The organism is Winogradskyella sediminis, assembly GCF_003387355.1.
Lineage (GTDB): Bacteria > Bacteroidota > Bacteroidia > Flavobacteriales > Flavobacteriaceae > Winogradskyella > Winogradskyella sediminis.
Genome location: NZ_QUNH01000002.1, coordinates 1108999 through 1166669, shown reverse-complemented (window position 1 = coordinate 1166669; position 57671 = coordinate 1108999). Strand labels below are relative to the sequence as shown.

Here is a 57671-nt window from a genome sequence, read left to right as displayed (position 1 = left end):
TTTGAATAACATGAGTAACTATAATTTTGAAAACAATGCAAGTATACCATTTAATACAACTGCATTTGATATTGCTACTACAGATACCAATCCTCCGAGCGTTGCTAATGTTTCTGTTTTAGACCAAACCACATTGAAGATTGTCTTTACAGAAGAAGTTACTCCTGTTACAGCTGAAACTTTAGCTAACTATGTATTTAGTCCTGCGTTAACTATTAACACGGTAGTTTATGACAATTCCACGTTAACTGCAACTATTACACATGATGGTTTTACAGAAGGTTTAGCATACACAGTTACTGTTAATAATATTGCAGATATCTTTACTAACATTCAATCTACAGCTTATGTCAGTGAAGATTTATTTTACAATGCTTTAACTACAGGTTTAATTATTACTGAAATAATGTACAACGCACCGTCTGATGATTCAAATGCACTTGAGTTTTTAGAAATATACAACACTAGTAGTGCTTCAATAAATTTAGGAGGCATCACGGTTAATGATGAAGGTAATTTCAACTTTGTTTTTCCTGAAATAGCACTTAACGCAGGTGATATAGTATTACTAGCAACCGACAAAGCAAGTGCCGATGCGTTTTATGGTGTCTCATTCTTAGATATGCCCCAAGCGATTTCTAATGCTTTAGGTAATGGAGGAGAATTATTAGAAATTAAAAACTCTGAAGGTACAGTGATTTCACAAGTGGAATATAGCGATGACGCTCCATGGCCAACAATTGCAGATGGAGATGGTCCTTCTTTAGAATTATTAAACCCTAATGCTGATTTTAATGAAGGGACTAACTGGGTACCAGCGACAAATTTAGTTGGTTCATCTTTAGGTGATGAAGTATTTGCTTCACCTGGAATATACAGCCCAGTTACTAACATTATACCACAAGTCAGTTTTTCTGAAAGCACATTTGTAATCAATGAAGATGGTACAGCTATCAATGTTACAGTAGAATTATCTACAACACCTAGTAGTGCGGTATCTATAGATATAAATTTGGTTACTGAATTATTAACTGCAACAGAAACCGATGATTTTACGTTCACTACTCAAACCTTAAATTTCCCTGCAAATGCTTCAGAAGCTATGAGTATTTCTATTCCTATTATAGATGACAGTGATGCTGAAATGGATGAGCTTTTTATTTTAGAATTATCAAACCCTATCAATGCAACTATTGGTAGTCATAGTTCTACAGGAGTATACATTTTAGATAATGATATTAATGTTGCTATTCCATCAAACGACTTAGATATTACATATCTCTCAAGTTATTTAGTAGATGGATCTGGATCTGCCGAAATAGTAGCTCATGATCCTGTATCTGAACGTTTATTCGTTTTAAACTCAACAGGTCAAAAATTAGAAATCTTAGACTTTTCTGATATTAATGCCGTTTCAACAATAAGCTCTATTGATTTATCGACTTACGGTGACCCAACAAGTGTAGCATACATGAATAATATAGTTGCCTTAGGAATTTCTAAAGGACCTCTAGAAGATGGTGTAGTTGTATTTTGTGATGTAAATGGTGATATTCTTTCTACTGTAACAGCAGGAAACCTACCAGATATGGTTGGTTTTACACCTGATGGATCAAAACTTTTAGTAGCTAACGAAGGCCAACCAAATGATGACTATACTGTAGATCCTGAAGGTAGTATTTCTGTTATTGACGTCACTGGTGGTTTAGAAAATATTACACAAGCTGATGTTACTTCTATTAGCTTTAATAGTTTCGATAGTCAATTAACTACACTTCAAGCTGCCGGTGTTAGAATCTTTGGACCAAATGCTTCCGTATCTCAAGATATGGAGCCAGAATATATTACGTTTTCAAGTGATTCTCAAACAGCATACGTAACGCTTCAAGAAAACAATGCTATTGGTGTTATTGATTTAACTACTAACACTATTACAGATATTTTACCTTTAGGTTTAAAAGATCACCGTTTAGAAGGCAATACTTTGGATGCTTCTGACGATACCGATTTTATTTTCTTAGCCAATTGGCCAGTAAAAGGAATGTATATGCCAGATGCCATGGCGTCTTACGAAGTTAGTGGTGTTACTTATTTAGTAACTGCCAATGAAGGTGATGCTAGAGAATATGATACCTTTGAAGAAGAAGAACGTGTAAGTGACCTAAACCTAGACCCAACCGTTTTTCCAAATGCAGAATTCTTACAATTAGATTCAAATTTAGGACGCTTAACTGCAACGAATGCTAATGGTGATTTAGACGATGATGGTGATTTTGATGAAATTCACGTTTTAGGATCACGTTCTTTTAGTATTTGGAATGCAAGTACTGTAGCTTTGGTTTTTGATAGTGGTGACGATTTTGAACGCATTACTGCAAATGACCCAACTTATGGATCTTTATTTAATGCAAGTAATAGTAACAACAACTTTAAAAATAGAAGCGACAATAAAGGTCCTGAACCAGAAGGCGTCACAGTTGCTGAAATTGATGGTGAAATCTATGCATTTATTACTTTAGAGCGTGTTGGAGGGTTTATGACCTATAATGTTACAGACCCAAACAATCCTGTTTTTGAAAAATATATTAATAATAGAGATTTAGGTGAAGACGAAGGTGGTGATTTAGGACCTGAAGGCATAATCTATGTGACTCCAGAAAATAGTCCAAATGATACAGGATTAATTATTATGGCTAACGAAGTAAGTTCAACATTAAGCTTCTATGCACTTAATAATAACACTTTAAGTACTGATGAATTTACTTTACAGTCTGAAGCTTTAAAAATGTTTCCTAATCCTTCAAAATCTAACCAAACGGTATACTTTAATAAAACGGTATCTGTTTCACTATTTGATATTCAAGGTCGTGAAATAGTGTCTAAAGAAAATACAATGGATTTTCAATTGCCAACTTTAACTGCTGGCACCTATATTTTGAAAACAATAAATGGTGAAAGCTTTAAGCTTTTAATTAAATAAATCTGCTAATTTATTTCCATGAAAAGCACCTTCATTTGAGGGTGCTTTTTTTTATGGTAATAATTCATTTCATTTTCATTTAAAAGTAAAATCTTAATAATATATAAAAAGGGCATGCTGTTTGATAATAAATAGCAATACATTAGTAATTAATTAAATTTTATATCATCATGAGAAAAATAGCCATTTTATTATTTGCACTTACTTTTATATTAACGTCTTGTACAGGTGACCAAGGCCCACCTGGTTTTGATGGACAAGATGGATTAGACGGAGTAAACTTTGTGGGACAATCGTTCGAAAGAACAATTGATTTCTTGCCTGAAAACAACTATGAAGAATATATAGTTATTCCAAGCTCAATCGATCTCTATGATACCGATATGACTTTAGCTTATATACTTTGGGAACAAGATCCTGTTACTGGTAATGATGTTTGGAGATTAATACCTCAAACTATTTTTACAGATTCTGGTGAATTATTTCAATATAATTATGACTACAGCTTTGATGAAGTTCGATTATTTATAGATGCACCAGCAAACTTCGATTTTAATAACTTATCAACGGCTGCCACGTTGAATCAAACCTTTAGAATTGTGGTTTTACCTGTAGATTTTGTGAATAGTACTAATTTAGATATCACAAATTATGATGATGTTATGGAATTCGTTGAATAAATACTTGAAATTTTAACATTATATCTTAAAGCTTGGAATCAATTTCAAGCTTTTTTTTATTTTCGAAATTACCAGCTTTAAATGAACATCTACCTATATTTGCAGTAAACAAAAACGATTTCTTAGATGGAGTGTATTTCAGTTTTCGACATGCTAAAAATTGGTGTAGGACCATCGAGTTCTCACACTTTAGGACCATGGCGAGCTGCCGAACGTTGGATTAAAGAGTTAAAAGATAAAAAACGCTTTGATAAAGTTGAAAAAATAACGGTAGATCTTTATGGGTCTTTATCACTAACAGGTAAAGGTCATGCTACAGACTTTGCTGTAATTTTAGGTTTAACAGGTGCAGACCCAGAACGAATGCCTATTGAAGACATTAACACTATCATTGACGATGTTAAAACGACTAATGTTTTAATGTTTAATAATGAACGTGCTATTCCTTTTGATTTTAAATCCAATATTGTATTTAACCGAAAATCACTACCCTTCCATTCTAACGGCATGGTTTTCACTGCTCAAATCAATGGCAGAAATTACAGATACACCTACTACTCTATTGGTGGTGGGTTTGTTGTTCAAGAAGAACGAAAAGTCGCTAAAGCCAATAAAATAATTTTCTATTGTACATTTCCATATCCTATAGCATACGGAGAAGAACTACTTAAGTTTTGTGAGCAATTAGATTTACCTATATCTGGAGTTGTTTTAGAAAATGAAAAATCGATTAGAGACGAAGACTCTATAGATTTTGAATTAAAACGCATTTGGAATACCATGTTAGAATGCATGTATACAGGATGTCATACTGAAGGAAATTTACCTGGTGGACTCAACGTTAGACGACGTGCTTTTGATATGCATAAAAACATTATAGGTTCTTATTCTTATGAAACGCCACAAGAATGGCTAGAAACCATAAGAAAAACAGAAGTTAAATTTCGTCAAATTTTAAAATGGGTCAGCTGCTTTGCTTTAGCGGTTAACGAAGTTAATGCTTCTCTAGGGCGTGTGGTGACCGCACCTACTAACGGAAGTGCCGGAGTAATACCCGCTGTATTAATGTACTACTTGGTTATAGAAAATCATGATGCAGATTTCAAACACATTAAAAAATTCCTTTTAGTCGCTAGTGAGATTGGTAGCATCTTTAAGAAAAATGCAACAATTAGTGCTGCAATGGGTGGCTGTCAGGCAGAAATTGGCGTCTCATCTGCTATGGCTGCTGGTGCTTTATGTGAGTTATTAGGTGGCACACCAGAGCAAGTTTTAGTCGCTGCAGAAATCGCTATGGAGCATCATTTAGGCTTAACCTGTGACCCAATTGGTGGCTTGGTACAAATTCCGTGTATTGAACGCAATTCTATGGGAGCTATAAAAGCCATAAATGCGGCCGAACTAGCTTTAGATACCGATCCTAAAAATGTAAAAGTACCTTTAGATAAAGTGGTTAAAACCATGTGGGAAACCGCAAAAGACATGAGTTCTAAATACAAAGAAACTTCTGAAGGAGGATTAGCTGTAGGTGTTCATTTAACAGATTGCTAATTTATAGGTTATCTTAGCTGCAACTCTATTTAAAGAATTCGGTAAAAATACGAATGTCAAAATATTGATTTCATAATTTTATGGCTTGAATTAAACCAAAGCTTAACAAATCTCTTTATTTTTACATTCAATTAATAGAATAACGATGTCAGTAGCAAAAAAAGAATATAAAAGAATTACCGTTAAAAGTCTCGTTGATATGAAATCTAGAGGCGAAAAAATATCCATGCTTACAGCTTACGATTATACTATGGCAAAAATAGTAGATGGTGCTGGTATAGATGTTATTTTAGTGGGTGATTCTGCCAGTAATGTTATGGCTGGGCACGAAACTACATTACCTATAACTTTAGACCAAATGATTTATCATGCCTCTTCCGTCGTTAGAGCCATAGATCGCTCTTTAGTTGTGGTTGATTTGCCTTTTGGTAGCTACCAAAGTGATCCTAAAGAAGCCTTACGATCTGCGATTAGAATTATGAAAGAATCTGGTGGCCATGCTGTAAAAATGGAAGGTGGCAAAGAAGTTAAAGATTCTATAAAACGTATATTAAATGCAGGAATTCCGGTTATGGGTCATTTAGGTCTCACACCACAATCAATATATAAATTTGGAACTTACACTGTAAGAGCTAAAGAAGAAGAAGAAGCTAAACGCTTAAAAGAAGATGCCTTAATGCTTGAAAAAGCAGGTTGTTTTGCAATTGTTTTAGAAAAAATACCCGCTACCTTGGCTCAAGAAGTTGCAGAGAGTGTTTCTATTCCTGTTATTGGTATTGGTGCAGGATCTGGTGTAGATGGACAAGTTTTAGTGCTACATGATATGTTAGGGATGACGCATGAATTTAATCCTCGTTTTTTACGTCGATATATGAATTTGTACGAAGACATGACCAATGCTATTGGACAATATGTAGATGATGTTAAGTCTGAGGATTTCCCAAATGATGAGGAACAATATTAATTTAGTTTGTGAGATACTTAGACATTATTAGACTACTTAGATAGCTAAACTTAAAACATGGCTCATAAATTTAAAGAATTGCAGATTTGGAAACGAAGTAGATTATTCTGCTCTGAAATTTATGCTATTACTTCAAAATTTCCAGATTCAGAAAAGTTTGGTCTAACCAATCAATTGAGAAGAGCATCCGTTTCAATTCCTTCAAATATAGCTGAAGGATCCTCTAGAAATTCTAATAAAGGTTTTGCTCGATTTTTACAAATATCAATAGGTTCTGCTTACGAAATAGAAACTCAGCTACTTATTTCTGCTGATTTAAATTTTATTTTAGATAATGAACTCCAATCATGCCTTTCGGAATTAGGTGAAATTATCAAAATGATTTCAAAATTTAAATCTACTTTAATTTAATATTTTCTAAAAGTCTAAAGATCTAAACATCGAATACTCTATAATGTCTAAAAAAATCCTTTCCAATAAAAGTAACCTACAAGTCATCTACGAGGATAATCACATTATTGTAGTCAACAAACGTGCTGGCGATATTGTGCAAGGAGATAAAACAGGAGACAAACCCCTAAGCGAGGTGGTAAAGTCTTATTTAAAAGACAAGTATAAAAAAGAAGGGAATGTATATCTTGGTGTTGTCCATCGATTAGACCGACCAACGACGGGAATTGTAATGTTTTCAAAAACAAGTAAAGCGCTACCTAGGCTCAATAAATTATTTGCAGAAAAAACAGCTAAAAAGACCTATTGGGCTATTGTTAAAAATGAACCACCAAAAACTAATGGTACTTTAATTCATTGGTTAAAAAAGAATCCTAAAAACAATAAGTCAACAGCCTTTAAAAAAGAAATTGAAGGTAGTAAAAAAGCTATTCTACACTATAAGGTTATTAAAACACTAAATAATTTCTTTGTCTTAGAAATAGATTTAGAAACGGGTAGACATCATCAAATCCGTGTGCAACTTGCGTCTATAGGTTGTCCGATTAAAGGGGATTTAAAATATGGATTTAATCGCAGCAATAAAGATGCGAGTATCAGTTTGCACGCCAGAACCCTACGATTTATACATCCTGTAAAAAAAGAAGAAATATACATCACGGCACCTTTACCAAAGGATGCGCTTTGGGATGCGTGTATAGACTAGTCCATTTTATAAGGATATTTTAAGGTTAGTACAGTACCCTTATCTACTTTAGAGTTGAGCTGAAATGTTCCCTTTAATAATTCTACTCGTTTCTCTATATTAATCAGCCCAGATCCTTTTTCGGCCTTATCTAAATGAAATCCCACTCCATCATCTTCAACTTTTATATCCAAATGGTCTTCCCAATAATCTAGAGACACATGTATATGTTCCGCTTCAGCGTGTTTTAAAGTATTTGAAAAGAATTCCTGAAGAATTCTAAATAATATAATTTCATCTTTTTTATTCTCAAAACTCACCTTTTTTCCTGAGATCGATAAGATAGCTTTAATCAGACCAGACTTATTTAAACGTGCGATTTCATTTTTTAAGGTAGCTTCAAAACCTAAATTTAAAATAACATCACTATTTAAAGTTCTAGACAAAGCTCTCACCTCTTCTAATGTGCTTTTTAGAGTGTCCGCTGCACTATTAACCTTAATCTTAGCCTCACTGCTCACTGCAGTTAAAACGGCATTCATTTGCATGGTAGACATAACTAGCATTTGCCCAATATTGTCGTGTAATTCTCTACCAACATGTTTTAAGGTTTCTTCTTGTATTTCTTGCTGGGTTTTTATGAGTTCTTCATCAAATTTTTGTTGTTGCTTTACTTTATCTATTAAAAGTTGATTTTTTCGTTTTTGAAATATTATGAAGAAAATAATGATTAGTGCACAGATAACAACTAAAACACCCACCATATAAACCAATAAATATCGTTGTGCATCTGAAGTTACTATTTGGTCTCTGGCTTGCAACATATTAAAGCTATAGAAAGGGTTAAGTAAAAGATAATATTAACGGATAAATAAATTTGCCATTTTAGAATAACGAAATTCCAATCTGCAGTAGAAAAATAAATTTCGTAAAAAACTATAGGAACAATAAGTATACTCCACAATAAAAAACAAGTATTGATATAAAAATATATAGATTTATAAAATTGAAAAATTAAATTACTCTGTAATATTTCAACATAAAATACGGACGAACACACTAATATCATCCATAAACTCAAAACAGCTACAAATGAATTTAATGTAGTAAATAACAAATCAAAATTAAAAATCCCATAAAGAACAAACAATATTACATACGTTATAAAACAGTATTTTAAAGCTATTCTGAAACGAGGATTACTACTAATTTTATAATTGACATAAAATAAAAAACACACAACACCTCCAAACCATAATATATTAGATAACCAATAGTTTTTTTCAATCAATGTGCCTTCGATTAAATCAAATTTATTCAAGCTCTTTAAGTATTGTGGATAACTATGAAGTAAATCAATAAAAAATGCAAAAACTAAAAAATAAATTAAAAATTTAGCAGCAACATGACTATACTTCTTAAAAAGAATCAAGCCAATAACTGCTGCTAAAAATTCAACAGAATAAGTTAATAAAAAATAGTTTTGTTTTAAAAACTCTTCCATTAAAACAAATCTATTGTGGATAATTAGCACTTGGTGGATGACCTGTACCTCCAATGTTTAAACCATCTGATTTTTTTAAATCACCGCTTCCTCCTTGCATAGAAAAGAAACTACCTTCAGATGTATTTGCATAACCTGTTGGCACAAAAAATAAAGTGGTTAAACCGGGTTTTTCCGTACTGGTATCGGGATAAGCTCCAAGATACAAGCGCAATCCATCTAAAGTGTTACCATTATCTTTTGCTTGCTGTTTAGCATACGCTAAATAAGCTTCAATATCCTCTAATCTATACCAAGAAGACCGATTGTCTCCAGTTTTAGAATCCTTAAATAAAGAATCATTAATAATTTGATAACGCTCATTATAAGCCTGATCTAAGGTCATAATTTCTTCAGGTGTTATAATTCCTGACGGAGGTTTAATTATTGGTGGGTCTGTTATCATATCACCCTTATTGCAGCAATAAAAATACATAGCAAGTGCACCTAAAATAATTCCAATAATAAGCAATCCAAATTTTTTCATAATCAATGGTTAGTTTTGTTAATAGCGACCGTAAATTATTGATTTTATTTAACATATAAAATTTAAATCAATCGTTTTCATAGAGATTTAATCATTTAGTCTGATATTTAGATAATTACCTGTAGTCTTCTGACTTAGAATGTTTATCGACTTTTCGGTTAACTGAAGAACCCTAGGATAACCTCCTGTAGTTTGGCAATCGCGCATTAAAACGATGAGCTGCCCTGATGGCGTAAGCTGAACCGTACCCGGCAACACAGGTGATGTTAATATCGATTCTAAATCATTATGAACCAAAGGCTCTAGCTGATATGCCATACGATTATTATATTTTGAAACTTGAAACGTACTACTAACAAGCATATTTTGCTGGTAAGTAGTGAGTTTATCAAATTCCGGACCTTTCATTACCTCCAAAGTGTCCTCATCCAAATACAAGTTATCAAACTTTAGCTTTGCGTTTTTAGGAATTATAACATTTGAAGCATTACTCATTTCTAAATAGTCCCCTTTTTGAATTCTGAAGTTATCTGTTATCCCTTTTAGCATACTTCTACTACCTAGCACCATTTCGGATAAAACACCACCTTTTACAGCCAAATACGTTCTAAAACCATTAGTTAATTTTCCAAAAGTCAGCATATCGTTCACATTCACAATAATAGATTTAAACATTACGACGGGTTTACCATTCAATTTAGGACGCATATTAGCACCAGTAATAGCTATCGTTGTGGCTTTTAAAAATAGTAAATCGACACCTGTCATTGTCATTTCTATTATTCCAGCATTTTTAGCATTACCAACAAGCGCATTTGCGAATTGACTAGAATAAGCATCCATAGCACCAGATAAGGGCACTCCATAACTGAGATACCCAAAACGACCTTGGTCTTGAATAGTGGAATAGAATCCTGCTTTTAAAACCTTAATCATGTAATTCTAAAGTTTTGAAATCAAAGTTTAGATTGTTGACTTCGGATTTTATATTTTGATATTCTGATTTTGAAATCGGATCAAATTTTATATGATCACCTGCTTTTATAAAACACGGTGGATGTTGTTTTGGATTAAATAAATCGATCGGTGAATTTCCTATAATATGCCAACCTCCCGGACTGTCTTGTGGATAGATTCCGGTCTGTTGTCCACCGATGCCAACAGCCCCTTTTTTCACCTTCAGATTAGGTGTTATTTTTCGGTCTAAATGCAAGGTTGAATTAAGTCCACCTAAGTATAAAAATCCCGGTAAAAAACCAATAAAATATACCGTATAAATCGTTTCAGAATGTAACCTTACAACAGTATCTTTTGAAAGGTTTTTTACTTTAGAAAAATCATCCAAATCCATTGCAAATTCTTCATCATAACAAACAGGTATTCTAAATGTTTTAGAATTTGTTTTTTTGACATCTCTTTGAATTGAATATAGTTTCTTCAAGTCCAAAATTCTATCATTGACATTATCAATAGCAATTATGCAAATAACTAATATTGAGCTATATGAAGAAATTACTTCAACTGATTGTTTAGGGTAGTTATTTTCAATCACTTCTTTAAAAACTAAGACATCCTGAAGTATGTTTTCATTAATATCCGCTGGCCATTCTATTAAAATAGAACGCTCATTGTATTGCGAATATCGAAGCTGAAAGCTCATGATTTTTTATTGAATTTGAAAATTATTTTTCTTTAAATTATCAGATAAAAACTTTAAAATTTCAATGGCATTATCCGTATCTCCATGCACACAAAATGTTGATGCTTTTAGTGGCACTTCTACTCCACTTATGGACGTCACTTTTTGATATTTTATCATGCTCAAAACATGATTCAAAACAGCCTCCTTTTCATGTAAAACAGCATCATTATTTTTTCGAGAAACCAATGATAAATCTTCGTTATAATTTCGATCTGCGAATGCTTCAAACACAACTTCAACATGGTCTTTTTTTGCTCGTTTAGCGATCACAGAATTATAAGGCGCATATAATTTAACTGAAGAGGAAAGACTCTTAATGACTTCAATAATCACTCCTGCTATTTTTTCATCTTTAGCAGCTAAATTATAAAGTGCTCCGTGAGGTTTTATATGATGTAAAACTGCATTTTCATGATGCAAAACGGTTTGCAAAGCACTTATTTGATCTTTTAGGCTCGTATATAAATCTGAAGCTGAAAGCTCCATAAGCGCTCTTCCAAAATTCAATTTATCTGGAAACGAAGGATGTGCGCCAATTTTCACCTTATAACGCATAGAAAGCTTTACAATAGAGGTCATGCTCTCCAAATCACCTGCATGACCACCACATGCTATATTACAAGATGACAAAAATGGCATAAGGTCCGCCTCGTTACCTATACCCTCTCCTACATCTGCATTAAGATCTATTTGTAACTTATTTTTCATTTTTTAAATCGCATTAAATACACTTAAAACACCTTTCAGACCTAAAAATATAGTAATTACGACTATAATAAGTCCTAACACATTTTGAAGTTTCGAATTAACATTAACTCCTAAAACGGATGATTTATTCATTATCCACAACAAAAATCCTGCAATAATAGGCAATAATAAACCATTAGCGACTTGAGCAAACTTTATGATTTCAATAGATTTAAATCCACTACTAGAAAACACAACTCCCAATACCACGACAATCATCCAAACTGTTTTAAACTTTTTAGATTTTAAATCTGGCTCCCATCCTAAACATCCGCTAGCTACAAATGCAGCAGCCAAAGGCGCCGTAATCGCACTCGTAATTCCCGCGGCAAACAAACCGATGGCTAAAAAGTATTTTGCAAAACTCCCAAATAAAGGCTCTAATCCTAAAGCCAAATCCGATGTATTAGTAATAGGCTGTTTTTGAATGGCTGATGCCGCAATGATAATACACATAGACACCGTTCCGCCCAGAATCACAGCAACCATAGTGTCTTTCCTTGCTAATGGCAAATCATCTTTAGATTTCCATTTGGTCTTCGCTAAAGACGCATGCAAAAAGAGATTGTACAGCACAACTGTGGTCCCGATTAATGCAATAATCGTTAAGATACTACCTTCTGGAGCCACAGGAACCAGGATGCCTGTTAGGATTTCTAAAAAATTAGGCTTTGTAAGAATTGCCGTCGTTATAAACGCGAAACTCATAAGAATCACTAAAAACACAAAGGTTTTTTCCAAAACTTTATAATTTCCGATATAAAGTAACACAAAAGCAATGGCACCAATAATTAAACTCATGATATTGAAATCCAACTGACCGACTTCCCAAATCACATTTCCAACAATAGCCTCCATTCCTAAAGCACCTCCACTGATATTTCCGGCTTCATAAGCCGCATTCCCAATGACGATAGCACTAATAATTAAAAGTAAAGCTACACCTTTTACGATTGGATGTTTAATTTCTTCCCTAATAATTTCAGACAAGCCTTTTTGAGACACGATACCTAATCGCGCTGCCATTTCCTGTAATATTACCGTAGCGAAAATAGATAAGGCCATGGCCCACAATAATGCGAAACCAAAATTAACTCCGGCCAACGTACAAACTGTCACCGTCCCAGGACCAATAAAAGCCGCAGCCACTAAAGGTCCTGGACCTATATTTTTAAAGAATTTTAAAATCATTCTTTCCCTGAATTGAGCGCATAGATCGCAAAACTCCCTAACCAATGTCCGCCTTCATAACTATCACCCACAATACTTGGTAATGAATAGTTAATATGCTTATTCGCTAATTTTTGAAGATGTTTATATTCTGGTAAATCTTTAGCTATAAAGTTAAGACTCCAAGCTCTTGAAAAATTAACACCATCCAAATGCACCAACTTACCATCGGTTCTATCAGATACTTTTCCCACTCCAATTTCAAACCCTTCATTACTAAGCTCTGGCATAAAGTCATTAATCCACACTCTAAATTCTTTTACAGACAACACACGCTTCATTAAGGCGGCTTCCTCTAAACAAGGCGACAAAAAATCAAAACCACTTGGCTCCCATTCTATTGGACAATCCTGATCGTTTTTAAAGAAATCCTTAGCTCTTTTTTCTATTAAAGTCATTAATTTCTGATGCCCAACAGCCTCTCCGTAATCATAAGCAAAACTTAGTCCGAACGCTGTATTAGGATGTTCTCCTACTCTGATTGGATAATTTAATTTTGGTAGAAATTCTAAATACTTCCCAACAATCAGATCCGTCATCGGTTGCAAATTAGCTTCCAGTTTACGCGCTAAAGGATTATCCCACGTGTGCAATTCTTCAGCAAGCTTCAATAACCACGCCCAACCATAAGTACGCTCAAAAGACGAATTGTATTCTCCTTCAAAATAGACTAATTCTTGCGCTATGTTTTCCTTCGAAATATTCTGAAGTAATTTTTGACCAATTTCCGCTCTATTATCTAAATCAGGAAACTCCTTTAGCAAAGACACTAAACTCCAATGCCCATGAACGGCAGAATGCCAATCGAAGCAACCGTAAAATGCAGGATGCAATTCTTGAGGTGTTTTTAAATCGGAAGCACTCCCAATAGTTTGATTGAGCTTATTAGGATATTCTGTGTTGATGCAGTTAATAGGTAATTGCGCTAAGCGATTCGCTTGCTCTACATTTAAACCTAAAGCGTCCTCAACAACAACTGCATCCGATTTACCAGAAGTCTTATTTATTTTATCTTCATTATTTCCGCAATTAAACAAAAGCAGAACTGCCACATATACAACTTGTTTTCTCATGTATTATTAAAAAATATGTTATTAAACTTTTAATTTAAAACAAACAAATCAAATTGCTTTAAAGTAACCACTTAGAAACTAAATAAAACTATCCCAGCCAACCATCGCGATCGAGGCTTCGATATTGAATAGCTTCGCTAATGTGCGCACCTAATATATCTTCTGAGTCCTCTAAATCTGATATCGTTCTGGCGACTTTTAAAATTCTATCATAAGCTCTAGCCGATAAATTTAAACGCTCCATTGCTGATTTTAAAAGTGACATAGAAGCGTCATCTAACTTACAATAATTTCGGATTTGCTTTGTACTCATTTGCGCATTGTAATGGATATGCTCCAAGTCCTTAAATCGTTGCGTCTGTTTTTCCCGAGCTTTAGTCACGCGCTTGCGAATCTCTACAGAAGATTCTCCTTGACGCTCATCAGATAGTTTTTCAAACGGCACTGGAGTCACTTCAATATGAATATCAATACGATCTAGTAACGGTCCGGATATTTTACCCATATAGCGTTGCATTTCTGCAGGAGATGATGTAATTGGAGCATCCGGATCGTTAAAATAACCACTCGGACTTGGATTCATACTCGCCACTAACATAAAAGACGACGGGTACGTTACCGTAAATTTTGCTCTAGAAATTGTCACTTCTCTATCTTCTAGAGGCTGACGCATTACCTCTAAGACTTCACGTTTAAACTCTGGTAATTCATCTAAAAACAACACTCCGTTGTGCGATAAGGATATTTCACCAGGTTGCGGATAACTTCCTCCGCCGACTAACGCGACATTTGATATGGTGTGGTGTGGACTTCTAAAAGGACGCTGTGCCATGAGTCCAGTATGTGCCTTTACGCGACCCACAACAGAATGAATTTTAGTCGTTTCTAAGGCTTCATGTAAAGTCATAGGTGGCAAAATACTCGGTAATCGCTTTGCTAACATGGTTTTCCCTGAACCTGGGGGACCAATAAGAATAATATTATGACCACCAGCTGCAGCAATTTCCATACAACGTTTTATGGACTCCTGACCTTTGACATCAGCGAAATCAAACTCTGGAAAATCCAAACTTTTATAAAATTCCTCTCGTGTATTGATGATGGTTTGCTCTAATGATTCACCATTTTCAAAGTGATTAATGACTTGCATGATGTTCTCAACTCCAAAAACTTTGATATTATCTACAATAGCCGCTTCTTTACTATTTTGAATGGGTAGAATGATATTTTTAAACCCTTCTTCTCGCGCTTTTACAGCAATTGGCAAAGCACCTTTAAAAGGCTGTAAGCTGCCGTCTAAGGACAATTCCCCCATAATGAGGTAATCCTCTAAATTTTCCGCTTTAATTTGATTAGATGCTGCTAAAATCCCAATAGCTAAGGTTAAATCATAAGCCGAGCCTTCTTTTCGTAAATCGGCAGGTGCCATATTAATCGTAATCTTTTTTCCTGGAATTCGGTAACCGTTATTTTGAAGGGCAGCTGCTATTCTGTAGTTACTTTCTTTAATAGCATTATCAGGAAGTCCCACTAAATGATAACCCACTCCTTTATCAACATTTACTTCAACAGTTATGGTCGAAGCCTCTACACCGAAGACAGCACTTGCGAAAACTTTTTTAAGCATGAATGATTAGTTTTTCTAAATGTAAGAAAACCAAGGCAATAAAAAAACCTTTCAAATTTAATATTGAAAGGCTTTCATATTATTTATAGCATAATTTAATGCTCGAAACTTTAGAATCACACAACTGTAACTTACTACCATCCTTTAACAGATTTAAAAAATCCCATACTTTCATAGAAAAAAAAAGAGTCTTAACAACGCTCTTGTTCAAATTATATAGCAAGAAACACGAAATATGCATAAAATCAATAAACACAGTAACTACCCTGGTATTTAACGAGATAAAACCTACAATTTTAACATTAAAATAAACTTATAAAAAACTGAACGACAATCACTTAACCTAAATACAGTTTAAAAAACATTCAACAAATTTGTTAAGAACTTGTTGACAATGTATATATAATTACCTCTCGTATATAATAGGTTTAGATTAATTTTACAAAAAGGAAAAGCACTCATTTCGAGTGCTTCATAATGAAAGGAAAAGGATTTTAAAGATAGCCTATAAACATCAATGATGTCCAAAGTTATTGATAAGGTTATACTTGATTTCTGATTAGGCTTCCAAAACCTAATCTCCTTAATTAAACGTCAATGTTAGTAGCATTGGCGTTTTTATTTTACTATTATTTGTAATGAATCTCTACGATATTCGTATTATCAGTACAAATATATATCTTAAGGGAAGATAAAAAAAGTTTTATATTTTTTATCTCAGGCTTTCTGTTAACATTCAAATATTTATCTAAAACATTTTTCAATTTAATAATTCCTAGCGTTAATGCGTATATAACTTGATATATTATAAGATTTATTTTTAATGTAATTGTTAATAACCTCACTCTCTTATCAAAAACGCAAGAAGAGTTTCTTCTAGTTTCATTAAAGTCTTATTTATTACCAATCCACCTTGCCTATGTTTATTTGCTCGCTTTGGTAGCTTATAAAATGGTTCGATAAATTTCAATAAAAAAACGGGTTACCAATTAAAGTAACCCATCACTCTGGTTATTTAATCTTTTAAGACCTTTATAATTTTAGTATGCTCACCTATTTCGACCTCAACAAAATACATGGCTGATGGCAAATAAGCCATATCGAGTGTTGCATTATTAGCATTAATATTAATGGTTTGTAATTGTCTTCCTGTGACATCAAATATGGTTACACTATCAATCGTTGTGGCATTAGAGATAAATAAATTATGTTTTACAGGATTCGGTCGAAATACAAATTCTGAAAACAAATACTCCTGAACACTCAAGCTACTTTCTTCCCCAAATGATAAATTATCTAAATAAGCTCTATCATCTCTATTTTTACCAAGGTGCTGCAACGACACTCTTAAACTATTACCAGCATAACTAGAAAGATCAACCTCAACATTTTGGTAATCCGTGGCGTTGTCGGCCAGAAAAACCTCTAATACGTCTCCATTAACCACAATTCTAAATACGGATTCCGAATTAGAGGTTAAGAATGTTTGTCTTAAATCGAAATTCATGAATAATTCCGAAACAGCAGAGGCATCCACTTCAAAATTTACCTTAGAAATAAAGTTTTGATTTTCAATCCAATTTAAATCTGAATCTCCAGAATTATACCAGGCGGTTGTATCTTGACCTCCTGCCATCATTAATACGTCTTCTCCTCCATCACTAGTTAATCTACATTGCGTATTCTCTGTTTCTTCTAAAATTAAAGCGTCTATATCTTCAACACTGAAATCATAGGTTAAAACCTCCCCGTTTTCTAGCGCTACACGCTCTTCATATTCGCCTTCTAAACTAAACGAATCAACCGAAATTGTACGAATAATAGAAGAATAACCAAAATCTAATAAAAACGAATAATCACCATCTAGAATTGGTGTAAAAGTGGTTTCAATAGTGTGATAATTATAGAATCCGAAACTAAATTCTGAAAAATAATTGATATAATTATCTAAGGCTTCTGTTGCATTTCCCTGGCCTGTCCACACCTTAACACTCTGAAAGCTATAATCTCCTTGTTCTTTTCTTATTTTGAAGGACAAAGTATAGGTTCTTCCTGCTTCCATACTAAACAACGGAGTTATCATATAAGCCTCTATACCATATTCATCAAATACAGCATAAAGGTAACTAGAATCCCCATCTCCAACCTGATAGTCACTAAGATTAGTATTACTAGACACCCAAACATCATCATGTTGAAAGCAATTAGGTAAAATCCCTTGACCATATGTCTCCATGGTATCAAAATTTTCTACCCATGGAATGCTCTCTACACTACAGGCCGTAGTGGCATTTATAGGACCAACCCACTCGCTAACTCCCGATATACCACAATTGGTTCTTACATAGAATTCATAAGAAGTTTCTACTTCCAACCCATTAATACTAACGCCATTGGTGTCGGTATTTACTAATATTCCTGTACCAGGTGTAAACCCTAAGACTCCGTATTCAACATCAAAAGTAGCACCAGCATCAGTGTTCTCCCATACCAATGAAACACTTGTATCTGAAACAGACATAAAATCAACACTAATAGGCTCCAGACAAGATGGTCGTTCTTTATACTCTATATCATCAAACATCACTAGAGAATAATCATTTTCTTCATTATGCTTTATGGCGATATGGCGTGCATCTCCTGTATAAGTTGCAAAATCGATTAGAAATTCCTTTCCAAATAATGGAATCTCATCGGCCCAAATGGTTGTAAACGGCACAAACGTTTCACTATCCAATGGATTTGTCATGGTTCCGATAATAATTCCGGATTGATTATAAGTAGATCCCGTAGTTTCATTTCTTACCCAAATTTTCAGAATTTTATTCGCATCAAAATCCGATAAATAAGGAGATACCATAACACCAGGTAACGGTGAGGTTTCTGAGTCATAATAGTTTATAAAACCAACATTGGGTGATGAGCTTGGACTCACCACAAGACTCTCTGTATCGTAAATTCCTGACACTTGCTTATCATTTCTGGTCCAACAGAAATTAGGAATATTTTGATTGTACGCATATTGATATTCTGCATCATACTGATCAAAATTCTCATAAAAAGGAGCTTGTACAGCACAAGTCATCGTAAATGCATAAGGCACACTCCAGTCACTATACCCAAAGGCTTCACTACAGTAAGCCCTAACGCGATATTCGTAATCTGAAAAGGACGGCAAATTACTGATAATAAAAGGGTTTGAATCGGCTTCCACAAGGGTTCCACTTCCTGTTTCAAAACCTATAGAACCGTATTCAATTTCCCAAAGTTGAGGTGCCTGCTGTGTATTATTATCTTGCCATGCTAGCGTGATGTCTCCATTTCCTGTTTGCGTAGCCTCTAAATTAGTTGGCGTTACACAATCAGCTTCCTTATATTCAAAATCATCAAAAAGAATAACTTGACGCTCATTAATAGCGGCTTGCCTTATTCCTATATATTCATCCTCTAAATAGAGATTTGACAAATCGATTTCATATTGCGTCCAAGTATCTTCATTCTCAGCAGCATTTGTAATGGTATAATACGGTGTAAATGTGGTATAATCATCTGGATCTGTCATGGTACCAATAACAATCTCGGTTGGTGTTGCATAAGCACTAGAAATCGGATACATCCAAAACGAAACTCTTTTGTAATTATCTAAATCAATGAGCCTTGGTGATACTAAAATGCTTTGTTCTGAAACCTCATCGTGTAATGGATGGTTTGTTTCATTCATAAACCAAATTGCTTGCTCACCAGTATGCGCATCTGGCGTATTATATGCACTATTATTATACACTCTTATCTGCCCTATTTCATCCCAATAAGACGATCCTACCTGTGGCAATAATCCTGTCCAACAATGCTCTAAAAAGCCAGTTGGATGATTTTCGAAACCTTCTTGATAGCCGACCTCGAATCCTGCACATTTTGTTGTAAACACTTGCTTAACCGACCAGTCACTATAACCTGATCCACAATTTGCTCGTATATAAAAGTCATAAGCTGTATCTTCCATAAGATTTGCAATCGTAGCAAAAGAACTATCATTTGCCGTCATAACAGTTCCGGTTCCAATTTCAAAACCAGAAAACCCGTATTCAATCTCCCATGATGTAGGGTTTGAATTTTCATAAGACTCCCAACTTACGTCTACAGCATCATAACGTTCGTCTAAAACCTTAGGATAAAGTGGCTCTGTACAATCTGGAATAGCTTCATAAACAAAATCATCTACAAAAAACTCACTTCCAACAAATTCGTCTCCATGCTTAATAGCTATATAATGATCCGTGCCCGAATAGTTATTAAAATAGATGGTATGTTCTTTCCAAGCTACCACGTCTTCTTCATAGCTTTTGTATTCATTCATTTCGGCTGGTGTGATGGTTTGCACCAAAGTAAAAGTGCTACTATCATTTGGATCTGACATGGTACCGATATGCAAGTTCGATTGGTTGTAATTAGAACCTGAACTCCCTTGACGAGATACTAACTGAAGTCGAATTCTCTTGTCATTATCTATATCTAAAATTTCTCTTGAAACCAACATTAGATTATCGGCTCCTCCTCCTGCATTATCAAAACTATTAGAAAATTGAATAAACTGATTACCACTATGTGGATATAAAGTTCTGTTTACACCATTATAACTAACAGTAAAATCATCTACGGCATAAATATTAATAATGGTATTATCCGTTTCTACGATTTTTGTCCAACATGGACTAATTGCATTCTCAAATTCAAAAGACTCAAAGTAATAATCCTCTACTGGCATACAGGTAGTAAAAAATGTAATGACTTCTGACCAATCTGAATACAAGCTTTCTTCATCGCATTTAGCTCTAACTCTAATGCCGTATTCAGTGCCTTCAAGCAGATTTTCTAATGTAAAATTATTTGAGGTAACCGTAATCGTTTCTTCAGAATTATAAGTACCAAGTCGTTCAAACTCGAGATCCCATTCTATATCCGATTCGCCAGCAACCCAACTTAGCTCTACACTATTATCATACACTTGCTCTACGGTTAAACCTGTAGGAATCTCACACAACACCGATTGCAAATAAGAAAAATCATCAATAACCACCTGGCTGCCATAATTAGAAACAGATCTTTGGTATTTAAAGGCGATATATTCATCCGTTCCGTTATAGTCATTCAAATACACGGTACGCTTCTCCCATACATTCCCTTCTACACTGCCTTCTATAGTTTCTAAAGTTTCAAAGGTTGAATAATCTTCTGGATTGGTGATTGTCCCAACTTTTAATCCACCATCGTAATTACTGATGTAAAATTCTATTTTTTTATCGTTAGACAAATCGGTAAATAAAGGTGACACCATCATAACACCATAACTGGAATATGCGCTGGTATCTTCCATATATGCTGAATAACCATCGTCACCAAAATTATTATCGATAACCATTTCAAAACTAGTCGTGTAACTGTTAGACGAATATTCATAGGCCATCCAACACGCATCTAAGGTAGAACTATTAAAATCATAGGTATAACCTGTTGTATACGACTGTCCACAACCAATATCTACCGTAATTTTTTCTGACCAATCGCTACTATTGTTAGCATCACAAACAGCTCTGACGTAAAAATCGTACACGGTTTCTGTTGGCAAGTCTGAAACACTAAAAGGATTAGAATCTACCTGAATAACCGTACCATCATCATACCAGAAGCCCTCTTCACCATATAGAATTTCCCATTGTGAGGCATTATTGTTATCGTTCCAAGACAATTCAATTTCACCATTTGAAATCCCTGTATTAGTAAAGTCTATTGGAGTTTGACAAGTTGGAACATCTGAATACTCAAAACGATCTAAATAAATGATTGACGTCCCTCCTATTGGCTCTTCTTCAATTTGCATATTGAATGCGATATAGGTATCCGACCCTGAATAATCATCGAAGTTGATTGTAAACTGTTTCCAATCCCTATAAGTCATATCAGTATAGGCAATGGTTTCTTTAACTGTGAAGGTATTTGCATCGGTTGGGTCGGTCATTGTACCAACCACCATATTTGCATTATTATACCTAGGGTGTAGCCAAAACTTTATACGCTTATTACCATTACTTAAATCACTAAATTCTGGTGACACTAAAAAGAGCTCACCATTTTGCTGGTAATCATTGAATTTAATGGTTTTTCCACTACCTCCAAGTGGGTATGAATAAGATACATCTACAATATTTGTATTGTACACCTCTGGATCTACACCAGGTAATCTCGACCAACAATTGGCAAATTCACTATCGTCAAAATTCTGAGTATATGAATCATAAAATGGCCCACAATCTGTGTGAATATTTTGAAGTTTAAACCAATCACTATAACTACCTCCGCCACAATTTGATCGGATATAAATATCGTAAGATGAATCTGGGTAAAGGTTATTTATCGTAGTATTATCGCCTGTTCCGCTGATTATAGTACCAGAACCCAATTCAAAATTAAGTGCACCGTATTGTATTTCCCAATCGGTTACGCCATTTGTGTTTGTCCATAGTAAATCTGCTGTAGTATCTGTTAGTGCTGTAAGATGGAAGTTCTGTGGTTCTATACAATCTGGTGTGCTTTGGTATACAAATTCATCGATAAAGAAATTTGTATAAGTATCTATTTGTACTTGTTTAAACCCAACGAAACGATCATTTCCTGTATAATTTTCAAAATCTATAATGATTTGTTCCCAAATTCCTTCCTCCATATCGGAAGAGGAAATTGTTTGATATGGTGTAAATGTGGATAAATCATTTTGAACTGCAAGCGTCCCGATTACGAGGTCGGAATCTCCTTCTTCATTTTTTAACCAAAATTTTATACGCTTAGAACTATTTAGTTCATATAATTCAGGAGTAACTACAGCGCCTTCATTGTAATTTGAAATTTTAATAGCACCTGTTGATGCTGATGTATTTCCGTCTTGTGTTAAAAAACCGCTTCCTAAAGTTTCCCAACAACTATAGAATTCGCCACTATAACCATCTTCAAAATTATAAGTATAATCTGCAATAAGTGCAGGACATAAGGTTGTAAATTCATTGACAAATGACCAGTCACTTGCATCGCTACCAGAACAACGCGATCGTATAAAGAAATCATACACCGTATTAGAATCTAATCCTTCTATTATATAAGGTTTAGACGTGGTATTGATAAGTGTACCGGAACCAGGAGTAAAATCCTCTGGACCATATTCTATATCCCAACTTGTAGCACTACCCATACTTAACCAATCGATTGAGGCTTCATTAGCATACGTAATTACTTCAGTGTCTATAGGTGTTATACAACTTGGAGAATCTTGGTATACAAAATCGTCTATATAAGCAAAGGAATAATTGCCGCTTAATTTAAATGCTACATGATTGGCATTTCCTGTATAATTTTCGAAATCCACATCGATATGTCTCCATTGATTGCCACCACCATCATTTATGGTAATAGTTCTATAAGGTTCAAAGGTTGTAATATCATCAGGGTTTGGTATTGTACCAACGTTAAGACTACTATTTTCGGGAGAATACAACCAAAACGACACCCGCTTATTTGGGTCAAAACCTATAAGTTCTGGAGTAATAAGTAGCGCATCACCACTAGAAATTGAGCGCATACCAACGGAATTATTACCCGTATAAGCTGCGCTAACCGTTTTAACATAATTATAATTTGTGGAGTTAAGCGGATATTTTCGCCAGCACACTTCTATAAAAGGTTGTATTGTAGTTTCAAAACCTTGTGTATAATTTATGGCTGCACTATCGCAATCATCAGGACTACAAATTTCTGAAAAATAACTCGTAGATGGTTTTGTGAAATTAGCATTGGCATAGGTCACATCATCCACACAAATAGTACCTAATGAGGAGGCATTATCTATATTGAAATAGGTGAAAATTGTATTGTTCCCATTTTTAGCATTTACAGTTTCTAATAAAAACCCACTAAGATCTAACCATTCTAGGTTAGGATTATTAGAAACATCTACTGTTGACACATATAATCCATCAAGTGATAAATACGCTAAACTGCTATTAAAACTGACATCTAACTCTGAAATATTATTATCCGTGACATATAAACTATATAAGTTAGGGTTATTTGAAACATCTAAACTCGTTAAATTTAAACTACGCAGATACAAGCTACTTAAATTAGGCATATTAGATACATCAATCTCCTCCTGATTAGTATACCATAATAAAATATTTTCGAGTGTGTTATTATTTGAAAAATCAACGGTATTTAAATTATAACAATAGGTGGCACTAAATAACTCGAGGTTGACATTATTCGAAATGTCTATATTTTCAATAGGATTTAAATTTATTTCAATTGATTTTAGCGCTGTATTAGAAGCGATTTCTAAATCACTAATGGAATTCGCCGAAACATTTAAAACCTCTAAATTTACATTTGATGCGGTATAAAGTTCAACAAGATCATTACCATTACAAGCCAATTCCTTTAAATTACTATTCTGAGAAATATCTAAAACACTCAACGCATTGGCTGCAATTTCTATTTTTTCTAAAGCAATATTTTGAGTTAAATCAACTGCTGCAATTTCATTATTACTGCAATTTAACGCTGTAATAGATAGAAAACTCTCAATACCTGTAAGTTCTGCGATATCAGATGATGCCAGATTTAAACTTCCTGCATAAGCCTCAGCCTCGGCGACCTGAATTTCACCATCGCTATTAGTATCAATAACAGGATCATGATTTAAAAGTGCGGTTTTAAAATTGGCATCAGGAATGGTTACATTTTGAGAAAATGACAATGATGTTACTGCAATACATAAAAGTATTGTAAAAAGGGATTGGTAAAACTTCATTTGGTTGGTTTAATAGGTCAATTAGAGCACACATTGATACGACAGCACTACTGCCAAAGTCGTAAAACTGTTAAATAAATGCTAAAATATATAACAAAAAAACCTTTCAATACTAAAATTGAAAGGTTTTAATTATGGCTAGATTTACTAATTAACTCTTAATAAACCGTTTAACAGCTTTAGTGTTACCAGATTGAATTTCTAAAAAGTACACTCCTTTAGATAAATCGCTAACATCTATGGATTCTGTATTATTGATTTTTAACGTTTGTATTCGTCGACCATTGAGATCGTAAATAATCAATGTATCAATACTAAAAGTCGTTTCAATATGCAATAGATCAGTTGTTGGATTAGGATATAGTCTTATCGCTTTTTCTAAATTTTCATCATTTACAGATAAACTAGAAAGTGAATATTCAATTACCAATTGCGGTGCTGCAGAACCATCAAAAGATTCTGCTTCACGCTCTCCGCTTCCGTTGATTACAAAGGTCATCGCATTAAACATCGTCCAATCTTCTTGCGCTAAAACCTCTTCCACTAAAGAAGCGATATTTGGTGTTTGCTGATTGACACCAGCATCTCCTATATGTTCAGTTTCCCAAGCAGGTATATCGTTCCAACTCACTACATTGTTACCAAGTGTTCTTGATGAAATATCAAAATCTGCGGATGAAAACTCAACTGAATTCGCACTTGCTTCTGCTCTAATCGCCACACTTGTAGGATCTGTATTATCATCATCTACCGTAAATTGAATATAAGCATTACTAATAATAGCATCGGCTGGCAATTGAATATCAGTAAATCTTACACCCACAAGTTGATTGGTTGATCCACTTTCATCAACAAGTTCTAAATCAGAACTTCCTAAATCCATTTCTCCAGTTGCCACTTCCTCTTCTGCATCATTATTAGATCTATTTACAGCATAAGTTAAAGTTCCTGATTCTAAGATCCCTGCACAATTACAATTGCCATCTTCTACATCAAAAAACGTATCAGAATTACCATCATCGCAAGCGGTTCCATAAGGTTCACAAGGGGTCTGATAGTATAATTTTAAGATTGGTGCTGCAGATCCATCAAACGATTCCGCCACACGCTTCCCTGAACCTGAAATTATAAATGTTAACGCATTGCCACTTAACCAATCTTCTTGAGCAATAATTTCTTCAACAATATGAGTAACATAAGGCGAACGCTGATTAATACTAGCTTCTCCTGTAGTGTTCCACATAGCAACATTGTCCCAATTTACAGAACTCAAAGTCAATACTCTAGACGTAATATCATTTAAGCCGTCTGTAAACGTTGCACTTTCCGCTGCTAATTCTCCATTTATAACTAGGTTAGTAATATCTGTTTCAGCACTAGTTTCATCGGTTTGAAACTGAAGAAAAGCTCGATGTAAAGTAGCACCTTCAGGTATTTGAACATTTTCAAATCGCAATCCAATAACCTGATCGTCATCATCATGAACCAATTCTAAATCTGAACTTTGTGTAAAAACAAGTCCTGAACCAACTTCCTCTTCTGCATCATCACTAGAATTAAGAACCTCTTTAACATCTTCTACCACATCATTTGGCACACCTGTACAATTACAGAAGCCATCTTCTTCATCATTAATGGTATTAACATCTCCATCATCACATGGTGTGCCATACGCAGGACATTCGTTTTCCGATAAGGTATACGTTATAATTAATTGGGGTGCGGCATCAGAATCACCGTTATACGACTCAGCTGTTCTTTCACCAGAACCTGTAATAAAAAATGACATAGCGCTATATGATGGCCAATCTTGTTGGTCTACAATTTCTTGAACAATAGTTCTTAAACTTGGAGTTTTCTGGTTATCACCAGCTTCACCAACCGTTTCCCATGCCGGAACATCGCTCCATGTTACTACTGCATCTGTTTGCACTCTGGATGAAATATTGAATGGATCTGTTGTAAATGTTGAGCTATTAATCGCTTTTTCTCCTCTTATTACTAAGTTGGTCGATTGCGTATTCACCTCATCTGTTGTAAATTGAATTGCCGCATCTAAAATTACAGCACCTTGAGGAATAGTAACACCATTAAAGCGCATACCTACGGTTTGGTTGAATTGATCCGCATAAGCATCGTAAACCAATTCTAAATCGGAACTATCGGTGTACATAGCTCCTCCCGTTTCAGCTTGTTCAGCATCGTCATCTGGATGGTTAACTTGAAACGTTAAGGTCGCAGACTCTTCAACTCCGATACAGTTACAGTCTCCATCTTCAAAATCTAAAATGGTATTAGGATTACCATCATCACAAGCTGTACCAGCATCTTCACAAGGTAATTTGTAAAATAACTTTAATTCTGGTGCTGCAATGCCATCAAAAGATTCCGCGATTCTTAATCCTGAACCCGATAAAATAAAAGTCATGGCATTCCCTGCTTCCCAACCGTTTTGAGAAATGACTTCATAAATAACATTGTTTAAGTATGGTGTACGTTGGTTTAAACCCACTTCACCTACTGTTTCCCATTCTGCAATACCGTTCCAATTGATTGCATTTGCCGTTAAAGGTCGAAGTGAAATATCATTAGTATTCGACGTAAATGTAGCACTTGAAACCGCTAATTCACCATTTATAATAATTTGAGCTGCATCATTTTCCGTATTTACTTCAGCTGTTTGAAACTGAATATAAGATCGGTATAAGGTAGCACCTTGAGGTATTTGCACATTTTCAAAACGAATACCAACTAACTGATCTCCGTTATCATGTATTAATTCTAAATCGGCACTTGCAGTGTGCACTAGACCGGATGCTATTTCTTCTTCAGCATCATCACTACTGTTTTGTACTGCAATAGTTTCTTCAACCAATTCAAAATCTGGCACACCTTCACAATTACAAAAACCATTGGCTTCATCATATAATGTTGAAGCATCTCCATCATCACAAGTTGTACCGATAACAGGACAAGGATTATCGGTAAGATTAGCATTAGAAATAGTAACGACACTCCCAGTTTCTGGCGAAAAGATATTTAAGGCGTCTGGCAAAGTAAAAGGATCTGTATTACTCCCTTCAGCAACTTCATCGGCATTATTGACGTCTATGGTACGTAATTCAATTTTTTCGGTATCTACAAAGACCAATTTAAATTGATTGAAAGACCCTGAATTTCTTGTCCAGCTCTTATCGTCATCATTATTTCTTAATGGTGCTCCCCAACATCCCTCGCCTGTGTAAACCGTACCGCCTTGTTCTTCAATTACAAAACCTTCGTCATTTCCAGGATCTGACGATGGTTTTATTGGCCATGTAGTTTTAGACATGTGCGAATCACAATCGACAACCAATCTTACTTGTTGATCATAAAACAATTGTGCCCAAGCACCATATTGTGCATTTCCTTCAGATTTTCCAGAGGTATGTGGACGCATTGGCTTGTGATATTGCACCATTTTCCATGTTAAATCTGAAGCCGTATTTAAATCGTTTTCTAACCACGTTAACTGATCTCCAAGTACTGAAATTTCAGAATTAAGCGTATAGGTTCTTATCATGTTATTTCCCCAGGTCATGGCGTAATATGAATCGGCATTGGGTGTATCAAAAAGATCGTAGATAGAAGATGTGTTTTCATGATTACCTCTAGCTGGTACGATAGGAAACATTCGTCCATCTGCAGCTGTGGTGAGTTGCCAATCGTCAAACCAATCTTGCCATTCCGAATTACTATCGGCATTGGTCATATCACCACCAAATAATACAGCATGTGGTTTTAGTTTACTTACTAATTTATTAGCATTCTGTCGTGGTGTTCTGTTATTTCTAGAATCACCTCCGGCAATGAAAAACAATCGACTATCGTCATCTGGTGCTGTTTTAAACCAAAATTGCTGACTCACACCTTCACTATCATGGATTAAAAAGTAATAAATAGTATTTGGTAGCAAACCAGACAATCTTGCAAATTGATTAGTCATTCCTTTTGCCGACGTTTCTCTGTCTACCGTTTTATTAAAAGTATAAGCGTTAAAATCAGTACCATGATCTACAGTATCGTAATACACAGAAGCATTAGAACCTGAGATTTGATTCCAAGCTACTGTTATTGTTGTAGCAGGATCATCTAAAAGAATAAGCCTGTACTTGTCATTATTTGCATAACCTAAGCGAACTAGGCCAAGCAGCATAAGCAACATTAGAGGTAATTTTAATTTCATAATTAGGGTTGGTTTTTAATTGTTGTGTTTTGTTTTTAATGTTTTATCGTAAAGGCCGTAAAGCATTAAAGTTGCTAAAGGCAATAATCCGTGTGGTAATCGGTAAACCGTTAAATACATAAAATGATGGATAGAATTGAGGAAAAAATCGTAGTTAAACCCAGCTACAACTCTAGCTAGCGCTGTTAAAATACCCCAAATAATGATATACATAAAAGCAGGTTTTACCAACTTAGGTATAAATAGAAAAGCGGCCGCTATAACATCTAATAATCCAACTACAAACAACAGCTGCCTAGCATGAGTTTCGGTTACACCCAATATTTTAATAGTCATATCAATAAAATGACCTGGCACATATATGAATCCCATAGCAAAAAGTCCATGTGGAATAAATGTTAATGCTATAGATACCTTTAACCAGAAAATAAGCTTTTGTTTATTTAAGGTTTCAAAGTCTTTGGTAAAAAAGAGTACTAAAGGTGCTGCAAATTGTATGGTTAGCTCAAAAAATTGTAAAAAATCATAGTTTTTATCTTTAACCATGCATACACCAAGTATAAATAAGATAAACAAACTAAACCCTATAATACTTTTTTTAAGTCTTACATACGGAATCTGTTTCCAAAATAGACTGACAAACGCAGATACAAATAGGACGATGCTAAAAAACACTGTAAGATTGGTGATGCCTTTGTTGGTTTCTGGACTTGTGGCATAATCGAACCAAGAGGTATTGAAAACATTTTCAACAATAGGACTCATTAAGCTTTCATCCCAAAGGATAGCTCTAAAAGGTGCTCCGAAAAAATAAAATTGGTAAGCTCTTGCTAAAAAGATTAGAAAAGCGCATAGTTGGATGATAAAAAAAGGCTTCAGTTTCATATCACAAAAAAATGAAATTAAAGCCTTCGACCTATTACGTCAGTATTATACAACGATTACAAAAACCGCATAAAAATGTTACCTGTATTATTAAATTACTACCACCACCTTATCTTAACATTTAAGTAATAAAGAATATAAAAGTTTTTCGATTTTAAGAAACAAATATTGTTTAAAACCTAATTATCTCTCACAAACGCCAAAGCACGTTTTTCATTGTAGTATATATTTTTCTTATCCACAAACCCAACATGCCCACCATATTTTGGCATTTCTAAAAAGAGATTAGAATTTTGTTTGGCTTCTTTTACAGGATAACATTCTGGAGATAAAAATGAATCATTAAGTGCATTTATAATTAAAGAAGGAACTTTAATATTTGGAAGAAACTGTAAACAACTTGCTTTCTTATAATAATCTAAAGCGCTCTCAAAACCATGTGCTTTTGCCGTATAAATATCATCAAAATCGATTAAAGTTTTAATCGCATTAAAATCGGCCAATGATAGATCATTAGGGAATTGTTCTAATTTAGGCTTAAGCTTCTCTTTTAAATGTGCTAAAAATCGAATCGCGTAATGTTTGTTTTTCAAACTTAATAATTCACCACAAGAGCCTTTTAGGTCACAAGGTGTAGATACTGCAATAACAGACTTTAATTCTGCTGGAATTTCCCTTCCTTCACCCACATATTTCAAAACCATATTTGCCCCTAAACTAATACCTTTAATATAGATTTCGTCGTATTGTCCTTTTAATAACAAATGTTGCACCACAGCGTCTAAATCTTCTGTAGCACCAGAATGGTAACTTCGAAATAAGGTGTTAGGTTCACCGCTACAGCCTCTAAAATTCACCGCACAAGCATCGATGTTATGATGATTGAATAACTTTGCAGTTCCCGTAATATATGGACGCTGCGCACTGCCTTCTAAACCATGAAGTAAAATAATCACTTTATTAGATTTTTCTTGAGCATAGCTCCAGTCTAAATCTACAAAATCAGTATCAGGTAAGGTGATGCGTTCCCGTGTTTGCTCTACCCCTTTCACACTTCGGGCTAATCCTGAAAACACAGTAGACACAAAACTCTTTTTGGCCCAGAATGGTGGTTTGTAAGTGGATTCTATTACTGGCATTAATTTTTAGTTTTATAGCGACCTTTCGACTGCGCTCAAGGTGACATCTTCTAATTATTTCAGAATCGTAAATTCAATAGATGAGTCATTGAACACCTTATGGGTCTGTTTTTGATAATCACTTGCCTTTGCTTCAAAAATATTCTCTACGTACGTCTGTGGATTCGCATCAATATACGGGAAGAATGTACTCTGTACTTGCACCTGAATTTTATGTCCTTTTTTAAAGGTATGAAACACGTCTTGCAACTTTAAGTTAATCGCTGTTTTTTGATTTGGCACAAAAGGTTCTGGCTCTGTCATACTATTTCTAAATCGTCCTCGTAACACTTCGCTTCGCACCATCATATGGTAATTGCTTAGTTTTAGGTGATCTTGAACATCGTCTGTATTTTTAGTATCTGCAGGAAATACATCAATAACTTTTACAATCCAATCGGCTGCGGTTCCTGTAGTAGACACCTTTAGTTTTGCTAAAATATCACCTGCAAGTGTCACATCATTTTCTAAAATTTCAGTTTCAAAAGTTAAGACATCAGGACGTCTAGAGGCAAAACGTTGATCATCGGTCATGAATTTACGCGGTGTAAACCCGACTTTTATATCTTCCGTATAAGGCACTGGCTTTCTCGGGTCACTTATAAAGTCTGACGTTGCCAGCATACGATTCGCTTGTTTTGTTAAACGTTGATAAGGCTGCATAAAGTAATCTTGTTTTACTGTATTTTCTGGCGGCCAAGTTTCAAACGATTGCCATTCTTTTGTCCCTGTATTAAACATGTGCGCTTCTGCTAATTCTGTATGTCCATTAGCTTCACCTTTTAAGAAATGATTAAAGAACTTGGTTTCAATATTTTTCTGAAAATAATCAGATATACTATCCCCAAAATGAATATTTCCTACCACTTGTCGTTCGCTATTTCTAGCCCAATCACCATGACTCCATGGTCCAAATACAACCGTATTGTAATTATCGCTATTAGCTTCAATACTTTTATAAGTATTAAATGGACCGTATAAATCTTCAGCATCAAATAATCCTCCGACAACCATAGTGGCTGGCTTAATGTCTTTTAAATGTTGAATAATACCTCTCGATTGCCAAAATTCATCATAAGTTACATGTGTTTTCAGTTGCTGCATAAATACATTGGTACTATCGTAATACTGATCTAATTTACTTAAAGGCATATGATCTAAGAAAAACTGATGTTGGTCTTCTGTTTTTAAATCGGGTAATGTATACCAAGATTCTGTTGTAGGTTGATCCTTCATATAGCCAAACAAACCTGAGACTCTCCAATAACTTAATAAATAAGCACCATTATGAATAAAATCATCAAAAAAGAAATCGCCAATACAGGCTTGAGGAGACACGGCTTTTAATGCCGGATGTGAGTCTAATAAAGAATACGTGGCATAAAACCCAGGATATGAAATGCCATACGTCCCAACGTTACCATTATTATGTTCTACGTTGTTGATTAACCATTCAATCGTATCATAAGTATCACTAGCCTCGTCGGTTTGGTTTCCTGCTTTATTCGGAATATAAGCACGCATGTTATCGTAAACCCCTTCACTATTCCAACGACCTCGCACATCTTGATACACCATTATATTCCCCTCTTCCATTAGGTATTTATTAGGGCCTAATTTAGCTTTAAATTCATCATCACCATATGGACGACAGCTATATGGAGTTCGCATCATTAAAATCGGGTAGGTTTTAGTCGTGTCTTTTGGTGTATAAATGGTAGTGTGCAGTTTTATACCATCGCGCATACCAATCATCACTTCTTTTTTGGTGTAATTATCTTTTGCATATGCCTCTTCAGATTGATCAACCTCTGAGGTTGCAATCGCTTGATGTTTGGTTTCACTACAGCTCAATAATCCTACGACAAATAAGACTATAAAAAGACAATACTTAATCATATATTTAATAATTTAAGAGTTAAAAGATGACTTCTACACCAAATAAGTACGTCAACTTCAACTAGTTATTGTTTTATAAATTTTAATGTTTGCAATTGCTCTCCTGATTTAATTTCAACAAAATATAAACCCGAATTATATTCAGACACATCTAATGAAGCAGAAGTATTACGTGAGGTAAACGATTTAAGCGCTCTTCCATTTACATCCACAATAGTAAGTTCGCTTTGGTGTTGCAGTCCTTCAATAAGAACTTCTGATGTTGCAGGATTAGGATATAACTTTACTGAAAGATGTTCTGAATCGTCAATAGACAAGGCATTTCCTGTAAACACTATTCTATTAATAACTGTACCATCTCCTCCAATTGGCGTGAATGAAAAATAATCTTTAGTGCGTCCAACATGTTGCAACTCAAAGGTTATATCACCTCCCAAATACGGATCTAAATCTACACTTACCGTAGTTAAAGGATCTTGATATCTTGTGGTAGGGTTGTAACTAGGACCATATTGTTCTCCATTAATGAGGATTCTAAACCATGAATTTGAAGGGGTAGAGCTATAATGATGCAATTGATTAAATGTAATATCTACATTACCGTCGGAAAGATGAGCTCCATCGATTTTAAACTTTAAACCTGTTAAAAAATCCTTATTCTCATTCCAAGCTTGAGTTTCCGTTGTAGCATCTCCTCCAACCCACTCAGCATTTGAGTCGCGTTGATGAAGCACTAATCGATCATAAACAGAATAATTTACAAATTCTAATTTAGAAGATTCACTATGCATTACAGAAAACAAATTAGTTTCTAATACAGCTTCATCATTAAAATAATTATCGTAACCTGGTTCTAAATATTCAGGATCAGTGGACGCATATATTTTTGACCAAGGCGAATGAGACGTCTCACAACTATTACGAACAAAAAGCTTATACGATGTCGCTGCTGGTAATTCTGAAAACGTATAGCTTTCAGTATCCGCAGGTATATAATCTACACTAGGATTTTCTTCAAATTCTGCAGCAACCACTTCATAGGCACCATCAGCAGTGGCATCCCAATTTAACGCAATACTATTGTCGCTACTAACTGATGCTATATTAGTGATGACTTCGCAATCATTTTCTAATATTTTAATATTATCTAAATACGTTTTTCTAGTTGTAGATTTGCTTACATTTTCAAGCTTAATAGTAATCAGTTCGCCAACAAATTGGGACAAATCTATTGAAGCGGTTTTAAAATCATTATCATCATAAGCTGCATTATAAATAAAATCTTCCGCAACACCTGTGTAAACATTATCATCGGCATAGGGCTTTATTTTTACACGTAAATATGCTTCAGCAGTTTGATTAATATCAAATTTAAGTATAGGATGAATTGCATTTTGAGTAAGATCGACATCTATTGAAAATGTTCTTATAAAATCTTGATTTTCTTCAAACGGATCTCCGTAATCAACATAGTTCAGATATTGCGGATAGCCAGGACCATTAAGCATTAACCCAAAACCACTCTCATTGGCCGCTTCAGCATTAATCTCTACTCCGTAATTCGGTATTGCATAATCGCGTGCAAAATCAGATTCAAAATCAATAGTATATGGTAAACTCAAGGCATTTGGTCTGGTTTTAAAGTAATAGCTACGATAACCAGACGTCACACCAAAAGCATCACAGTCGGTTTTTACATTGACATAATAATCTTGTGAAGGCAACAAGTCAGACACTGAAAATGTAAGATCATTGGTTACAGTATACGATTCAGGAATATCCTCACCAGCTTCAGTAATAACATATCTGTAATGATTGGCTTCTGTATTTTCATTAAGCGTGAATTCTGCCGTGGTATTTGTAACGTTGTCTATACTTGCAACAGAACTGGTTTGACAGACTTGCAAGTTACCATCGAAACGCGTTTTTGCGAATGAATTCTGATACAACACTGAGGTTGATGTAGATCCATCATCAAAAGCTTCCGTAATACGAACTCTACTTCGGGTTGGTGGATTATTAAAATTTTCCGTGCCTTGCCACCCAAATAAGGCACTCGAAGATTGCCCTGGATTGACATCTTCAACATCAATCACTAAATTATCGATGCCATTGTAGTTAAAAGACTCATCAAAAATGAGAATAAACTCGTAAGCATTAGCATAGTACGTTGTAATTCCAATTTCGGTTAAATCTTCATCAGCAATAAATCCATCTCCAGATTCAAATTCTTCTTTGGTTGTATGACCAATTTTAAAAATTAAGTTGGTATTTGGCGTTGGTGACGTCGTTGTGTTAGAAAACGCGGTAAAAAATCGTAATCCAGTAATCTCACCATTAAATTTAATTTGCTCTGGATAATAAATGGTTTGCGTACGCGAAAATTTTGCTTGTGGTACATACGGTTGATTGGTGTAGTCACCAGTACCTCCGACAGTGACATAGCTTGTAGTCCTTAATTGTGCGTTACTAATTGTTGCACATAATAAGGCAACGATTAAAAGAATATGTTTCATGATTGATGATTTTGGCGCAATTTAATAATTAAAATAACCTAAAATTGTTAAAATTTAAGAGGCTTTAACGGATGTGAATTCAAATTTCCCACCATCAAACAAGCCTTTATCACTTAGTTTTAAAGCCGGAATCACCAACAGAGCCATAAAGGATAAACTCATATATGGAGCATGAAGCTGACTACCTAATTGTTTGGCCATTTTATCGAGTTCTGAATATTGTTTCCCAATAACCTCAGCATTTTTGTCACTCATAATTCCTGCCACAGGCAGCGCAACTACTTTCTCCTCTGTATCGCTTACTGCACAAATTCCCCCTTCATTTTCTACTAATAAATTAACGGCTTTACAAATCGCTTCGTCAGACACTCCGATAGCAATGATATTATGCGAATCGTGACCCACAGAACTTGCAATAGCGCCTTCTTTTAAGTCATAATTTTTAATGAATGCAATAGAAGGCTTGTCATTTTGATAACGATTAACAACCGTCATTTTTAACACATCGGTCTCTGTGTTAGACACCAGATTCCCATTTTCAATTTTAGAATCTACGATGATTTCATTGGTTACTAATTCTCCGTCTAAACACTCAATCACTCTAATTTTCTTGGCATCAGATTCAAATCTAAAATCTGAAACGTCCTTTTTATCGGTGTTGAAATTATTTAAATTCTCAAAATCTACATGCTTCACATGTGAAACTCCGTTAGCAAATACCAACTGACCATTGATATAGGTTTCAAGCGTTTTAAAATCTTTTAAATCTTCAACAACAATACAATCTGCAGCATCACCAACATTTAGCAATCCCACATCGAGATTATAGTGTTTTACCGGATTTACACAAGCCGCTTGCAACACTTTAAAAACATCGACTCCTTTTGCTACAGCTCTCGCACACAATTGATTAATATGCCCTAATAACAAATCATCAGGATGTTTGTCATCGCTACAAAACATCATATTTTCATAATGTTCATCTAACAAGCCAATTAAGGCTTCAAAGTTTTTAGCTGCACTACCCTCTCGGATAATGACCTTCATGCCTTTTTGTAGTTTTTCTAGACCTTCATCAAAAGAAAAACACTCATGATCTGTAGAAATTCCAGCTGAAATATATTTGGTTAAATTTTCACCTCTTAAACCTGGTGCATGTCCATCTACGGGTTTATTATAGTGTTTTGCCCATTCTATTTTCTTTAAAACTTCGGCATCATCGTAAATAACTCCAGGATAATTCATCATTTCGGCCAAATACTTAATATCCGGATTCTCCATTAAGGTTTTAATAGCGTCCGAATCAATAACAGCGCCTGCCGACTCAAAACTTGTAGCTGGCACACACGATGGTGCTCCAAAATTGAATTTAAAAGGGGTTTGTTTTCCATTTTCTATCATGAATTCCACACCTTTTACGCCAAGCACATTAGCGATTTCATGTGGATCGGAAACTGTGGAAACAGTACCGTGATTCACCGCTATTTTAGCAAACTCACTTGGTACCAACATAGAACTTTCAATATGAATATGAGCATCTACAAAACCTGGTAAAATGTAATGATTTTCGTCGCAGTTTTTCTTTTCGATTGATTTAATTTTACCGTTTTCAACAGTCACTTCCCCTTGGTAGATACTTCTATTTTGAATATCTACAATGTTTCCTTTTAATTTCAAATTTCAAATTTTAATATTTCTAAAAAACGACTCAATTAAACATGTATCACTTTGACTTACAAACTATTTAATACATATCATACAACACTTACTTTAAGTGTTTTTTTAGTATATTCTGTAACTTTAAAACGATCATCTGCACGTTTCCCTATTAACCAAACGATCTTATTTTCTGAACATAACACCCAAGTATGTTCCTTTTCTATAAGTGATACTTTTTCATCTTTAAGGTATTTACTCACTTTCTTTTTCCCGGTCATTCCTATCGGTTGAAAAACATCGCCCGCTTTCCATAAGCGCAGTTCTAAAGGGAATTTTAAAGTAGCTTTGTCTACAAAAATCGTGGTATTAGAAACGTCACCAAGTGCTTTAACCATATTAAAAGAAAGTTTCCCGATTGGTGTTTCTATTTCTCTTACGGCTTCATGGATTAATATGGATTTTTGGTTTTGCTCAGAATGACAAAAATCGGTTAAAATTAAAAACTCACGATGTTTAATTAAACGATGAGAATTCGATTTTACCAGCTTTCCAGATTGTGCCTCCAATAAATCTTCAACATCATTCCACTCCGTAAACCCATAATTTTTAAAAATTTCAAAGAGATAAGCTCTTTGGTTTTTAACGGCTTTAAATGCGGCAATTTTGTAAGTCGTTCCAAGATGATCTTCAGACACTATGGCTTGCTTCTTAAAAGCAGATAATTGCTCTTCAACAATTACAGCTGTATCATTAAGATGCTGTAATGTATTTTGAAAACTATCTAACAATTGCGGATTAATTTCCTTTAAAATAGGAACAACATCGTGTCTCAACTTATTTCTTAAATATTTTCGTGAGGCATTACTCGCATCCTCTCTCCAAGTGATTTTATGATCTTTAACAAAGGTTTCAATCTGGCGTCTAGAAAAAGGCAATAATGGTCTAACGATATTGTTGTTAACCATTGGAATACCTGTTAAGCCATTTAAACCAGTTCCTCTAGTGAAATTGATAAGAAAAGTTTCAAGATTATCATCGGCATGATGTGCTGTTAAGATGTAATCGAATTTTAATTGTTTGGCTAGTTCTTTAAACCAATCGTACCGCAATTCGCGCGCTGCCATTTGTATAGAACACTTATGCGTTTTGGCATAAACTTCGGTATCAAAATGCTGAATAAATACCTCTACTCCTAATTCTTCTGCTAAAGAAACTACAAAAGCTTCGTCTTTCTGACTTTCTTCGGCGCGAAGATTAAAATTACAATGCGCCAGAGAAAATTGAAGCTCCATTTGAGAACACAGATGTGCTAACACAACACTATCGATACCACCAGAAATGGCGATAAGTAACTTCCCTTCTTTTAGGATAGAAAGGTTATTATTAATATGTATTTTAAAGTCTGATTGCACTTTTCAAAGGTATAGAATTTATTTATGCCTTTAGAAATCCAAAAGCTCAAAATTTTATAAGTCTTAGTCCATGTGTTATGATGTTAAAATGATTTTTATCATAAAGACATGTATTCTTTTTGATTAACTTTAAGAGAATTTAAAAATGAATAGGTCATGAGTGCTACAGACAAATTAACAAAATCACCTGCACGAACTGCCTTTGATAAAAAGGTGCTTTCTGCATTACCACATTTACACCCTTATGTAAAACATAGAATTTATATTGCTGAAACAACGGGAATTCTGCCAAAAAATATGTTTTCATCTAACGGTATTATCGATGAGAGCATAATTAGCCTTTACGAAAATGGCTTTAACGTTGATGCGGAACCTATGGCAGTAAAATTAGAGCTGTTTAGAATTGTAGACAACTACATGAATGTTTTGTTTAAAAACGAAGCTTATCATAAAGAAACCATTAGCACAGACGCTATTTTAAAGCATGAATTATCTAAACTCAGTGAAGATTACACCATTGATGCTGATTTTGATTTTATCTTAAACACAGAGTTGAATGACATCTCATACCAACAAAATGAGAATAATACACTACAACTCTACTCAGATAAAGAAACGTCTATTTTAAATGCTTTTGAGGTTAAGGACTTATCAACAAAACAAGAATCAGAAGTATTTGGCAAACTTTATAATTGGCTCCCTTTTAATGTGTCTAACATTATGGATTTGTACATTTTTGGGAAGCTAGATTTTGAATCGATTGCTAAGATTAAAAAACTAGAAGAGAAACGTGTCGTGGATATTTTTGATAAAGTAAAACGAACATTTAGACGACATATTGAGTAATGGGTTTTGGTTGTTAGTTGTTAGTTGTTAGGGTAAATAAACTATTACTCAGAGTTACACAAAGAAGGCACGAAGAGGCACAGAGCAATTTTTCTAGATGATGAAATGATATTTTAGTGTTAAATCTTAAGAAAAAGGACAAATTGAAACTAAATGTCTCACCGAACGCAGTCGAAGTGCATATGAAAATTGAGACTAAATAACTATCCTTCTAAGGCTTCGCGCATGGCTTTTGCTTTAATTAAGCATTCTTCGTATTCTTTAAGAGGATCGCTTTGAGCCGTAATCGCACCACCAACGGAATAAGAAATGTATTTTTTGGTTTCGTTATAAAGGATACTTCTAATAATAACATTAAAATCGAAGTCACCATTAGGCGCAATATAACCAACCGAACCCGAATACAATCCACGTTTTGTAGCTTCAAGGTTCTCTATAATTTTCATGGCTGAAATCTTAGGAGCACCTGTCATGCTTCCCATAGGAAATGTTGACTTCAAAATATCAACTACCGTAGTTTCTGGCGCTACGGTAGATTGAATTGTAGAAATCATTTGATGCACTTGTAAAAAAGAATACACCTTACACAATTCCTTTACCTCTACACTGCCTTTAATTGCTGTATGTGATAAATCATTACGGACCAAATCTACAATCATGATATTTTCGCTACGCTCCTTAGGATCTTTTGCTAAGTTTTTGGCTAATTGAGTGTCCTCATCCTTGTCATTAGAACGTTTAGCTGTTCCTTTTATAGGTTGAGAAATTACTGTAGTTCCTTTCTTTGAAATATAGCGTTCTGGAGAAGCAGACATAAGGTATTTGTCTTCAAATTTGAAGAAACTCGCAAAAGGAGGCTTCGAAATTTGATTGAGCTTTTTAAATGTTTCTAGTGGCTGTATACAACTATCTTCGGCATAAAACTCTTGACAAAAATTAGCTTCATAAATATCACCTCTATGTATGTGTGCCAACATTTTATGAATATTCTCAAAATAGTCATCTTTATGAATTCTAAGTTTAATTTTAATAGCATTTTGAGACTTTCCTAGAGCGATAGACGATGTATGGTTAATAGATTCTATATCACTCTCTATCTCATCATTTACCATATTTAAATACTGAATTTCAACCACCTGATCTTTAATTAAAAAGAGTTTTTTAGGTTGAAAAAAATACAAATCTGGAAACGCCAGACCATCGTAATTTTTAGACTGTAGACGCTCTGTTGTGTTTTTTAAATCGTATGTTAAATAACCAAAAATCCAATCTTTTGTAGTGTTTTGATAGTCTCTAAGACGCTCAAAAGCATCGAAATAATCTGTTTTTAAAACCGTAAATGCATCAACTGCCAAAACCGCATCGTAATTGCTGTATTGATCGTGATGATTGTTAGAATCTAACCAAACCACATCATCAAACTGTTGACTCCATTGCAAAAGATTTTGCTTAAATTTCGCTAGGTTTTTCGGTGTATGAATTTGTGTTGTTCTCAATAGAAAAATAATTGCTGCAATTTACCAAACTTTATATAAGTTACCTACCCTGTTTATGAATCCTTGCATGATAAATAATTAGTGTTGTATATTTCAGAAAAATAAAAAGACATGCCTAGTTTAAAAAACGACCTACTTCACATTCAAATAAAGTCGAAAGGCGCAGAATTGAGCCATATCACTTCTGTAAAGCATCAAACAGAATTTTTATGGCAAGCAGACCCTACGGTTTGGGGCAGTCACGCACCAAATCTGTTTCCCATTATTGGAGCTCTAAAAGCGGATTCATACCGTTACAATAGTCAAACCTACCAGATGCCTAAGCATGGTTTTGTTAGGCATAATAATCACTTGAATATTACAAACCAAACCGATTCTAGTATAACGTTTCGGCTAACTTCTAATTCGGAGTTATTTAAGCTATATCCTTTTTTATTTCAATTTGAAATCACCTACACACTGCATGAGAATAAATTGACCATAACTCATACGGTGACCAATTTAGATGATAAAATAATGTATTTTTCTTTAGGAGGTCATCCCGCTTTTAATTGTCCGCTTGCTGAAGATGAAGCTTACACGGATTATTATTTAGAATTTGAAACGGATGAAACGAGTCCAACTTATTTATTAAATATGGACAATGGTTTATTAACTAATAAAACCAAACCTATATTCGCTGATGGTAATCGCATAAACCTACGACCAGATTTATTTAATGAAGATGCGCTTATCTTTAAAGAACTTAATTCTAGAATGGTACGCTTAAAACACCGCACAAAAGGTGAAGTATTACAGGTGAATTTTAAAGATTTTAATTCCTTAGGAATTTGGGCTAAACCAAATGCACCTTACGTTTGTATTGAACCATGGTTAGGTTATGCCGATAATGAAACTACAGACCAAAAACTAGAAACTAAAGAAGGAATTTTGAGCTTGGAAGCAGGTTCAAAATTTAATGCAACTTATACGATTGAAATTGCACAAAAGCATCTTATATAAATCATCTATTTTCTATCACCAATCCTAACTACCAAATCATGAATTCACCAATCTCAAAAAAAACAACAAGACTCTTTTCTTGGTTATTTCTATTGTTTTTAACTCCATTATCTTACGCTCAAAATCAAGATGCGTACAGTTTATTATGGAAAATTGAAGGAAACAATTTAGCATCTCCATCCTACCTCTTTGGAACCATGCACATTGATGATGCAAGAGTCTTCAATTTTAGCGATGCCGTAATGCCAGCCATAGAAAGTGTAGATTACTTTGCTCTTGAAATAAATGCAGATTCGTTAATGACTGCAATTACTGAACGCACCTATACAATTACTGCCAATGATTTTTTTAAAAACTTATTAGCACCTAGAGATTACAGACGCTTATTAAAACGCTTTAAAACCATTAACGACTTTAGTTTAGAGGACTCCGAAATTATGAGTCCAGATGATGTTTTAAGTATGCTTATACCAGATATAGACAAGGTTGATGACAAATCGACTTTTGTAGATTTTTATCTTCTTGGACAAGCTCAAACCATGAACAAGACGATTATTGGGCTAGAAGACATTGATGATCAAATATACTATTTCGATCGGCTTTCAGATGAAGAAAAAAGAGAGGAAATTTTAAGTTATTTGGATGTCGATATCGATAGCATTAATCGCACTAAAGAAATCATGACTACAGTTTATGCAACTGGCGATTTAACTAAGATTGCTGAATTTGTAGAACGTAATGACATGATAGATAATTCTATGCTTTCTAGAAATAAAGTAATGAAAACAAGCATTATAAACACCATGAAAAACGGTAGTCTTTTTGCAGGAATTGGAGCTGCCCATTTAGTGGGAGAAGGAAATGTTATAGAATTATTACAAAAAGAAGGCTATAATGTTAGTGTGGTTGAAGCTAAATTTACTGGAGTTGCAGACACTTATAATATAGATACCTCAAAAGGCTATTGGTACAATTACATAGATAATCAATTAGGCTTTCAACTCGAATTACCTAAAGCACCAAATCTTAAAGAAGATTTTGAAAAGTTTACTATTCATGGCTACGGAGATATGACATCAAACACTAGTTATCTCTTTATGGGGTTTAATACTGGTTATACTATGGCTGAAGAGCAAGGAGAGGCCTTCTTAGAAACTATGATATCTAACATTTTAGAAAAAAGAGGAGGCGAAATTATTGAGCGTAAACCACTAACAGACAAGAATCAACATGGCTATGATATAACTTGCAAATTACCTGATAACATTGCAATAAAAGCGAGATTTGTCGTTAAGTATAATCATTTTTATTATTTCTCTGCCGAAACACCTGAAGCACAAATTGATGAAAATAATATTAATCGGTATTTTGAATCTATTATAATAGATGGCATTGAACCACCAATTGAGGATAATAAAGGTTGGCGAGAGTTTAAAAGTGAACAAGGAGCTTTTACAGTGCAAATACCAGTACCTGCAAAAGATATGTCTCGAGAACAAGCAAATCCGCTTAATACAGAAGGTGAACCTTATTTTTTAAATCTGTATATGGCTACAGATATTGAAAATCAAAATAATTATTTAATTCGGTATAACGATCAACCTATGGGCTATTTTCTTCAGAATCCCGAAATAGCCTTTAAAGATACCGAGAATACACTATTAAAGAAATCTGTTGCTGTATCAGAACCTAAAATTATTTTTTTAAACGGTATTGAAGGCCGCGAATATGAATTAAAACTCAACAACAAATACCATTGTATCGTTCGTGCCTATATAAGAGGAAACAGAACCTATTTACTTTTAAAGCAAAGACTAAATGAAACGGACAAAGTAAGTACTGACGATGGTTTTTTTAATAGCTTTACCCTATTGCCTTACAACACACCTGAACTCGTGGATTATGAATCTCCAAATAAAGATTTTAAAATTCAGCTGTTTAAAAGAGTAAACGAAGACATTGACACCGTTGACCTTATGGATTCTAACGTTAAGGATTCTTATGACTATACATCCATAAACTCAAATACTGGTAGCATCTACCAATATGGCTATAATAACATTGGTAAATACTTTAGGTTAACATCAGCTAAAACCTTTTATGATGCTTATAAAAACGAATTACTTGAACCAAATGACAGTATTATAGATGACAAATACATGCTTCAAAATAAGGATTCAATAATTCAATTTTCTGTAAAAAATGAACTATATAAAAACACAGGTCAAATCACTATAAATAGAGTTTGGTATAATAATTACAGATTACATATTGCTAGAGCTATTGTAACCGAAGACGAAGTTGAGTCAGGCCTTGTAGAACACATTTTTAATTCCATAGATATAAAACCAGTTACTTCTAATATTGATATTTATGAATCTAAAGCAAAGTACATCATAGAAGATTTAAAATCTACAGATTCATTAACATATACTAGAGCTATAAAATCTTTTGAATATTACGAATTTGACAAAGATGATATAGTGCAATTAAAAGAAGCGCTCAATTATGCATTTTCGGAAGAAACAAACGACGAAATTAAAGCGAATATTATTCATGAATTTAGTTTAATTAATGAGGAAAGCGCTTTAGATATTTTAGAAGCGTTTTATAAAGCTCCCTCAACATCCGATTTTTTAAAGACAGCCATACTAGTTGCTATTCCAAGTATTACCTCTAACAAAGCGCTACCGCTGTACAATACATTATTATTTTCTAAAGCACCAACCGAAGAAAGCGCTTATGATTACTCCATGCTTCAACCGTTTAGAGATTCATTAAATTACACTCTAGAAAACTATGATAAATTAGCCTCATTAATGTCTAATATGTCATATAGAAGCGATCTAATATATTTGTCTAATGACCTGTATAATTCCGAATTAGACACTAATGATATTGTCACTAAACATTATAAAAAGCTGTTATCTCACTTAGCTACAGACGCTGAAACTTTCTTTAATTTACCACCACCACAAGAAGGAGAAGAGGACGCTTATGACTATACCTACTACAATTTAATGGTCGCTTATTTAAACAGCTTAAATACTATAAAATATAATGATAGCATCAGTGATGCTTTCACCTCTAAACTATTAAATCAAGTAGATGACAAATGGTTGAGGTTATTAGCCCTCACAGCACGCATATATAATGAGTATACCATTTCAGATAATCAATTAAACACGTATTTAGAAGACATGTATTTTAGGTTTGAAATAATGGAAGCCTATCATAAAATTAACAAATTACATGTTATTGATAAAAAATACCTAACAGAAGACGCTTTTGCTACACTTTCATTTTACAACTACGCTGGTGAAGATGGCGGTTTTCCGGACAACATTAGCATTCTTAAAAAAATAGAGAAGGCTAACTCTGAATTTTATGCTATTAAATTCGATTATAATGATGACGATCCTGATGAAAGTATATCCTATATTGGAATTGTTGGTCCGATAAAAACATTAACTCAACATGCTGACTTTAGAATGTATGATTCTAATACCTATTGGGATGAATATGATGATGACTGGAAAACAAAAATAGACGCTCTAATTACAGATTATTTAGAGTATTAGAAATAGTTATTTAATTACAACTATCTTTGCACCTTAAAACAACACCGTGACTTTTAACGACCTTAATTTAAATACACCATTATATAACGCTTTAGACGATCTAGGATTTACAGCGCCTACACCAATACAAGAAGAATCTTTTAGTGTGGTTGCTTCTGGTAAAGATGTAGTGGGTATAGCACAAACAGGTACAGGTAAAACCTTAGCCTATATGTTGCCGATACTAAGAAATCTTAAATATTCTAGACAAGAAAACCCTAGAGTCTTGGTTTTAGTTCCCACAAGAGAGTTAGTAGTGCAAGTTGTTAGTGAAATCGAAAAATTTTCTAAATACATTAATAACCGTGTGTTAGGTGTGTATGGTGGCACCAACATTAATACTCAAAAACAAGCCGTTGCAGAGGGGCAAGATATTATTGTAGCTACACCTGGTCGGTTGTATGATTTAGCTGTAAGCCGTGTTTTACAATTAAAATCAATCCAAAAATTAGTAATCGATGAAGTTGATGTGATGTTAGATTTAGGGTTTAGGCACCAATTAATGAATATCTTTGATGTGCTTCCGCAACGCCGACAAAATATTATGTTTTCGGCAACGATGACTAAAGACGTAGATGATTTAATTACGAATTTCTTCATTAACCCTACTAAAATTTCAATTGCTGTTTCTGGAACACCATTAGAAAATATTAAACAAGAGCGCTACGATGTTCCAAATTTTTATACAAAAGTAAATTTACTAGAACATTTGCTTCGTGATAAGAACACATTCTCTAGAGTATTGATTTTTGTGGCTTACAAGAAAATGGCTGACCGACTGTTTAATCAGTTTGAAGAATTGTTCCCAAATGAATCTTGTGTTATCCATTCAAATAAAACGCAAAATTACAGACTACGTAGCATAGAACAATTTAGAGAAGGTGAAAACCGATTATTGATTGCAACGGATGTTATGGCCAGAGGGTTGGATATTGAAGGAGTATCTCATGTTATTAATTTTGATACACCAGATTATCCAGAAAACTACATGCATAGAATTGGTAGAACAGGACGTGCTGAGCAAGAAGGACATTCCATTTTATTTTCTACAGAAAAAGAACAAGAAGGTTTAGAACGCATTGAAGCTTTGATGCAAATGCAAATTAAAACTCTTGACATTCCTGATGAGGTTGAGATTTCTACAGAATTAATTGAAGAAGAACGTCCGCAAATTAGAGAGCGAAATAATCCTACTAAACGACGTGATGAAGATGCACCAGGACCTGCTTTTCATGAGAAAAAAGAAAAAAATCAAAAGGAAAATTTAGGTGGCTCTTACAAATTTAAAATTGCAGCAAAATACAAGAAGCCAAAAACTAGAGGTGATAAAAATTATAATAGACGCAATAAAAAATAAGACTTCCTGTTCTAGATTTAACAAGCACACTACGCTTAGTAACTTATTGTGCACTAGCCGCTTTCAATGAATCCAACTGACGTTGTAATGCATTGATTTTATCAGTATTGTTCTCTACCTTCGGAATACGTTTTAAGGAATCTATTTCTTGCTCTACTATGTCTTTGTCCTTTGGCGCTTCGTTAAAATAATAACCGATACCTTCACTAGCTCTCCAAGCTTCGTTAAGTTGCTTATAAACTTCCTCATCCCATGTACTTGGGTGTTTTACATCTATCCAAATTACGTCTCTATATTCGCTATCTATCAGCACCAAATCTGGAGTTGCAGACCCATCAAACTGTTGGGCATCTGCTGTACTTATGGAAGAAATAGTTCCTAAGAAAAACATACGTTTTCTACCTGCAATATCTTTAATGTAAGGTCTAAACTCTACAGGTGTACTCGCACTCCAATCGTATTCTTTACGCGATTCTTTAACCTTTAAAGGCATGGCAGAAACACCTGCATAACCTTGTTTTTTAGTGGCATGATCGTAGTAATACAATGTATTTGTACCATCTGCTGGAATAAAAACACTATAACTTAAACTGGTACGCTCATCACCTACTGGCTCTAACCCAAACCAATGATACAAACCACTATAAGCATCTGAATTTGATCCTGCAAAATTAAAATCCGTAACATACGGTTGTTGGTTCTGATCCTTTGGCATTACTGGAATCTTTACTGCTGTTTCCATATTCCATGGTAGTGGGTCACTAAAACCTCCTAAAAATTTTAACGACTCTGCTTGCAATTGAGATACATTTTCGGCTAAAGTGTTTTGTTTGTTTAAAAAGGGATAATTTTTAATATCATCCGGACTCACAAAGGTTCCTTTTCCGATAGTGATGCGCTCTAAATAGTCATTAAAATCGTGCTCACCACTATCTATAATCATCACTCCACCAAAACTTGGATAAGGAAAAAAGAAACCTTTCCATTTTATTAAACTCACCACTTCTACCCAATTACCATTATCGTTTTTCATATAAAACGTATCACTAGGTTCGTAATTAAATAACATCCAAGGATTAAAGCGTTGCACTACGGCATTGTAAGTATTTCGGCTAAATTTTAAAGACTCGCCAATTGAAAAAGTTACTGAGATTCTATTTTCATTAGAAAAACGAGGAAAAGGCGTTGTACTACTTACTGCAAATACTTCTTCTGTGTTATCACTTATTTGTTGCATTACGTACTTCTCACTAGGCTGTATAGCCATTGTCCATTTATTTTGATCGTCTACGCGTACCAAGTGTGGTAAGGATACATCTTTTGTTTCACCAACACTTTCATTAGCCATAGAAAAAATGTTTCGCAATGGCTGAATACGTTCATTTTGCGTTAAGGGCAACTCGTTAATTTCAACTTTGTTAAGATCATTAAACACATTATAAGTTTTCATATAATCGTACATTTTATAATGCCAACCTACAACATATATCAATCCGAAAAAGATAATAAGCAAGGCTAGAATACCTAAACGGGTTCCAACTTTTGCTGATTTTCTAAATTTACGTAACCCTAAAAATAATACCAGACCACAAACAAGAATGATAAAAATAAATTTTCTTAAAAACAGTAAAATAGGTTGATAATCGTCTCTAAAAAAGAATAATAACACCAATAGTAATAATACCACAGCAATGCTAATTCCTTTTTGTTTTCCTCCTTTATTCCAATAGTTTTTTATCATGATTTTCTGTTATTCCTGCAAAGGCAAGAATCTATATTTATTAAACTTTTCTTGTGGATTCCGTATCACGTATAGAATAAGGAGTACCAACTATGTTTATTATTTCTAAAATATAATTCCTTTCATATTACATCAGCCCTTTATCCTTTAAACGCTCCCTAGCACTTTTTTCATTCATTATTGTTTTGGGTTCATTTTCAATTTCCTTTTTGGCTTCTTCTACAGCTTTATTGTCCTTGTTTTTTAGGTCTTCTAAAAAATCTTTTCCTTTTTCTACAACATCATCAAATTTATCTTCTAAGGATTCACTTTGCTCTTCAATAACTTCAGAAGATTTAATAACAAAACTAGCAATGTAGGTTCCTAAAAGTGTTCCAACGGCAAAAGAAGCAAATGCTGAAATCCCATTATAACTACTAAAAACAGCTATTGGAGTAAGAAATTCAATAATTAATGCCGCTATTAAAACCAGGCTCACTACAAATATAATACGTGGTAAAAGTGATTGCTTATACACAAAACCTTTAGGGTTATTAGCTTTCATCTGAAGCTCTTTACTATTCACCATTTTATTTAAAAAACGGTAAGCACCATTTCCATTAGATTCTCTCCAATACATAAAAATACCAAATAAAATAGCAGCTATAAATATTACGAGTTCAATTCCCATGACGTTGTGTGTTTAAGGTTCTTATAAAATTAGTCTAATTTTCTTATATATTGTTACGAATGCGCTCTATTACCCAATCCTTAAATGAATCTTCCCAAGTTTCATAATTTTTATAAAACTGTTCTTTATCATACCAATACAAGAACAAAACATCCATTGGCGCTATATTAATTAATAGCTTATGAATTAAATCGCGATGCTCAGGAGACAATGATGAATGCGGCTGATGTAAAGCAAAATAAAACGATTGGTCAACAATATCTTCAATTTTATAGGCGTTACTTCGTTCTAATTTTTCTAAATAAATTTCTACTCCCATCACTTGTTTACGTTCTTCAATGCCTATTTTATTTAAATAACTTTTAAAAAGCACCTTATCGTTTAAAATTGACACTATGGGATGTGCTGTATCTTTTAAAAATTTTGATAACTCGTATTTTTTAATTCGATCGTAATTTGGTGTTGTAACGATTTGCTCTAAATCGCACTCAATAATGATATGGTCTTTTAATTTCGTCACCAATTCTGGTTGTGATATATGATAAATAAGCACATCGTGAATTGTATCCTTTATCGCTTCTTTATAGGCGTCTCTATTTTCAAAAACCACAATGGTTTTAATAAAGTCTCTTAAAACATATACACCTTTAAAAGCTCTTGTAAAAAATGAATTTGTGGTAAAGTGTAGCGGTTCTAAGCTTAAATCCCTATTCCTCAAATCTCCATAACGCTTGGCTGAATTGAGCAATTGCTGATGTAGACCTTCATCTATAAAATTATGGCCCGTATTAAACTTGTCAACTAACGCTAACTGTGCTTCTTGATTTTTTTCTAAATTATCTATAAGCCTAAAAGAAATCTCAACAGTGTTATATTTTAAAACATCTAAAGGCTCATAAAATACATCAATATTTTGATCAAAATCTAAACAAATAGCAGAATCTCTTGTTATGTCGTTTATTTTTTGCGAGTATGTTTTAAAGATATGGTGCATCATGTCCTTATCAAACGAATGAAATGGTAGATACACTGGTTTTCCTTTTTGTAATGGCGAAATAATAATGCCGTGCGGATTTGCATCACCATGATTGAGGTAATGCAGATTGTTCATCTCTTCTGCCACCTCAGGACTCCAGCCAATGCCATCAATAAAAAACGATGTTAATTTGGTTTCTTTAAAACCTAATGTTTTTAGACATTTGTTATAGCGTTCTACTAATTTCCCGCTCACAGGAATAAGTTCACTTCTATATAGGTTGGCTTGTTTTAATTTTTGCATCTTTTTGTCGCGAAAGCGGTACTCTAATTATTTACTTAAACTTTTATTTATAATCAACTTTATTAAAATATTCTCATAGACGTATTTCTAGTTATAAAACCCTTAACAATTTATGAATTTGAGCATATTGTAATAGCATAATAGATTTGGCATCTATGATTTCCTCGTTTTTTATCATCTCTAAGACTGTTGAGAATGACAGTTCTAAAATTTCGATATCTTCATCTTCGGCCTCTAAACCACCTCCACAGTTCACTTTCATTTCTTCGCTATATTCAGCAACAAATAAAAACATTTTCTCGGTTAAAGCACCTGGTGAAGTATATGCGGTAAGCACTTGTTTAGCCTCATGTATTTTATAACCTACTTCTTCCTCTGTTTCTCTTATAATAGTTTCTAAAGGCTGATCGTTATTATCTATAGCGCCTGCACAAACCTCAATAGACATGCCTTCGCTTTTAACATTATCATAAGCTGGCATGCGGAATTGCTTAGTTAAAATAACCGTTTGTTTTTTAACATTGTACAGTAATATTGCCGCACCATTGCCGCGATTATAACACTCTCGCGACAGACGTTTCCATGCACCATTTCTAAATTGATAATCGTAATCAATACGTTCTAATTTTGCCCAGTCGTGAGAGAGTACGGTTTTATTTATATTTTTTAAATTATTCATGGTATCGCTTATCCTTTGTGTTTCTCATAGTCTCACTATTTAATTAACCTGTTTTATTTCCCAAACTGTTCTCTAGCTTTGGTTTCAATATGTAGTTGATTCACTCTAGCATCCACTTTACGTTTAAAATCTGTATCTGCAATAGTGGCCACATTATCTAAATATCGAATCACTTCTTGTCGTCTTATATCTGAAAAGTTTAAACCTTTCATATTCGATTTCATTAATTCTTGAAGCATATTAAATTTAGTCTCATAGTCCTTTTTAAAATACGTTTCTGGGTTTTCAAACCAATCTTGTTCTAAATCAAAATCCGTAAGTCGTAATGAAATGGCAGATTGAATATTTCGTACATCTCTTGACGAGAAAAACGGAAATAGCTTCTGAATTTCTTTAAACAAAGCTGCAAAAAACATATGATCATTAGTACCATGTCGCTTTTCTATTTTATCATAAGCATCGTGTACGCGAGCTTCTGTAGGTTTTTCAACGGTATTTAAAATGTCTCCCATACTTTGTGCCAAACCTTGATCTGATAGATATTTATACACTTCAGGATCATTCATATTAACAAAATCTGGCATCGTATCTTGCAATTTCTTCCACCAAATGTAATCTTGATCCACAAAATCGTGTTCCGTACGTGCTCCATCAATTTTAAATCGACCTTGTACTCTAGAAATTACAGCTTTGTCTAACATTTCGGGTAAATTGGTAAATAAACCAATAGAACTGTTACCGTAATTTACGGCATAAGCACCTTCTGTATATCTTAAAAATACACCAATTACTTCTTTAACACCAGCAGAAACACCTTGTGCTGTACGTTCTTGTAGATTGTTTTCGGCATCATCTATCGGTGCGAAAATCAATTTTGTTGGATCTTGCAATGGCTTCATCCACTCTACCATTTTTTCGGCAGAACCACCTTGAAATGTACTAATCAACGTATCTGGCATGGGATGAAATAAAAACGGAATATCTAAATTATCGGTATGTTCTTTTAATCGGGTTGCAATAGCTGCTATCAGCATACTTTTACCTGTCCCTGGAATGCCGTAACCCATAAAAACAGGCATAAATCCACCTAATTCTTGAAATGGGTTTTTCTTTGCTTCTATATCGTAACTCAACAATCGCTCGGTTAAACGACGTGCAAAATGTTTAGCATCTCTGTTGCCAACAATTTGCTCAAACTGTATTTTGTTGAATTCGATACTTTTTGCAGTACCCGAAAAAGTATTTTCCCAGCCAGAAACTGCAAAATCAGAGTTTTCTAGTTTATAGGTTCTATCTACAATGGTTTCTGTATGTTCTAAGCTATTTTTACGAAGTTGAATTTCGTCTATGAGTGCTTCAAAATAAACCACTGTAAAATCGATAACATCTTTATCTGATGTTATGATTTCTGGATGTCCTAAATACTTATCATAATAAAACAACTGACAAGAAATCCCTTTTAAAGGTGTTAATAATGAAACTTCAGGAATACCAGCAAACTTTTGCTTCATTACCGATAAATCATCTGAGGCATGTGGTTTTAAATCGTGAAGAATTTTGTAAGCTGTTGCAAACAACATAAATGCTGTAGCTGTATGCATTTTACTTTCGTATTCACGCCTTCCAAAGTTGTCTAAAGCTGATTTGTTTTCACTTAAACTCGATAAACCTGAGGCATCATAATAAGAGTCTTTAATCCAAATTCCTAGCGTTAAAGCTTCTTGCACCGCAAATAAGGTGTGATTTAAATTTACAGGAAGTGCTACAGATTCTGGTAACAAACGCTTTTTTAATGCTAAAATGGTTTTAGAAACTGAAGTCACATTAACATTACTCCCATTATTTGCTCTAGACAAATACAACAAAATAGATTGGTCTTTAGCCTCGTTATCCTTGTTTTTGGCACGCTGACTTTGTTCCCATTGAATGGATTTAATATATGACGTAGCTTCATCCCGAAGCATATCTAATTCATTTTGTTTAATAGGAAATGTTGAATTGTGTTCCATTTTTTTTGTCTTCTATATTGTAATTCATTTTTTTTCTTCTGAAATATAGTCACATGCTAAAGCAAAATCCAGCCATAATTGTGTTTCAGAATTTTCACTGTCAGCGTCAGATAATTCACTTTTAAAATGCTTTTCGTACTGTCGTTTTCCATAGCCTTCAGCTATATTAGAACAAACCGACCTACTAGATCTTATCATTTGCGACGATAAGCCAAATATTTCAGACTTAGGAAACACGTTAACTAAATGAAATATTTCCATTGCTAAATCGAATCCTTTTTGATAAGCTAATAATGTTTTAAAAGACATATTAATATTTACTAATTCTGACGGCTAACTGAGGTCTGCACACTGCAGATTCATTCCATTTTTAATTCAGAAATTTGAATTGGACTTTGTGCCAACTTATTCATAATTTCAGGAGTTTTATTATAAAGCATTTGTATAATACGATGTGGAGCAAAGACATAGCGTTGCCTATATATGGCATTCCACCGTTGATAAGTTTGCTTACTAAAAAACCCTCCTTCTTTAAATGCGCTCCCAGACTCTAGCTCATCTATTTTAAATGAAATAGCGTAAGATTCCAAAGGGATTTCTTTGTTAGCAATCCCTTGCAACATAGCATGCGTAACCTTGTTCTCGTCTTTAGCAAACACATTGTGGATAGGTCCTAAATCTACACGTTTTATCAGTTTGGGTAATACCTTTGGCAAACGCTTATCAATACCATATGCCATGGTATCTAAAGCCATTTCTCGGTCGGCAATAGTTTTTAAAGCATTATAAATTTCATTTCGGTCTTTTTGTGGATCCTTGCCGTCGTAATCAAAGTACATATAGCAAATAAATGGCCTGTTGTGTGCTACGTCGTAAAAGCTCCAACTCACTAAATACTCGGCAACAGTTCCTTCTGGCGCCTTAATAATCTTACCTTGCACAAACCGGTTAAATATATATTCTTTTTTAGCCGAAGTATAATATACTATAGATGCCGCTTGAAAGAGTTTACGCTTGGCAATTGGCTCTTTCTTTCGCATTAAGGTATCTAAAAATTCCTCCTTTAAAACATCTATATTGGTTAGCTTCTCTAAATATTCTTCTCGTAATGCTAAATCGTTAAACAAATATCTAAACTCTAAATAATTAGGAAAACTAGAATCGGTTAAATCGACTTTCATGTTTTCCTCATCATCATACATGTACTTTACACGCATCGCTTCTATGGAATACAATAATAAGTCGCTATATTGCTTAAATAAGAGTACTTCTTGTTGATTTAAAATTTGTTTTTGTTGCACCGCTACGATTAATTCCTTTAATGCAAAATCAATCAATTTGTGATAAAACACATATTGTTCTTTGGAATCTAAAACTGCGGAATCTAAGGGTGTAACTATCATTTTTAGTAGGTAGTTGACCGTATTCAATGCATACTCACTATGAATACTTGAGACGTATTAAATAAAGAATTTTGATGATATCGTTTTTGCCACAGTATTCAGCACCATTAATGACTGAATACTGATGACTCTAACGATTTAAGATTAGCCTAACAAATCATCTTCGCCAGCTTTTGGTTTAGGTTCGCCAGCGGGTTCTCCTCCGGCATCACCAGTTGGTGCATTTGCATCGGCAGCGTAGTAATCTTCAAAGATTTCTTTCATATCAATACCATAACGTTCGGCAAAATTCTTTTGTATAGACTTATCTTTTTCACGAATCTCATTTAATGCTTCTGCATAACTTCCGTAAACCCCTTGCATTACTTTTTCGTGTACTGGTATATTATCCATCATTTCTTGTCGTGCTCTAGCGCTCGCTGTATGCATTGCTGCTAACGTTTCACCAATATGTTCATCGGTTTTAACACCTAAATGTTCTAAGATTGCTGCGAATTCTTGATCTGTACGTGCTTTTAAAGCTACCACATAACCATCATAATATTTAAGTCGCTCATCAGTATCCGACTTTAATTTGGCACGATGTGTTTGTAAATTACTACGTAAAGACGTTAATACTTTAATAGTCAGATTGTGCTTGTGTACAAAACTATCTTTAGAAGCCGCTAACGTTGTGTAAGCATTTTTAAGCCCTTCTAATTCTTCAACTTTTTGCTCTAGTGTAGTCACTTTACCTAAAGCATCAGAATATTCTGTAGATTGTTTATCTGCAACTTCTTCTAAAGCCTGCCGCGCTTGTTTTAATAAAGCATATTGCTCTTCTAATTTATCTTCAACTTCTTTTTTCTTTTGAAGTGCTTTTGTATGATTATTTGAAGCTTCTACAATGGCCGTTTTAAGACTTTCCTCTACTTCTTTAATTTCAATTTCACGATCTTTTAATCGTTTTATTGCCGCCTGACTTTTAAATGAAAGTTCATTTAATAACGTTTGAACATCTGCCGTTTCTATACGCTGTTGAAACATGGCTTTTGCTTTATTATCTGAAGCATCTCGTTCTTTTTGCGCATTTTGAAGTTCTTGCTCTGCGTCTCTAATTTTACTTTTACGTCCCCAAAGGTTATTCCACCATGTGTCTGGTTTATTATTAGCATCTTCAAGTTCAACTTTAGCGCGTTCTAAACGTTTAACCGCATCATCAATGATTTTTTGTTCTGCAGCATTTAATGCAGAAAAACCTTCGAACATAATCCCTACTTCATCTTGGTAGTCTGTTAAGTCTTTTATAGCATCTAATAAGGTTGTTCTATCCTTTTCTGCCATATCTACTACATTATCTAATGTAGCGTTTAGTATTTTCTGACGACTTTCTGGGTCATCCTCTTGAGCAAGCTTTGACTTCATTTGGTCAATGGCTTTTCCCCAATTTACATCGACTTTTTCAGTTTTTTCTTGTGAATTGGTTTCTAATAAATCAAAATCATCAGACATAGAGTGTAATAGTATTAAGGTTGGACATTATTCTGCTAAGCAATTTCGGTAAATTTTTAAGACTATAAAAACTTTAGTTGCTAAAATATAAGTAGCGTTTTTATTAAATTTGTTACAGATTAAGAATAATTATGTCAATTTTTCAAAACATCTAATAATAGCTAAAACCCTTTAAAACACTGTGCTTTAACGGATATACTAAACAGTTAATCGATTTTAATGTTCATTAAAAGTTTGTAAATAATTTAATATTAAGCATTTAACGCAAACATTTTTTTATATATTAGCTGCGAAGAACCCAAATTTAGAACAACGAATCATGAATATTAACCTATTACCAAAGGCTATCATTGTGACTACCACACAACTAACTATGATTTTAATAGCCGTGGCTACTATCTTTCTGGTTTTTATTTTAATTGCAATCGTTAAGATGTATAAGCTAAAGGCTGAGAATAAAAAATTAATGCAAACAAATGCCTATAAAGATTATGAAGAAGCTGGTGAAGACATGACAAGGGGTCATCTCTATGGCGATCATTAACACACCTTAATCACTTTTAATATTTATATAAAACTTAATGTCTTTCATTAAAGACATTAGTACATCATAAAATCTTACTATTATTACAACCGCAACATATATAATATTCATTAGTAAAATTATGAATAACAAAAGAGCCAGCAAATTGCTGGCTCTTTTGTTACATTACATCTATTAGTATTATCTTACTAACTTCTTATATTTAATTCGCTTCGGCATTAAATCACCACCAAGACGTTTTTTCTTATTTTCTTCATAATCACTAAATCCTCCTTCAAAGAAATATACTTGAGAATCTCCTTCAAAAGCTAAAATATGAGTACAAATTCTATCTAAGAACCATCTATCGTGACTAATAACCACAGCACAACCAGCAAAGTTTTCTAAACCTTCTTCTAGAGCTCTTAATGTATTAACATCTAAATCATTAGTAGGCTCATCTAACAGTAATACATTACCTTCTTCTTTAAGGGTCATTGCTAAGTGCAAACGGTTACGCTCACCACCAGATAATAATTTCACCTTTTTATTTTGCTCACCACCAGAAAAATTAAATCGACTTAAATAGGCCCTAGAATTTACTTCTTTTCCACCCATCATTACTAATTCTTGTTCATCACTAAAATTCTGCCAGATGGTTTTTTCTGGATCTATATTAGAATGTTTCTGATCTACATAAGCGATTTTAGCAGTTTCTCCGACTTTAAATTCTCCTTTATCTGGAGTTTCTTCACCCATGATCATTCTAAAAATAGTGGTTTTACCAGCACCATTTGGTCCAATAACTCCAACAATTCCGGCTTGAGGAAGGTTAAAATTTAAATCATCATATAATAATTTATCGTCATAAGCTTTAGCAACACCAGAAGCTTCTATAACATTGGTACCTAATCTTGGACCATTTGGAATAAAAATTTCCAGTTTTTCGTCAAGTTGCTTCTGATCTTGACTCATTAATTTATCGTAATTCTTTAAACGTGCCTTTTGCTTTGTTTGTCGACCTTTAGCTCCTTGACGTACCCAATCTAGCTCACGCTCTAATGTTTTTTGACGTTTAGAAGCTGTCTTACTTTCTTGAGCCATACGTTTAGATTTCTGATCTAACCAAGACGAATAGTTCCCTTTCCACGGAATACCTTCTCCTCTATCGAGTTCTAAAATCCAGCCAGCAACATTATCTAAGAAAT

General features: G+C 34.1%; 38 protein-coding genes (2 of these 38 only partly in view). 11 read left to right on the top strand and 27 right to left on the bottom strand.

The window, feature by feature from the left end; all coding sequences use genetic code 11:
* From C8N41_RS12485 to C8N41_RS12460, 6 genes are all read left to right on the top strand, one after another.
* Window positions 1-2980, top strand: partial view of a choice-of-anchor I family protein gene (locus C8N41_RS12485; RefSeq protein WP_115839486.1) — the 3' portion only. Its footprint begins 560 nt before the window's first position; the window shows 2980 of its 3540 coding nt (coding positions 561-3540); its start codon lies off the left edge, out of view; it ends in the stop codon at window positions 2978-2980.
* Window positions 2981-3150: 170 nt separating this feature from the next.
* Window positions 3151-3660 carry a hypothetical protein gene (locus tag C8N41_RS12480; protein WP_092447483.1) on the top strand — a complete coding sequence of 170 codons (510 nt, stop codon included), beginning with the start codon at window positions 3151-3153 and terminating at the stop codon, window positions 3658-3660.
* Between the two features lie 126 nt (window positions 3661-3786).
* Entirely contained in the window at window positions 3787-5211 is a 1425-nt protein-coding gene (locus C8N41_RS12475; RefSeq protein WP_115839485.1) for an L-serine ammonia-lyase, read from the top strand.
* A gap of 145 nt (window positions 5212-5356) precedes the next feature.
* Window positions 5357-6175, top strand: coding sequence for a 3-methyl-2-oxobutanoate hydroxymethyltransferase (panB, locus tag C8N41_RS12470; RefSeq protein WP_092447481.1), 819 nt, complete (start codon window positions 5357-5359; stop codon window positions 6173-6175).
* Window positions 6176-6232: 57 nt separating this feature from the next.
* Window positions 6233-6586 (top strand): four helix bundle protein, encoded by a 354-nt coding sequence (locus tag C8N41_RS12465; RefSeq protein WP_115839484.1) that lies wholly within the window; start codon window positions 6233-6235, stop codon window positions 6584-6586.
* A 43-nt stretch (window positions 6587-6629) separates the two neighbouring features.
* Entirely contained in the window at window positions 6630-7331 is a 702-nt protein-coding gene (locus tag C8N41_RS12460; RefSeq protein WP_115839483.1) for an RluA family pseudouridine synthase, read from the top strand.
* Here the strand turns inward: C8N41_RS12460 and C8N41_RS12455 are convergent.
* The 17 genes from C8N41_RS12455 to tilS form a co-directional block, all read right to left on the bottom strand.
* Complete coding sequence (locus tag C8N41_RS12455) at window positions 7328-8134, bottom strand: sensor histidine kinase (RefSeq protein ID WP_244266685.1); 807 nt, start codon at window positions 8132-8134, stop codon at window positions 7328-7330. The genes C8N41_RS12460 and C8N41_RS12455 overlap by 4 nt on opposite strands.
* Entirely contained in the window at window positions 8110-8814 is a 705-nt protein-coding gene (locus C8N41_RS12450) for a hypothetical protein (RefSeq protein ID WP_092447478.1), read from the bottom strand. Before C8N41_RS12450 ends, C8N41_RS12455 begins: the two co-directional genes overlap by 25 nt.
* A gap of 10 nt (window positions 8815-8824) precedes the next feature.
* Window positions 8825-9340, bottom strand: a complete 516-nt coding sequence (locus C8N41_RS12445) for a hypothetical protein (protein ID WP_115839482.1) — start codon at window positions 9338-9340, stop codon at window positions 8825-8827.
* Window positions 9341-9427: 87 nt separating this feature from the next.
* Complete coding sequence (locus C8N41_RS12440; protein WP_115839481.1) at window positions 9428-10276, bottom strand: 5-oxoprolinase subunit C family protein; 849 nt, start codon at window positions 10274-10276, stop codon at window positions 9428-9430.
* Window positions 10269-11000: a 5-oxoprolinase subunit PxpB gene (pxpB, locus tag C8N41_RS12435; RefSeq protein ID WP_092447475.1), complete on the bottom strand. Its 732-nt coding sequence runs from the start codon at window positions 10998-11000 to the stop codon at window positions 10269-10271. Before pxpB ends, C8N41_RS12440 begins: the two co-directional genes overlap by 8 nt.
* A gap of 6 nt (window positions 11001-11006) precedes the next feature.
* On the bottom strand, window positions 11007-11750 hold the full coding sequence (gene pxpA, locus C8N41_RS12430; RefSeq protein ID WP_092447474.1) for a 5-oxoprolinase subunit PxpA: 744 nt from the start codon (window positions 11748-11750) through the stop codon (window positions 11007-11009).
* A gap of 3 nt (window positions 11751-11753) precedes the next feature.
* Complete coding sequence (locus tag C8N41_RS12425) at window positions 11754-12980, bottom strand: Nramp family divalent metal transporter (protein ID WP_115839480.1); 1227 nt, start codon at window positions 12978-12980, stop codon at window positions 11754-11756.
* Window positions 12977-14092, bottom strand: a complete 1116-nt coding sequence (locus C8N41_RS12420) for a DUF2891 domain-containing protein (RefSeq protein WP_115839479.1) — start codon at window positions 14090-14092, stop codon at window positions 12977-12979. Before C8N41_RS12420 ends, C8N41_RS12425 begins: the two co-directional genes overlap by 4 nt.
* An 88-nt stretch (window positions 14093-14180) precedes the next feature.
* Entirely contained in the window at window positions 14181-15719 is a 1539-nt protein-coding gene (locus C8N41_RS12415) for a YifB family Mg chelatase-like AAA ATPase (protein ID WP_115839478.1), read from the bottom strand.
* Window positions 15720-16734: 1015 nt separating this feature from the next.
* Entirely contained in the window at window positions 16735-24573 is a 7839-nt protein-coding gene (locus C8N41_RS12410; RefSeq protein WP_115839477.1) for a T9SS-dependent choice-of-anchor J family protein, read from the bottom strand.
* Between the two features lie 151 nt (window positions 24574-24724).
* Entirely contained in the window at window positions 24725-28798 is a 4074-nt protein-coding gene (locus C8N41_RS12405; RefSeq protein WP_115839476.1) for a T9SS type A sorting domain-containing protein, read from the bottom strand.
* 15 nt (window positions 28799-28813) lie between these two features.
* Window positions 28814-29683 (bottom strand): hypothetical protein, encoded by an 870-nt coding sequence (locus tag C8N41_RS12400; protein WP_115839475.1) that lies wholly within the window; start codon window positions 29681-29683, stop codon window positions 28814-28816.
* Window positions 29684-29862: 179 nt separating this feature from the next.
* Window positions 29863-30822 carry a YheT family hydrolase gene (locus C8N41_RS12395; RefSeq protein ID WP_115839474.1) on the bottom strand — a complete coding sequence of 320 codons (960 nt, stop codon included), beginning with the start codon at window positions 30820-30822 and terminating at the stop codon, window positions 29863-29865.
* A 54-nt stretch (window positions 30823-30876) separates the two neighbouring features.
* Window positions 30877-32760: a CocE/NonD family hydrolase gene (locus C8N41_RS12390; RefSeq protein WP_115839473.1), complete on the bottom strand. Its 1884-nt coding sequence runs from the start codon at window positions 32758-32760 to the stop codon at window positions 30877-30879.
* Window positions 32761-32825: 65 nt separating this feature from the next.
* On the bottom strand, window positions 32826-35276 hold the full coding sequence (locus tag C8N41_RS12385) for a T9SS type A sorting domain-containing protein (RefSeq protein WP_115839472.1): 2451 nt from the start codon (window positions 35274-35276) through the stop codon (window positions 32826-32828).
* A gap of 54 nt (window positions 35277-35330) precedes the next feature.
* The gene (gene ade / locus C8N41_RS12380) at window positions 35331-36953 is read right to left on the bottom strand and encodes an adenine deaminase (protein WP_115839471.1); all 1623 of its coding nucleotides are present in this window, start codon (window positions 36951-36953) and stop codon (window positions 35331-35333) included.
* Between the two features lie 77 nt (window positions 36954-37030).
* Complete coding sequence (gene tilS / locus C8N41_RS12375) at window positions 37031-38347, bottom strand: tRNA lysidine(34) synthetase TilS (RefSeq protein ID WP_115839470.1); 1317 nt, start codon at window positions 38345-38347, stop codon at window positions 37031-37033.
* Window positions 38348-38503: 156 nt separating this feature from the next.
* On the opposite strand from tilS, the gene C8N41_RS12370 reads away from it, so the two are divergent.
* On the top strand, window positions 38504-39193 hold the full coding sequence (locus C8N41_RS12370) for a hypothetical protein (RefSeq protein WP_115839469.1): 690 nt from the start codon (window positions 38504-38506) through the stop codon (window positions 39191-39193).
* Between the two features lie 203 nt (window positions 39194-39396).
* Here C8N41_RS12370 and pabB read toward each other — a convergent pair whose 3' ends face one another.
* Window positions 39397-40689 carry an aminodeoxychorismate synthase component I gene (pabB, locus tag C8N41_RS12365; protein ID WP_115839468.1) on the bottom strand — a complete coding sequence of 431 codons (1293 nt, stop codon included), beginning with the start codon at window positions 40687-40689 and terminating at the stop codon, window positions 39397-39399.
* A gap of 111 nt (window positions 40690-40800) precedes the next feature.
* Between pabB and C8N41_RS12360 the strand changes: the two genes are divergently transcribed.
* Genes C8N41_RS12360 through C8N41_RS12350 form a run of 3 tightly spaced genes read left to right on the top strand, consistent with a single transcriptional unit; the run spans window position 40801 to window position 46668 of the window.
* The gene (locus C8N41_RS12360) at window positions 40801-41691 is read left to right on the top strand and encodes an aldose 1-epimerase family protein (RefSeq protein WP_115839467.1); all 891 of its coding nucleotides are present in this window, start codon (window positions 40801-40803) and stop codon (window positions 41689-41691) included.
* 38 nt (window positions 41692-41729) lie between these two features.
* Window positions 41730-45272, top strand: coding sequence for a TraB/GumN family protein (locus C8N41_RS12355; protein WP_115839466.1), 3543 nt, complete (start codon window positions 41730-41732; stop codon window positions 45270-45272).
* Between the two features lie 46 nt (window positions 45273-45318).
* Window positions 45319-46668 (top strand): DEAD/DEAH box helicase, encoded by a 1350-nt coding sequence (locus C8N41_RS12350; RefSeq protein WP_115839465.1) that lies wholly within the window; start codon window positions 45319-45321, stop codon window positions 46666-46668.
* A gap of 43 nt (window positions 46669-46711) precedes the next feature.
* Here the strand turns inward: C8N41_RS12350 and C8N41_RS12345 are convergent, their stop codons facing one another.
* From C8N41_RS12345 to C8N41_RS12310, 8 genes are all read right to left on the bottom strand, one after another.
* On the bottom strand, window positions 46712-48409 hold the full coding sequence (locus C8N41_RS12345; protein WP_115839464.1) for a hypothetical protein: 1698 nt from the start codon (window positions 48407-48409) through the stop codon (window positions 46712-46714).
* Between the two features lie 127 nt (window positions 48410-48536).
* Window positions 48537-49079: a hypothetical protein gene (locus C8N41_RS12340; protein ID WP_115839463.1), complete on the bottom strand. Its 543-nt coding sequence runs from the start codon at window positions 49077-49079 to the stop codon at window positions 48537-48539.
* 43 nt (window positions 49080-49122) lie between these two features.
* Window positions 49123-50358 carry a DUF6638 family protein gene (locus C8N41_RS12335; RefSeq protein ID WP_115839462.1) on the bottom strand — a complete coding sequence of 412 codons (1236 nt, stop codon included), beginning with the start codon at window positions 50356-50358 and terminating at the stop codon, window positions 49123-49125.
* Between the two features lie 91 nt (window positions 50359-50449).
* Window positions 50450-51037 (bottom strand): NUDIX domain-containing protein, encoded by a 588-nt coding sequence (locus C8N41_RS12330; RefSeq protein WP_115839461.1) that lies wholly within the window; start codon window positions 51035-51037, stop codon window positions 50450-50452.
* A gap of 53 nt (window positions 51038-51090) precedes the next feature.
* Window positions 51091-53046, bottom strand: a complete 1956-nt coding sequence (locus C8N41_RS12325; RefSeq protein ID WP_115839460.1) for an AAA family ATPase — start codon at window positions 53044-53046, stop codon at window positions 51091-51093.
* A gap of 24 nt (window positions 53047-53070) precedes the next feature.
* A complete protein-coding gene (locus C8N41_RS12320) occupies window positions 53071-53355 on the bottom strand; it encodes a four helix bundle protein (protein WP_115839459.1) in 285 nt (94 codons plus the stop codon).
* Window positions 53356-53405: 50 nt separating this feature from the next.
* Window positions 53406-54449, bottom strand: a complete 1044-nt coding sequence (locus C8N41_RS12315; RefSeq protein WP_115839458.1) for a hypothetical protein — start codon at window positions 54447-54449, stop codon at window positions 53406-53408.
* A 144-nt stretch (window positions 54450-54593) separates the two neighbouring features.
* Window positions 54594-55940 carry a coiled-coil domain-containing protein gene (locus C8N41_RS12310; protein WP_115839457.1) on the bottom strand — a complete coding sequence of 449 codons (1347 nt, stop codon included), beginning with the start codon at window positions 55938-55940 and terminating at the stop codon, window positions 54594-54596.
* Window positions 55941-56259: 319 nt separating this feature from the next.
* Between C8N41_RS12310 and C8N41_RS12305 the strand changes: the two genes are divergently transcribed.
* Window positions 56260-56484, top strand: coding sequence for a hypothetical protein (locus C8N41_RS12305; RefSeq protein ID WP_115839456.1), 225 nt, complete (start codon window positions 56260-56262; stop codon window positions 56482-56484).
* Between the two features lie 180 nt (window positions 56485-56664).
* Here the strand turns inward: C8N41_RS12305 and ettA are convergent, their stop codons facing one another.
* Window positions 56665-57671, bottom strand: the 3' portion of a protein-coding gene (ettA, locus tag C8N41_RS12300; RefSeq protein WP_092447449.1) for an energy-dependent translational throttle protein EttA. It continues 685 nt past the right edge of the window; only the last 1007 of its 1692 coding nucleotides appear in the window; its start codon lies beyond the right edge, outside the window; its stop codon occupies window positions 56665-56667.

What these genes read in the sequence shown, in the direction of transcription:
- C8N41_RS12315 (WP_115839458.1), bottom strand. Translation starts at nt 54,449, where the DNA reads ATGATAGTTACACCCTTAGATTCCGCAGTTTTAGATTCCAAAGAACAA.
- C8N41_RS12305 (WP_115839456.1), top strand. Translation starts at nt 56,260, where the DNA reads ATGAATATTAACCTATTACCAAAGGCTATCATTGTGACTACCACACAA.
- C8N41_RS12340 (WP_115839463.1), bottom strand. Translation starts at nt 49,079, where the DNA reads ATGGGAATTGAACTCGTAATATTTATAGCTGCTATTTTATTTGGTATT.
- pxpA (WP_092447474.1), bottom strand. Translation starts at nt 11,750, where the DNA reads ATGAAAAATAAGTTACAAATAGATCTTAATGCAGATGTAGGAGAGGGT.
- C8N41_RS12450 (WP_092447478.1), bottom strand. Translation starts at nt 8,814, where the DNA reads ATGGAAGAGTTTTTAAAACAAAACTATTTTTTATTAACTTATTCTGTT.
- C8N41_RS12455 (WP_244266685.1), bottom strand. Translation starts at nt 8,134, where the DNA reads ATGTTGCAAGCCAGAGACCAAATAGTAACTTCAGATGCACAACGATAT.
- C8N41_RS12345 (WP_115839464.1), bottom strand. Translation starts at nt 48,409, where the DNA reads ATGATAAAAAACTATTGGAATAAAGGAGGAAAACAAAAAGGAATTAGC.
- C8N41_RS12465 (WP_115839484.1), top strand. Translation starts at nt 6,233, where the DNA reads ATGGCTCATAAATTTAAAGAATTGCAGATTTGGAAACGAAGTAGATTA.
- C8N41_RS12425 (WP_115839480.1), bottom strand. Translation starts at nt 12,980, where the DNA reads ATGATTTTAAAATTCTTTAAAAATATAGGTCCAGGACCTTTAGTGGCT.
- C8N41_RS12355 (WP_115839466.1), top strand. Translation starts at nt 41,730, where the DNA reads ATGAATTCACCAATCTCAAAAAAAACAACAAGACTCTTTTCTTGGTTA.
- C8N41_RS12330 (WP_115839461.1), bottom strand. Translation starts at nt 51,037, where the DNA reads ATGAATAATTTAAAAAATATAAATAAAACCGTACTCTCTCACGACTGG.
- pxpB (WP_092447475.1), bottom strand. Translation starts at nt 11,000, where the DNA reads ATGAGCTTTCAGCTTCGATATTCGCAATACAATGAGCGTTCTATTTTA.
- C8N41_RS12325 (WP_115839460.1), bottom strand. Translation starts at nt 53,046, where the DNA reads ATGGAACACAATTCAACATTTCCTATTAAACAAAATGAATTAGATATG.
- C8N41_RS12400 (WP_115839475.1), bottom strand. Translation starts at nt 29,683, where the DNA reads ATGAAACTGAAGCCTTTTTTTATCATCCAACTATGCGCTTTTCTAATC.
- C8N41_RS12370 (WP_115839469.1), top strand. Translation starts at nt 38,504, where the DNA reads ATGAGTGCTACAGACAAATTAACAAAATCACCTGCACGAACTGCCTTT.
- C8N41_RS12445 (WP_115839482.1), bottom strand. Translation starts at nt 9,340, where the DNA reads ATGAAAAAATTTGGATTGCTTATTATTGGAATTATTTTAGGTGCACTT.
- C8N41_RS12415 (WP_115839478.1), bottom strand. Translation starts at nt 15,719, where the DNA reads ATGCTTAAAAAAGTTTTCGCAAGTGCTGTCTTCGGTGTAGAGGCTTCG.
- C8N41_RS12395 (WP_115839474.1), bottom strand. Translation starts at nt 30,822, where the DNA reads ATGCCAGTAATAGAATCCACTTACAAACCACCATTCTGGGCCAAAAAG.
- C8N41_RS12320 (WP_115839459.1), bottom strand. Translation starts at nt 53,355, where the DNA reads ATGTCTTTTAAAACATTATTAGCTTATCAAAAAGGATTCGATTTAGCA.
- C8N41_RS12405 (WP_115839476.1), bottom strand. Translation starts at nt 28,798, where the DNA reads ATGAAATTAAAATTACCTCTAATGTTGCTTATGCTGCTTGGCCTAGTT.
- C8N41_RS12460 (WP_115839483.1), top strand. Translation starts at nt 6,630, where the DNA reads ATGTCTAAAAAAATCCTTTCCAATAAAAGTAACCTACAAGTCATCTAC.
- C8N41_RS12420 (WP_115839479.1), bottom strand. Translation starts at nt 14,092, where the DNA reads ATGAGAAAACAAGTTGTATATGTGGCAGTTCTGCTTTTGTTTAATTGC.
- C8N41_RS12390 (WP_115839473.1), bottom strand. Translation starts at nt 32,760, where the DNA reads ATGATTAAGTATTGTCTTTTTATAGTCTTATTTGTCGTAGGATTATTG.
- panB (WP_092447481.1), top strand. Translation starts at nt 5,357, where the DNA reads ATGTCAGTAGCAAAAAAAGAATATAAAAGAATTACCGTTAAAAGTCTC.
- C8N41_RS12335 (WP_115839462.1), bottom strand. Translation starts at nt 50,358, where the DNA reads ATGCAAAAATTAAAACAAGCCAACCTATATAGAAGTGAACTTATTCCT.
- C8N41_RS12475 (WP_115839485.1), top strand. Translation starts at nt 3,787, where the DNA reads ATGGAGTGTATTTCAGTTTTCGACATGCTAAAAATTGGTGTAGGACCA.
- C8N41_RS12410 (WP_115839477.1), bottom strand. Translation starts at nt 24,573, where the DNA reads ATGAAGTTTTACCAATCCCTTTTTACAATACTTTTATGTATTGCAGTA.
- C8N41_RS12385 (WP_115839472.1), bottom strand. Translation starts at nt 35,276, where the DNA reads ATGAAACATATTCTTTTAATCGTTGCCTTATTATGTGCAACAATTAGT.
- C8N41_RS12480 (WP_092447483.1), top strand. Translation starts at nt 3,151, where the DNA reads ATGAGAAAAATAGCCATTTTATTATTTGCACTTACTTTTATATTAACG.
- C8N41_RS12310 (WP_115839457.1), bottom strand. Translation starts at nt 55,940, where the DNA reads ATGTCTGATGATTTTGATTTATTAGAAACCAATTCACAAGAAAAAACT.
- C8N41_RS12440 (WP_115839481.1), bottom strand. Translation starts at nt 10,276, where the DNA reads ATGATTAAGGTTTTAAAAGCAGGATTCTATTCCACTATTCAAGACCAA.
- C8N41_RS12360 (WP_115839467.1), top strand. Translation starts at nt 40,801, where the DNA reads ATGCCTAGTTTAAAAAACGACCTACTTCACATTCAAATAAAGTCGAAA.